Raw genomic sequence first — 56,541 nt, 5'->3', positions numbered from 1 at the left:
TGACGGGACCTCTCGCTTTTCGACGCTGGATGGAGATCCGATCCTGCATTACATGGGCTGCTCGACCTTTTCGAACCACACGGTTCTGCCGGAAATCGCGCTGGCCAAAGTGCGTGAGGACGCACCGTTCGACAAGATCTGTTACATCGGCTGCGGTGTCACAACCGGCATCGGTGCGGTGATCAACACCGCCAAGGTGGAAATCGGCAGCCGTGCCATCGTGTTCGGTCTGGGTGGCATCGGCCTGAACGTGATCCAGGGCCTGCGTTTGGCCGGGGCCGATCAGATCGTTGGTGTCGACCTGAACCCGTCCAAAGTAGAAATGGCCACCAAGTTCGGCATGACCGACTTCGTGAACCCCAAAGAGGTCGAAGGCGACCTGGTCCCCTATCTGGTCAACCTGACCAAGGGCGGTGCGGACTATACCTTTGACGCCACCGGCAATGTCGGCGTGATGCGCGACGCGCTGGAATCGGCGCATAAGGGCTGGGGTGAATCGATCATCATCGGTGTTGCGCCTGCGGGGGCCGAGATTTCGACCCGTCCGTTCCAGCTGGTCACCGGCCGGTCGTGGCGCGGCACCGCCTTTGGCGGCGCGCGGGGGCGGACCGACGTGCCCAAGATCGTTGACTGGTACATGGACGGCAAAATCGAGATCGACCCGATGATCACCCACACCATGGGCTTGGACGACATCAACCATGGTTTCAACCTGATGCATAAGGGCGAAAGCATCCGTTCGGTTGTCGTCTACTAAGGCTCTAAACCGAAGATTTTCGAGGGCGGCGCGCTGTATGGCGCGCCGTTTCTTATTTCCCAGGCCGTGTAGCGCCGGTGTCCGATCGCGGAGACCGGACTCGCAGAACCGGAGTATTGACCGACGAAGTATTGGCCCGGCTCTCGCGCCAGACAACAAACACACCGGATGCGATAATGATACTGGCCCCGACCGCAACCCAGATATCAGGCGTTTCGCCAAAGAATATCATTCCGAACAACGTGGCCCAGATAATTTGGCTGTACTGGCTGGGGGCGACCACCCCGGCGGGGGCTGCGCGATAGGCCAGGATGATCAGATGCTGGGCGATGACCGAAAACACGCCCACCAGCGCCATCATCGCCAGATGCAGTAGTGACGGCGGTTGGTAGACGGCGGGTTGCAGCAGGCTCATTACCACGATGGCCAGCAACATCGGGTACAGGATCAGCACGGCCGAGCGTTCTTCATTCCCGATCTTGCGGACCAGAACAGACGCAAAGGCGCTGCAAAACGCTGCCGTCAGGGCGGCAAGGTGGCCCAGCGTGATATCCGTTGCTCCGGGGCGCAGAACGATCAGAACGCCGATCAGGCCAACGCCAACGGCTGCCCATCGCTGAGCGCGGACGACTTCACCCAAAATTGGGATCGACAGGACCGTGACGATCAGCGGGAAAGAAAACAGCAGTGAATAGACCTCGGCCAGCGGCAGCACCGAGAAAGCGTAGAAGGCGCAGACCATGGCCAAAACCATCAGCGCCGAGCGTAGCAGCACCAACCACGGGTGATGCGGCAGGAAGTTCCCGGTGGTTCGATCAGTCAGGATCGTCACCGCCATTGGTACAAAGGAAAACAGCGTGGCGAAAAAGATGATCTGCATCACCGAATAGGTGCCGCCCAGCACTTTAATCAGCGCGTCATGGCTGGCAAAGACGGCAAAACCCGCAAACGCATAGCCAAGGCCCCGGAGGGTGGTGTTCTGAGTGCTCATGGATCGGCCTCGGGTGATGTGTCGGTGTGAAGGGGCAGCGCACAGGGGCTGTCTTGCCTCTGAGTAAACCGATTTGGCCAGCCCGCATAGCCCCTATTTTACCGCTAACATTGCAAAGCCGCTATGTTGTGGGGTCAACTCAGGATCGGCGGTGCATTCTTTGGCTGGCGCGCCGATTGAACACCGGCCTTCATCCCCGCGCCGATGCGACGAGCCAATGCGACCCACGGCGTGGCGGTTTCAGGTGGTAGCGTTTGGGTGGCGACTTCTTCGAACAGGTCCAGCCAATGGGCGAACATCTCAGGTTTCACGTCGGGCCGTTCGATATGCACGCGCTGCGGGTTACCATCATAGCTGCGTTCAAACAGGATTGCGTTGCGCCAGAAGGCGGCGATCTTCTCCTCATGCGCAGGCCAGTTGGTGACATGATTGTTGAAGACCGGTCCCAGCACCGTGTCCTCGCGCACCCGGGCGTAAAAGGCGCGGACCTGTACGTTGATCTGATCGGGTGTCGCCGGGAAGCGCGGCGGCAGGGTGGGTCTGGTCATGAAGGCACCGATTTCGACTCTGTTTTGGGCTAATATCCGGTTGTGGCGTCAGGCGACAGGCGTGGTTTTGTCGCGCGGCTCGGGCGTCAGAAGATGCCGCAGTAAGGCCACCGGATGCGCCTTGAGGCTGAGGCGGGTGGCCACGTAATCCTCGACCACCTGCTCGCCCAGCGTCATCTGCGGCAGATAGGCTTCGGGCTCATCCAGCGCCTCACCCTCCAGATCCTGCGAGAACAGCGGCAGCGGTTTCGCGGTCGCAATCGCCTTGGCCTGCCACAACGCCTCGCGCCGGGTCAGGTCGCAGGCGGCGAAAGCATCGGCCTCGGCCAGTCGTTCGATCACCGACGGTCCCAACCCGGCACGACGCCAGACATCGTCGACCTGATGGTAGCCATTGCCGCGCGCGGCGGTCAGCCAGCTGGCATCTTCCTCGCTGAAGCCTTTGATCTGGCGGAACCCCAGCCGCAAGGCCAACCCGCCATGGCCGTCGGGTTCCATCACATTGTCCCAGAAGCTGGCATTGATGCAGACCGGGCGCACCTGAACGCCATGTTCTCGCGCGTCGCGCACGATCTGGGCAGGGGCATAGAACCCCATCGGCTGCGAGTTCAGCAGCGCGCAGGCGAAGATGCCCGGATGGTGGCATTTGATCCAGGCCGAGGCATAGACCAGCAGCGCAAAGCTGGCCGCGTGGCTTTCGGGGAAACCGTATGAGCCGAAGCCTTCGATCTGTGAAAAACAGCGCTCGGCAAAGTTGCCCTCATATCCGTTGCGCTTCATACCGCGTAAGAAAAGCGCGCGGAATTCGCTGACATTGCCGTGTTTCTTGAACGTCGCCAGAGACCGGCGCAGCCGGTCGGCCTGTTCCGGGGTGAAACCTGCGCCGACAATGGCGATCTGCATGGCCTGTTCCTGAAACAGGGGTACGCCCAGCGTTTTTCCCAATACCTCACCCAGCGCGTCCGAGGGGAAGCTGACCTCCTCCTCTCCGTTCCGGCGGCGGATATAGGGGTGGACCATGTCGCCCTGAATGGGACCGGGTCGGATAATGGCGACCTCAATCACCAGATCATAGAAATTGCGTGGCCGCATCCGGGGCAGAAAGTTCATCTGTGCACGTGATTCCACCTGGAACACGCCGATACTGTCCGCCTTACACAGCATGTCATAGACCGTTGGGTCCTCGGGCGGCAGGGTCGCCAGTGTATAAGCGGTCTGGTGGTGCTGGCCGATCAGATCGAACGCCTTGCGGATGCAGGTGAGCATCCCGAGGCTGAGGACATCGACCTTCAGAATGCCCAACGAGTCGATATCGTCTTTGTCCCAGCAGATGACCGTGCGTTCCTCCATGGTGGCGTTTTCGATGGGGACAAGTTCGTCCAGCCGCCCCTCGGTGATGATGAAGCCACCGACATGCTGCGAGAGGTGGCGGGGGAAACCGTTGATCTCATAAACCAGCATTAGGGTCTGTTTCAGGCGTCGATCCTCGGGGTCGAGACCAATCTCGCGCATACGTTCCGCTTCAAGACCGGTAGCTGAGAAGAACCCCCAAAGCTGCGATGACAGCGCCGAGATGGTGTCTTCGGTCAGGCCCATGGCGCGGCCGACCTCGCGGATGGCGCGCTTGCCGCGATAGTGGATGACAGTGGCGCAGAGACCCGCGCGGTGGCGGCCATAGCGCTCGTAGATGTGCTGGATCACCTCTTCACGCCGTTCATGTTCGAAATCGACGTCGATGTCAGGTGGCTCGTCGCGCGCCTCGGAGACAAAGCGTTCGAAGACCATTGTGCCCATCTCGGGGCTGACCTCGGTGATACCGAGGCAGAAACAGACCACCGAATTGGCTGCCGAGCCACGCCCCTGACAGAGAATACCGCGCGACCGGGCGAAATGGACGATATCGCGGACCGTCAGGAAATAGGGTTCGTATTTCAGCTTGCCGATCAGGGTGAGTTCATGGGCCAGCATTTTTTTGGCCTTCTCGGACGCACCAGCCGGATAGCGCCATTTCAACCCCTCATGCGCCAGACGGTGCAGGCGTTCGGTCGGGGTTTCCTGCTCGCTGCCCTCGCTGGGATATTCATAACGCAGCTCGTCGAGTGAAAATCTGAGGTCTTCGCTGAGCGCGTGGGCGCGGGCAACGGCGCCCTCATGCCCCTTGAAGATACGCAGCATTTCGGATTCCGAACGCAGGCGTTGTTCGCCATTGGCCAGCGCCTCGCGGCCTAGATCATCGACCTTGCGGCGCAGGCGGATGGCGGTCAGCACATCCGCCAGCTTGCGGCGGGTGCCGTGATGCATCATTGGCGCGGCGCTGGCGAGGGTGGGGATGTCGAGTTGCTTGGATTCAGTCTCTAATAATAAGAAATACGTACCATCTGTGCCATCATATCGAGGGTGCATCAACAGATGCATCTGCCCGCCAAAGCGGCGCGTCAGCTGTTGCGCCTGTGTCCGCCACGCGCTCGCGCCGCCCTTTGACCGGTCTGCCTGTGGCCAGAGCAGCAGGTGGAGGCCGTCGGAAAACTCCAGCAGGTCGGATAGGTGTAGGATGCAGTCGCCTTTCTCGGCGCGCAGGCGGCCGTTGGACAGGATGCGGCACAGGTTCCCCCAGCCCTGTCGGTTCAGGGGCAGGGCGGTGACGGTGGGCGCATCGGTAAAGATCAGCCGCGCTGCCGGGATCAGGCGCGGCACCGCGTGGATCGGGTATGAAGGCGGTTTGGGGATGTGATCGGGGCAGGGCGGACCGATCGATGTGTTCTGTGCCTCCCACTCTAGCCGTTCGCGCACTTTGCGGGCGATCTCGCGCCCTTGGGTATGGGCGCGCACGATCCCGGCGACCGAATTGTCATCGGCAACCGCGATGGCGGGCAGACCGAGGGTGACGGCACGCTCCATGTACTCCTCGGGGTGCGAGGCCCCGGTGAGAAAGGTGAAGTTCGACGTGATCGACAGCTCGGCATACATGGCGATTCCCTATTATATTCACGTTTTGTTCTTTTTCGAGTCCTTTGCGCAGGAAACGGGTCGCTTGGAATTGAGGCGATGGGCAAGGTCAGCAGAAAAAGGAGACCCGATATGTTCAAGATCACCGCGCTGCCAACCGCAGACGTGCGCGCCCTTCAGTCCGGAGGGCCGGATGCCTATGGTGCTGCGCCCGAGCGTGCCGTTGCATCGGGCGAAGGTAATCCCTGCCGCCATTGCTTGCGGAATATCCCCCAGGGGCAGGAAATGCTGATATTGGCCTATCGACCTTTTTTAGAGACACATCCTTATGCAGAAACCGGTCCGATCTTTCTGTGCGCCAAACCGTGTGAACGCTACGACGGGGACGCATTGCCCGAGATACTGACCGCCTCGCCCGATTATCTGATCAAAGGTTACGGAAAGGATGACCGGATCGTCTATGGCACCGGATCCATCACGCCCACGGACCAGATTGACGCGAAAGTCAGGGATATCTTTGCCCGTCCGGAAGTGACCTATATCCATGTCCGGTCAGCCCGGAACAATTGCTATCAGGCGCGAATCGATCGCGCCTAGAGCTTGACCCGGTGCATCCCCCGGCGCGGCTGGTCCTGATCCTCGGCGGGTTCATCCGCGCGAGACGACGTCAGGGCGAGGAAGACATCTTCGAGATCGGCTTCCTCGGTTCGAACGTCGCGAATGCGAATACCCGCGGCGCGGACGGATTCCAGCACCTGCTCGGCGCTGGTCTCGGCGCTGTGATATTGCAGCACCAGATTGCCATCGTCGCGCAGGGTGGTCTCGACGCCGTCCGTTGTCGGCAGATTAACAACCGGGCTGTCGGGCGAGATGACCATCGTCCGGCTGTCCATGCGGCCCAGCAGGTTCGCGGTGCTGTCCTGCGCTATCTTTTCGCCGTGGTTGATGATGGCGATTTCGTCGCACATCTCCTGCGCTTCTTCCAGATAATGGGTGGTCAGGATGATGGTCATGCCCTGTTCATTCAGCTTGCGCACATTGGCCCAGAGCATCTGGCGCAGTTCGATATCCACGCCTGCCGTGGGTTCGTCCAACACCAGAATCTTTGGGTGATGGACCAGCGCCTTGGCCAGAAGCAACCGCCGCCGCATCCCGCCGGACAGGGTGCGGGCATAGGCCTCGGCCTTGTCGCTGAGACCAACCAGTTCGAGTATCTGATCGCTGCGGCGCTGCGCCTTTGGCACGCCGTAAAGGCCGGCCTGCACCTCCAACGCGCCGCGTGGGGTGAAGAATGGATCGAGGTTCAGTTCCTGCGGCATCACACCTATCGCTGCGCGGGACTGGCGTGGGTTCTGGTCCTGATCGAACCCCCAGATCGACACGTTGCCCGCCGATTTTACTACCAAACCGGCCAGAATGTTGATCAGGGTTGATTTCCCGGCTCCGTTCGGCCCCAACAGGCCAAAGACCGAACCGCGCGGAACGCTGAGGTCAATTCCTTTCAGCGCGTGCTTTTCGGGCTGGCCCTTGCTGCCCCGGTAGGTCTTGCGAAGCCCTTCGATCCTGATTGCCGCATCGCTCATGTGACCCTTGCCCCCGGTTTGCTCATCGCTCATAAACGCACCTAATACATGCCCACGAGGCCGACAACCGAAGAAGGATCGCCAGCCGTGACAATCGAAGCGCCGGAAACCAAGATCGTGGAAACCACCCGTGTTGCCTGTGATGGCGGTGAAGGCGCATTGGGCCATCCGCGTGTTTGGCTTCAGATTCCCGAGGATGCCGGCTGGGTCGAGTGCCCCTATTGCGACTGCAAATACGTGCTGGCAGGGCGTGAGGCCGAAGCCTGAGTGCGTTGTCCGCACGGGGCATTGAGTATTTTTGAAAAGATGAAGTTTGAGGCTGTGGTGCGGGTGGTTCTACTGTCGCGCTCGTGGCAATAGTGTTGTCGGATCGGATCGGGAGAGGGCGCAAGATGACCACGAATTTCGGAAAAGGATGCCATCTGCATCTGATCGACGGATCAGCCTTTATCTTTCGGGCCTACCACGCCCTTCCGCCTCTGACGCGAAAATCAGATGGGTTGCCGATCGGAGCCGTTTCCGGATTCTGCAATATGTTGCAGAAATATGTCGAAGGAAATGCCGGGCCGGACGCACCGACCCATGTGGCTGTGATCTTCGACAAGGGGTCACATACGTTCCGCAACGATCTTTACGATCTCTACAAAGCCAACCGTGAGGCTATGCCCGAGGACTTGCGTCCGCAGATGCCGCTGACGCGCGAGGCGACGAAAGCCTTCAACATCGCTTGCAAAGAGCTTGAGGGCTATGAGGCCGACGACATCATTGCCACTCTCGCTGTGCAGGCGCGTGATGCGGGTGGGCGCGTCACCATCGTTAGCTCGGATAAAGACCTGATGCAGCTGGTCGGCGGCGGCGTAGAAATGCTGGATGCGATGAAGAACAAGCGCATCGACCGCGATGGCGTGTTCGAGAAATTCGGCGTGGGGCCGGAACGAGTGGTCGATGTTCAGGCCTTGGCCGGAGATTCGGTGGATAACGTGCCGGGCGCGCCGGGGATTGGCGTGAAAACGGCGGCGCTATTGATCAACGAATACGGCGATCTTGAAACGCTTCTGGATCGTGCGGAGGAAATCAAGCAGCCCAAGCGCCGTCAAACCCTGCTGGAGAAGCGCGACCAGATCGAGCTGTCGAAAAAGCTGGTGCAGTTAGACGAAAACACACCGCTGGATTTCACGCTGGATGATCTGGAGGTGAAGGACCCGGATGCCGAGACCCTGTTGGGGTTCCTGGCTGAGATGGAGTTCCGCACCCTGACCAAACGGATCGCTGACAAGTTGGGCGCCGAAGCCCCGGTGATCGCCGATGCCCCTGCGCCGGCTGCCGAGGTGGAAGAGGCCGAGGCCTTGCCGTTTGATGCGTCCAAATACGAATGTGTACGGGACGCAGGGGTGCTGCAGAAATGGATCGATCAGGCCTATGAACGGGGTTGGGTGGCCGTTGATACGGAAACCACCGGGCTGAACGAAATGATCGCCGATTTGGTTGGCATTTCCTTGTGTGTGGAAGTCGGTGAGGCCTGCTACATCCCGCTGACACACCGCGAGGGAGCGGCGGATGATCTGTTCGGTTCGGATGCTCTGGCCGAGGGTCAGATGTCGCTGGATGAGGCTCTAACCCTGCTGAAACCGATGCTTGAGGACCCGTCGATCCTGAAAATCGGGCAGAACATGAAATACGACGCCAAGATATTTAAGCGTTACGGCGTCGACGTGGCCCCGATCGATGACACGATGCTGATGTCCTATGCCATGCATGGGGGCGAGCATGGGCACGGTATGGATACGCTGTCCGAACGCTACCTGAGCCACACGCCGATCCCGATCAAGCCGCTGCTGGGCTCGGGCAAGTCGGCGATCACCTTCGACAAAGTACCAATTGACGAGGCCACCGCCTATGCCGCGGAGGATGCCGACATCACGCTGCGCCTGTGGAAGCTGTTCAAGCCGCAGCTGCATCAGGTGCAGGTGACCACGGTTTATGAGACGTTGGAACGTCCGCTGGTCCCGGTTCTGGCCGAGATGGAGATGCATGGCATCAAGGTTGACCGCGATGTGCTAAGCCGCATGTCGAACGCGTTTGCGCAAAAAATGGCCGGATTAGAGGCTGAAATTCATGAACTGGCGGGTGAGAACTTCAATGTTGGCTCGCCTGCTCAGCTGGGTGAGATCCTGTTCGACAAGATGGGCCTTGAAGGCGGCAAGAAGGGTAAAACCGGGAAGTATTCCACAGGTGCCGACATCCTTGAGGACCTGGCAACCGAGCACGAACTACCGCGTCGGGTGCTGGACTGGCGGCAGCTGTCCAAGTTGAAATCGACCTATACGGACGCGCTGCAGACCCATATCAACCCGGATACTGGCCGGGTGCATACGTCTTATTCGATCACCGGAGCCAATACGGGTCGTCTGGCTTCGACCGATCCGAACCTACAGAACATTCCCGTGCGGACTGAAGAAGGCCGCCGTATTCGTGAGGCGTTTATTGCCGAGCCAGGGAATGTGCTGGTCAGCCTCGACTATAGCCAGATCGAGTTGCGCATTCTGGCGCATATCGCTGATATTTCGGCTCTGAAACAGGCATTTTCGGATGGTTTGGACATTCACGCCATGACGGCATCCGAGATGTTTGATGTGCCGCTGGACGAAATGACACCGGACATCCGCCGACAGGCCAAAGCGATCAACTTTGGTGTAATTTATGGTATTTCGGGCTTTGGTCTGGCACGCAACCTGCGTATTCCACGGGCCGAGGCGCAAGGATTCATCGACCGGTATTTTGAACGGTTTCCGGGTATTCGCCGCTATATGGACGACACCGTCGCGTTTGCCAAAGAGCATGGCTATGTCCAAACTCTGTTCGGACGCAAGATCCATACGCCTGAAATCAACGCCAAGGGTCCGCATGCCGGGTTCTCGCGCCGGGCAGCGATCAATGCACCGATTCAGGGCACTGCAGCGGATGTGATCCGGCGCGCGATGGTGCGGATGCCGGATGCGATCAACGGGTTGCCCGCAAAGATGCTGCTGCAAGTTCATGACGAATTGCTGTTCGAAGTGGCCGAAAACTCGGTGGACCAGGTGATCAACGTGGCGCGCGACGTGATGGAAGGCGCCTCGGACCCGGCAGTGAAACTGGATGTGAAGCTGAGCGTGGATGCCGGGCAGGGGGCCAATTGGGCCGAGGCGCATTAAGCAAGGCGCTGTTCATCAGGCCCGGCGGGCCCTCTTTGCAGCGGGTCAGTCCTGTGGACTGACCATGCGATTGACCAACCGTTGCACAGAAGGGCCAAGTAACAGGATTACCGTGAATGCGATGGGCCAGCAAAAGGCCCAAGATGCCAGCCAGTCTCCGACCGTGCTGGGGCTGAACCCGATGGCCTTTACCGTCGCGATGCCGGTCACGATGCAGGACATGAGGCCCGACATGATCAGGCTGAATATGGCGCGTGCATAGCGGGAAGGGATCATATTGGGCTTCCTAGTGGTCGAGATATCCTTGATGTGCCGTATTTTCAGTTGAATTTCCAGTGCTATACCCGCATCCAGTCAAGGCTGTCGGGTGTTCGTGGCGTCGACGGCGTGTATTCGGCACTGACCCAACCGGCATAGCCTGTGGCGTCGATGGCCGAGAACAGAGTCTGGAAATCCGTCGGCCCGTTTCCCGGTTCCGTTCGGTCAGGCGCGGCGCCGATTTGAGCATGAACAATTCGCGGGTGAAAGCGATCCCAGACGGCTTGTGCATCCCCGTGGATCAAATGGGCGTGGAAACTGTCATATTGCAATCCGACATTTGGGCGGTTTACGCGGTCGAGCACCCGCGCCGCGAGATCGTAATCATTCAGGAAGTAGCCGGGTTGCGATAACGGGTTGAGCGGTTCGATTGTAAACTGCTGTTGTGGAGCAAAATCGGCAGCCCACTGCAGGTTATGCACGAAACGATCCTGCGCTTCGGAACCGGTGGCGTAACCTGACATGATGTGGATCAGACCCGGTCGCAGGACTTCGGCATAGCGCAGGACGCGGCGGATATCGGATTGGAAACGCGATTCTCCTCCGGGAACGACGGCATAGCCGGGTTCTCCGCCCGTGTAATTCGGCGGTGGCGCGTTGATCAGCACCAGCTCCAGCCCGTTGGCCAGCAGGGCGCGGCGGGTTTCCTTGGCGGCCAATTCATAGGGAAAAAGAATCTCGACCGCTTTGAACCCGGCCTCTGCCGCCGCCTGGAAACGCTCAAGATACGGCAGCTCGGCAAAGAGCAGTGAGATATTGGCGGCGAATTTGGGCATGCGTGGTCTCGGGCAGTTGTCGGCCGGACCATAACGGTGCAGCGTTTTTTGGGGAAGGGGACCAAAAACGACAGATTGTCGAAAATCGACCAGATCGCCCGATGTGAATCAGAGACGTTTGTAGAAACGCGGCGAATCATTCTTGCGCGCCGTGCCTACAGAAGGTTTGATCACAATGGCGATGAGCCCTGACCCCGCGCGCGGGAACGCTCTTTCGATGTCTGCAGGCGGGAATTCGGCCTTGTCCGGAAACGGTTTGGCTGTGGCGTCGATGCTCACATGGGCGGCAGGATTTCCCGCGGCCGAGGTGCTCTTGCAGACCTGGCCTCCCGTGGCGTTGTTCGCGGCACGGCTTGCTCTGGCGGTGGCGGTGATGGTTCCTATCTGGCTGTTGATCGACGGGCCGCGCAGGGTGCTGAATGCCCGATGGATGCGCGCGATGGTGGTTGGCGGCTTTGGGATCGGTCTGGGCATGATCCTATTGATCGTGGCGCAGAAGGTGACCGATCCGGTGACAGTGGCGATCATCGCATCTTGTGCGCCGCTGACGGCGACTTTGTTGGAGTTGACTGCGGGCACGCGACGGTTGAGCAGGAATTTCGCTTTAGGTGTGCTGGTGTCGATTGTCGGTGGGTTGATTGCAACAAGTGCAGTGGCACCGGCGCAATTGGGCCTTGGTGCTGCTCTTGCAATTGCATCGACCGGCCTGTTCTGCTGGGCCAGCATGGCAACAGCGCGGGATTTTCCTGAATTGAGCCAGACTGGCCGAGCCACGATTACCTTTATCGGAGGTTTGGTCATGGCCTCGGTTCTGCTGTCCGGAGCGGCGCTATTTGGAATGGATTTCATGCCCTCAACCGCTTTTGACATGCAACAAGCCGGGATGTTGGTGATTTATGCACTCATATCAATGGGGCTGAGCCAGGTGTTTTTCATTGCTTCTGTCGGAAGGCTGGGTGTTGCCCTGTCCTCATTCCACATCAACATCGCACCGTTCTACGTGATGGTGATCATGATGATACTGGGTGAGGAGTGGAACAGCACCCGTGCGCTGGGCGCGGGTATCGTCGCGCTGGCCGTCGTTCTGGCACAGGATCGCCGGGCATCTCGCCGGGTTTAGTCCGGTAGATCGCCTGATCGGATCAGCGGAAAAAACTGCCCGCTGGACCAGACTCCGAACCAGTCGTCCTTGTGTTCGGCGATGTCCACGAGGCGGTAGAAGCTTTTGCGGTCGATCCGTGCCTCGAGGTTTGCGCGTATCAATATGTAGGGTGATGGTTCTTCTGTGTCCGGATCGGTGACAATTCGGATCGGATGGTCTGACCCGGCCGTCGCCACATCGCCAACATGGGTGGTAAAGGACAGGGTTTGGGTCGTCCCTTCGCCTTCCAAGTCGAAATCGACCGCAATGAACGGTGCATCCTCGACGGTGATTCCCACCTTTTCGACCGGTGTCACAAGGAAGTACTTCCCGTCTTCTTTCTTAAGAATTGAGGAAAAAAGCTTCACAAGCTCGAACCGGTTGATGGGCGACCCTAAATAACTCCATGTGCCATCTTTTGCGATCCGGATGTCCAGATCGCCGCAAAACGGAGGATTCCAAAGGTGAACGGGAGGCAAACCCTTGGTTTTGGTCGCTTTGACTGATGCAGCCAAGCCATCAGGCGAAGGTGTCACAGGTTTTTGTCCGCTCATTGCTTTTGCCATTTCCTCTCAGCGCGATACACTTCAATCATAATAGTCCACGGAAGGGAAAGTCATGACCGAACCTGCCGACCTCGTGTCCGAGATCGAAGCGCTGGAAACCAAACTGCAAGAGGCCAAGTTCTCGATCACCCGTCGCTTTATCGGACAGGAACGGGTCGTCGACCTGACCCTGACTTCGCTGTTATGCGGCGGGCATGCCTTGCTGATCGGTTTGCCGGGCTTGGGCAAGACGCGATTGGTCGAGACTTTGTCGACCGTGATGGGGCTGCACGGCAACCGTATTCAGTTCACCCCTGACTTGATGCCGGCCGATATCCTCGGTTCCGAAGTTCTGGACACCGCCGATGATGGATCGCGGCATTTCAGGTTCATTTCCGGCCCGATCTTCTGTCAGTTGCTGATGGCGGATGAGATCAACCGTGCTAGCCCGAGGACCCAATCGGCGCTGCTGCAGGCGATGCAGGAACGCACTGTGACTGTGGCGGGCGAAGATCGGTCGCTGGGTGAACCTTTCCATGTTCTCGCAACGCAGAACCCGATTGAACAGGAAGGCACCTATCCGCTGCCTGAGGCGCAGTTGGACCGCTTTCTAGTGCAGATTGACGTGGACTACCCGGATCGTCAGACCGAGCGCGATATCCTGTTGGCGACCACGGGCGTCGAAGAAGATGACGCGCATCAGATTTTCACCAAGGAAGAGCTGCTGGCGGCACAAGTTCTGCTGCGCCGGATGCCAGTGGGGGATTCGGTGGTCGAACTGATCCTCGATCTGGTTCGCGCCTTCCGTCCTGAAGAGGCGGGCGTTTCGGACCGAGTCGCCGAAACCGTCGCCTGGGGTCCCGGTCCTCGCGCGGCGCAGGCTCTGATGATGACCGTCCGCGCGCGGGCAATGCTGCAAGGGCGCCTGGCGCCCAATGCCGAGGACGTGCTGGACATGGCGCGCCCGGTGCTTAGCCACCGGATGGCGCTGAACTTCGCGGCGCGCGCGCGCGGCGACAGTCTGGCTGACCTGATCGAAACGACAGCCGCCGGTCTGATCCGTTCTGAGGCAGCGGCGTGAATGCCGCGCTGACCCTTCGTGAAAGATCTGAGGCCGAGGCGTCCCGGCTGCCGCCGCTGCTGGCACGTGCCGAACATCTGGCCGGAACCGTTCTGCTGGGGGACCACGGGCGCAGACGCTCGGGCCTTGGCGATGATTTCTGGCAATATCGGCCCGCGCAGGTGGGTGACAGCCGCCGAATGATCGACCACCGGCGCTCGGCCCGCGGGGATCAGCAGTTCGTGCGCGAGCGCGAGTGGCAGATCGCGCAATCGGTGATGCTGTGGGTGGATCAGGGCGCGTCGATGCGGTTTGCGTCGGACAAGAACCATCCCACCAAGGCGGATCGCGCGCGCCTGCTGGGGCTGGCGACCGCCATCCTGTTGGTGCGCGGAGGCGAGCGTGTGGGCCTGACTGGTACCACCCTGCCGCCCCGGCGCGGCAATGCACAGATCATTCGGCTTGCAGAAGCGTGGTCCGAGGATGTTGAGACGGATTATTCTCCGCCTGAACACCGCGCCATGATTCCGCATGCCCGTGCTGTTTTCATTTCCGATTTCCTCGGCCCGATGGACGAAGTCGAGCTGGCCCTGACCAAAGCCGCTGATCGCGGTGTACGGGGTGTTCTATTGCAGGTTCTGGATCCGAGCGAAGAAACCTTCCCGTATCGGGGTCGCACCATCTTTGAGAGTGTCGGCGGCACGACCCGTCACGAGACCCTTAAGGCCGGAGAGCTGCGCGACCGTTATTTGGAACGTCTTGCGAAACGCAAGGATGCGCTGACGCAACTGTGCCGCGCAACGGGCTGGCAATTGGGTCTGCACCACACCGGAGACAGCGCGCAAGCGGCTCTATTGTGGCTCTATCAGGCGCTGGATGGGGGAACGCGATGACGGTTCTGGCGGGCATCGGCTTTACCGCGCCTTGGGTGCTGCTGGGTCTGCTGACCCTGCCGATCCTGTGGCTGATCCTGCGCGCGGTGCCGCCTGCGCCGATCCGCAGGTTGTTCCCGGCAGTGACATTGCTGTTAGGGTTGAAGGATGACGAAAGTGTTTCGGACCGGACCCCGTGGTGGCTTTTGCTGCTACGGATGCTGGCGGCGGCGGCAATCATCATTGGGCTGGCAGGGCCGGTCCTGAACCCGTCACGCGAACAGACCGGCACCGGACCTTTGCTGCTGGTGCTGGATGCCAGCTGGGCCGGGGCAAGCCAGTGGTCGTCCACGCTGGACCAGATCGATGTGCAATTAACCGAGGCCGGACGGGCGGGTCGCACAGTGGCAATCCTAAGCCTGACCCAGCCGCAAGCACCGGTGTTTCAATCGGCGGAAGCCTGGCGCGGGCGTTTGCCGGGCTTGGCCCCAACCCCGTGGCAGCCGACAGAGGTGCAGATAGATCAGGCGCTGGCTGCGATAGACCAACTGGATGCTGGTTTTGACACTCATTGGTTCAGTGATCGACTGGCCTATGACGGTCATGACAGGATTCTGACTGCGCTGCAGGCGCGGGGCGAAGTAACGGTTTATCAATCGCCAAGGCCGGTCATGGCCATCTTGCCTGCTGCATATCAGGACGGGGTGATCCAATTGACGGCTCAAAGAGCAGAGCCCGGTCCGAACGAATCCATCACAGTGCTGGCACAAGGGCGGGACCCGGCCGGTGCGATGCGGGTTTTGCAATCGGCCGAGGTGGAATTTCCCGCCGGGGAAACACTGGCCCAGGTGGATCTGGCGCTGCCGTCGGAGCTGCGTGCCCGCATCACCCGGTTTGAACTTCAGGGTGAACGCTCGGCAGGCGCGGTGACGCTGACGGATGACAGCCTGCGAAGGCGCGAGGTCGCCTTGATCGCCGGGACACTAAACCGTGAGGGTTTGGAACTGCTTTCGCCGCTGCACTACCTGACTCAGGTACTCATCCCCACGGCCGATTTCGTTGATGGTGGATTGCTGGAGGTGTTGCCCGCGAACCCGGATGTGATCGTTCTGGCCGATGTGGCGAAGCTTTCTGACCCAGAACAGTCCGCGCTGGTCGAATGGGTCGAACAAGGCGGGCTGCTGCTGCGTTTTGCTGGCCCGCGCATGGCCGCAAGTGATCTGGGGCGCGACGCTGAGGATACGCTGCTGCCGGTACGCCTGCGCAGCGGTGGCCGCTCGGTCGGTGGCGCGATGAGCTGGGGTGAGGCCAAGGGGCTGGCGCCTTTCCCCGAAAACTCGCCTTTCTATGGGTTGCAAGTTCCTGGTGACGTTTCGGTCACCACTCAGGTAATGGCGCAGCCTGACCCTAACTTGGCTGACCGGGTGATTGCCTCATTGTCGGACGGCACTCCTCTGGTGACGCGTAAGGCGCTGGGGCTGGGTCAAGTGGTGCTGTTCCATGTGACGGCGGATGCGGAATGGTCCAGCCTGCCTCTTTCGGGTCTATTTGTTGAAATGCTGGACCGTCTGGCCGTGGCGTCGGCTGCGAAGTCCCGCGAGGACGCCCAGTTTCAGGGAACTACATGGGAACCGATTCAGGTCATGGACGGCTTTGGTACCCTGTCCGACGCGGGCAATCTGGCTGGTGTGGACGGGGTTGAGCTGGTCTCTGGTACCATCGGCCCGGATTTGCAGCCGGGCCTATATGAAAGTGGTAAGCAGAAGCTGGCCCTGAACGTGTTGTCCGAGGACACGGTGCTGACCCCGTTGGCTTGGCCATCGGGTGTGCCGATCAAAGGTCAGGAAGTAACAAATGAAACACCCATCGGGGGTATTTTGCTCAGCCTCGCGCTGCTGCTGCTGACGGTTGATGTGATTGCCTCACTGGCATTGTCTGGTCGCCTTGGGTTGGCCAAAGTCGCCGCAGTCGCTCTGGGTGCGATGCTGCTGGTGCCCGAGGTGCAGGCACAGACGCCTGAAGAGACTGAGTTTGCCCTGAACGCAACACATGAACTGGTTTTGGCTCATGTGCTGACCGGCGACGCGCAGGTCGATGATGTGGCCGGTGCGGGGATGCGCGGGCTGGCGCAGACATTGTTCTATCGCACATCGGTTGAACCAGCCGAACCCATTGGTGTGGATTTGGAGCGTGATGAGCTGGCGTTCTTCCCGCTGCTCTACTGGCCGATCACCCCGAACCAACCGCAACCCTCGGCAGACGCCTATGCAAAGCTAAATGCGTATCTGCGCTCGGGCGGTATGATCCTGTTTGATACGCGGGATGCGGATGTGGCGCAGTTCGGGGCCTCCAGCCCCAATGGACGCAAGTTGCAACAACTGGCCGCACCGCTGAATATCCCCGCATTAGAGCCCGTTCCTCGCGATCATGTGCTGACGCGTGCTTTTTACCTGCTGCAGGATTTCCCCGGCCGCTATGCCGGTACCGAGATTTGGGTCGAAGCCGCCCCACTGGATGCGGAACAGATCGAAGGGATGCCCTTCCGCAATCTCAACGACAACGTGACGCCGGTTGTAATTGGTGGCAACGACTGGGCATCGGCCTGGGCGGTGGACCGCAACGGTCAGGCGCTGCTGCCGGTCGGGCGTGGCTATGCGGGTGAACGTCAGCGAGAACTGGCCAATCGTTTTGGGGTCAATCTGGTGATGCATGTGCTGACCGGGAATTATAAATCCGATCAGGTCCATGTGCCTGCACTATTGGATAGGTTGGGACAATGACAGGAACCGTCATATTTGATCCGCTGATCCCATGGCCCGTACTGGCTATCGTCGCGTCGATCGCGGTGGGTGGGGTAATGCTTGCCCTATGGCGCGGCCTGTCCGGATGGGCCCTGCGCGGTCTGGCTGCCTTGGTGGTGATCGCGGCGTTGGCCGGGCCGGTCTATCAGATCGAAGATCGCGCGCCACTCACAGATATCGTTCTGATGATCGAGGATGAAAGCGCCAGTCAATCCCTTTCGGACCGTGCTGAGCAGACCAAGCAGGCGGCTGAAGAACTGGCAGCCGAGATTGAAGCCCGTGACAACACCGAACTGCGCCGGATAAGGGTCGGCGACGGTGATGGTGACGAAGGCACGCAGGTCATGGCCGCTGTAAACGCCGCGCTGGCCGAGGAGCCACGTGCACGGATCGCCGGTATTCTCGTAATCTCAGACGGGATTGTACACGATGTCGATCAAGCGCCCGATTTGCCCGCCCCGATGCATCTTTTGCAGACCGGGCGTGAAAGCGACTGGGACCGCCGCCTGATCGTCAGTAACGCCCCGGCTTTTGCCATTATCGGCGAGCCCGTCACTCTTACCCTGCGGGTCGAAGACAGTGGTGCCGCGCCGATTGGCGCCCCGACCGCGCCGCTCGAGATCTCGGTGGATGGGGCCGAGCCCGAGCAATTCAGCATTCCCATCGGCGTTGATGTGGAATTGCCCATCACGCTGCCGCATGGTGGACGCAACGTCCTGCAATTCTCTGTGCCGCAGGCCGAGGGCGAGTTGACTGACCGCAACAACACGGCGCTGATCCAGATGAACGGTGTGCGCGACCGGCTGCGGGTGTTGCTGGTCTCGGGCGAGCCTCATCCCGGCGGGCGGACATGGCGCAATCTTCTGAAATCCGACAGTTCGGTTGATCTGGTGCACTTCACCATCCTGCGCCCGCCCGAGAAACAGGATGGCGTTCCGGTGGACGAACTGTCGCTGATCGCTTTCCCGACGCGTGAGCTGTTTCTGGAAAAGATCAACGATTTCGACCTGATCATCTTTGACCGCTACAAGCGCCGCGGCATCCTGCCTGCGATCTATCTGGACAACGTCACCAACTATATCAACGAAGGCGGTGCGGTGCTGATTGCCGCCGGGCCTGATTTCGCCAGTGCTGACAGTATCTTTCGTTCTCCCTTGGCGCCCATCCTGCCTGCGCAGCCCACCGCACGCGTGATCGAAGAACGGTTTGTTCCCAAGGTCACCGATTTGGGCCATCGCCATCCGGTGACCACCGATCTGGGTGAATCCGAGGAATGGGGCGCGTGGTTGCGTCAGATCGACGTCAACCACCGCACGGGTGAGATGTTGATGACCGGCGTGGATGAACGCCCCTTGCTGGTGCTGGACCGCGTGGGCGAGGGGCGCGTGGCGCTGCTGGCTTCGGACCATGCGTGGCTTTGGAGCCGGGGGTTTGAAGGCGGCGGTCCTCAACTGGAATTGCTGCGTCGTCTGGCCCATTGGATGATGAAAGAGCCCGAACTGGAGGAAGAAGCGTTGTGGGCCGAGGCCAACGGTCAGGTCATGCGCATCATCCGCCAGACATTAGAGGATGAGGTCGGTCCGGTCACCATCACCCGTCCCAATGGAGAAAACCTTGAGGTCACGCTGGAGGAGGTATCTCCGGGTCGGTTCGAGGTGCTGTATTACGGGCCGGAAATTGGCCTTTATCGCCTTCAGGAAGGCGATCAGATGGCAGTGATTGGTCTTGGCCCCGCGGCGCCAAAGGAATTCGAACGCACCATCGCAACCGGAGAGATTCTGGAGCCGGTTTTGGACGAGTTGCGAGGCGGCGTGATGCGGTTGGAAGACGGTTTGCCCTCGATCCGTAACGTAAGGTCCGGGCGCCCGGCCTCGGGGCGGGGCTGGATCGGTCTCACCCCGCGCGAGGCATATGAGACGCGCGATGTCACACAGGCCGGGCTGTTGCCGCCATGGTTGGTGCTGGTGCTGGCGGGCGGCTTCCTGCTGGGCGGTTGGCTACGCGAAGGACGGCGGTGATTATTCGAACACTACGCTGACCGTAGGGTCACCAGGCAACCCGCTATAGGTGGCGGATGCCCCGCCCTTGCCTTTTGCTGGCGGCATGAGCGGCCCGAAAGACCCGACCGAGATCAGGTCGCCGGGCTGGAACTTGATGCCTTTCGACATCAACCAGAGGGCAGCATTGGCCGGATGCCCCAGAACCGCTGCGCCCGGTGCCTGTGCCAGAACCTCTCCGTCCGCTGCGCTGAGGGTTACAGTCATATCCGCCAGAGCGTGTGTCATCGCCTCGGGGTCAGTTACCGGTATTTCAGAGCCTAATACGCCAAGTTTCGGCGCGACCCCAATGGCAGTCAGGGTCACTGGAGAGATCGGCTCTCCTTTGGCCAGTGTCAGGTCGGGCAGTTCGATGAATGGGCGTATGGATGCGATATTGGCGATAACCTCGGCCGGAGTTGTTGCTTGATTGATCCCGTCATCACCGACGACCAACACCAAATCGGCCTCAAAGACCGGGCGCGCGCCCCACGTAATTGGCACCCTCGCCCCATCATCCAACATCATGTCGCGAAACAGGACGCCCTGCACCGGTTCGGAAGCGCCGAACCGTTCCTGTGCGGGGGCACTGGTCAGACCCGCCTTATAGCCGATCACCGGCCCCAGATGCGGCTCTAACGCAGCTATCACTTTGGTTTGTGTGCACAACGCGTCCTGCATGCTGCCACCCGCAGACAAAGCCACTGTGGGTGTATTGTTCAGATAGTCCTGCACGTACTGGTCGATCTGAGCGTCCGAAGCACATTCTGCCGCTGCCTGAGAGCCGAGAATGACGGCGCAGAGTATGAATAAGTACGTCTTTCGTCGCATGGCCGAACTCCGGTTTTCAGTAACCCTGACATGATCGTCGGAGCAGGGGCAACGGCTTAAACACTTCTTCACGCTCTGTTCGGATGCTGGGTGCAAAGTATCTGGGATCGCCAAAGATGAGTCTTGCTACCAAACTGGCACAGGAACGGCGTGCGCGGCTGGCGGCCGAGCGCCTGTTGGAGATGAAGCAAGCCGAACTGTCGGCAGCCAACCGCAAGTTGGGTCAGCACGCGATGGCCTTGACCAAACGCATCGGCGAAACCCAGGCCGAGGTCGAGACGGTTCGGGATGAGAATGAAAAAGTCAAATCCGATCTGACCGAGGCCAATGCCAAGATCGAAGTGGCCGAGCGTCGTTTGTGGCATTCGATGCAGACCATTCAGGACGGGTTCGCGTTTTTTGATGATCAAAGCCGCCTGATTGGTGCCAACGCTACGTATCTCAGCCTGTTTGACGGTCTGGATGAGGTCGCGCCCGGCATCTCTTATGCCCGTATTCTTGAGATTCTGACCGAAGAGGGGCTGATAGACATCGGCGCGGAATCACCGGTAGAGTGGCAGGCTCGAATGTTAAGGCGCTGGGCGCAGCCGCAGCCCGACTCGGTTGTGATCAAGCTATGGAACGGAGAGTATTTCAAGATGATTGACCAGCGCGGCAATGGCGGCGATGTGGTTAGTCTGGGTCTGAATATCACCGCTGCGGTCCGGCAGGAAACCGAGCTAAAGGCCGCCCGCGAACGGGCAGAGGCGGCGAACCGGGCCAAATCGGCTTTTCTGGCCAATATGAGTCACGAGATCAGAACCCCAATGAACGGCATTGTCGGGATGGCCGAGTTGATGTCGGAAACGCCTCTGGACGAGGATCAGAGGCTGTATCTCAACACCATTCGCAACTCGGGTGAAGCGCTGCTGGTGATCATCAACGACGTGCTGGATTATTCCAAGATTGAAGCCGACAAGCTGGTCCTGCACCCCGAACAGTTCGACTTTGAGCGCTGCATCCTTGAGGTCGCGATGCTGCTGCAACCCAGCGTTCGCGACAAGGGGCTGTCTTTGCTGGTCGATTATGACCTGTTCCTGCCGACCTTGTTCGTGGGCGATCCCGGCCGTGTGCGGCAGGTGCTGACCAATCTGGTGAGCAACGCTGTCAAGTTCACGTCAGAGGGGCACGTGCTGATCCGGGTGACCGGAGTTCCCAATTCTGAAACTAATGTTTGCGATATACACGTGGCGATCGAGGACACTGGCATCGGCATCGAAACCGACAAGATCGGGCACATCTTTGGAGAGTTCAATCAGGTCGAGGATGAGAAGAACCGTGAATTCGAAGGTACAGGGCTGGGTCTGGCCATCACCAAGCGTCTGATCACCCTGATGGGTGGCGCTGTCTGGGTCGAAAGCGAACCGGGGCAAGGATCGTGCTTTGGTTTCCGGGTTTCCTTGCCTGCAGCAGAATGCCCACAACCTGCGCCACCCGATCTGGCGGGCCACCTGCACCACGTGCTCCTGGTCGAGGATATGGCGGTCAACCGCGCTATTCTGACCAAACAATTGGGGCGGCTGGGATCACGGGTCACCGTTTGCACTTCGGGGCGAGAGGCACTTGCGGCGGTTGATGATACTGTCGATCTGGTGCTGTGCGATCATGACCTGCCGGATATGGACGGGATGGAACTGGCAACGACGTTGAAAGATCGTGGATGGGGTGATCTGCCTGTGGTGGTGATGTCGGCCAATCCCGGCGTCATACACGCCAGCCCGGCTCGCCATCTGATTGAAGGAGTTCTGCAGAAACCGATCCCTCGGGCCGAACTCTATTCGCGCCTCAGCACGTTGGATCAGATTTCGGTGCCGCGGGAAACTGTGTCAGTTGCCCCGGAAACCTCTTCGAAGGACGCCGCTGGAGGCCAACGCCAGATGCGCGTGCTGGCGGCCGAGGATAACAGGACCAATCAGTTGATCCTGCAAAAGATGGTCAAGGACCTGAACATAGACCTGCAATTTGCGGGCAATGGGGCCGAGGCGGTGGATAAGCATCAGCACTTCGATCCGGATCTGATCTTCATGGATATCTCGATGCCAAAGATGGATGGAAAACAGGCCACAGCCGAAATTCGTCGGCGCGAGATTGAAACAGGGCGGCACGTGCCAATCGTCGCTCTGACTGCCCATGCCATGGCCGGGGATGATCAAAGCATCCTGTCGGCCGGGTTGGATCATTACCTGACCAAGCCGCTGCAAAAACGGAAAATCCACCAGATGATTCTGGATCACCGCCCTAAGGAAGCATTGCCAGTGATTGCCGAAGGGTCTGAGGCTGATTAGGTTGGACCCATGTCAGACCGTGGATTTCACCCTCGCGCATTAGGCGAGATTGCCATTCGCTGCGCCGATATGGGTGCCATGGTCGAATTTTATGAAAATATAATTGGTCTGCAGCGTCTGTCTGGTGATCACAACGCCGCCATTACCTTTTTTCGTGTTGCCGAGGGGTTTGGTGGGCATACTCAGGTGCTGGCTCTGTTTCACCACACAGCAGCGCCACGGCCCGGTTTGCACCCAGCGGGCGACAGCACTCCTGTGACCGGGGGCGGATCATCCTTGCACCACATCGCGCTCTCGCTGCCGTTTGAGGAGCAAGAAGCCGCGATGCGGTGGTACGATAAAATGGGCCAACCCTATCGCGTTGAACAGTTCGGCTGGATCGGTTGGCGCGGAATTTTCACCGAAGACCCTGAGGGCAACACCATTGAACTGGTCGCCTATGACCCTTCAATGCTGGATCAGGCCTGATAGGGCCGCACGAAGACGGGTTTGTCCTCTTCCGATAGGTCGGGACGGTATTCATAACCACCGGTGTCGAAATCTAGCAGACCCTTGGGGTCTGACAGCCGATGTTGAATGATATAGCGCGCCATAGCACCGCGTGCTTTCTTGGCAAAGAAACTGACGATCTTAGGGGTGCCGCCCTTGTCTTCCATGAAAGCTGGGGTGACCACCCGCAATTTCAGCGCCTTCAGGTCGACGGCCCCGAAATACTCCTGACTGGCGCAGTTGATCAGAACATCCGAGCTAACCTCGGCCGCTTGCGCGTTCAGGGCCTTGCTCAACTGGTCACGCCAGTATTCATACAGGTTCTTGCCGCGCCGGGTCTTCAGCTTGCTGCCCATCTCAAGCCTGTAGGGCTGAATGGCGTCCAAAGGACGCAACACACCGTAAAGACCGGACAGAATACGCAGGTGATCCTGCGCCCAGGCCATTTCATCAGCATCCAACGAGGCCGCTTCCAGACCCTGATAGGTATCTCCCGCAAAGGCCAGCGCCGCCGGGCGGGTCAAATTAGCGTCGGGAGCGTCAGAAAACGCACGATACCGATCGCGGTTCAGGCGCGCCAGATCATCGCTGAGGTCCATCAGTTTCTTGAGATCGCCCAGCGTCAGGTTGCGTGCGGTTTTCGATAGCCGGATCGCGTCATCCTGAAAGTCGGGTTGCGTGACCTCAATGTCCCGTTCTGCCCAATCCAGCCGCTTGGCCGGGGAAACCACTACCAGCATATCCGCCCTCATTCCTTGCCTGATGCTGGGTATCTAGCCCGCTTGACGCAACACGTCCAGAAATGCGGCACCAAACCTTTCGTGACGACGGTCGCCCAGCACTTGCTCCATCCCGCGCGGATCATTGGGGCGCAGTTGTGCGACCTTGGCCAGTTGCGAGGCCGAGCAGGTCAGCGGCTTGTCGATACCGTCCGGCCCTCGCGCCAGATCGTTCTGCACGGCCAGCAATTGGTCATAGATTTCGCCTTGATCCCGGCCTGCCAGTTTACGGCGGGCAGGGTGCAGGGCCGCGGCCTCACCAGCGATCACCTCAAGGAAAGTGTCGCCATAGCGCTCCAGCTTTTTCGCGCCCACGCCGCCGATCCGGGCCATCTCGTCAAGCGTCATGGGGCGGGTCTCGGCCATTTCGATCAGGGTACGGTCAGGGAAGATGACATAGGCAGGCACGCGCGCGGATTCCGCCAGTGCGCGGCGTTTGGCTTTAAGAGCTGATAGCAGGGGCCCGTCTTCCTCGGTCACCATTGCCTTGACGGCGGGGCGGCGGGTGGCCTTGCGGATGGTGTCCTTGCGCAGACTGATCTGCGCCTCACCTTTCAGGATCGGCTTGGCGGCCTCGGTCATGCGCAGCGCACCGTGGCGGTCGGGGTCGGGGCGGACAAGATCGTGCCCCATCATCTGCCGAAAGATCGCCTGCCATTGTGGGCGCGACCATTCTTTGCCGATGCCCCAAGTGGAAAGATTGTCATGTCGACGGGCGCGAACTTTATCCGTTTCATTCCCCACAAGTATGTCAATCAGGTGGCCCGCCCCAAACCACTCCTCGGTGCGCAGGATCGCGGACAGAGCCATGCGGACGGGTGTGGTGCCGTCGAATATCTCGGGCGGGGTATCGCACAGATCACATTTGCCGCAAGGCGCTACCTGTTCACCGAAATAGCCCAACAGGTTCTGACGTCGGCAGACCAATGCTTCGGCCAATCCCAAGAGTGCATTCAGGCGCGCGTGATCCGCCATGCGGCGTTCAGCCGGGGCCAATCCTTCGTCAATTTGCGAGCGGCGCAGGCGTATATCGTCGGGGCCGAACAAGGTCAGGGTTTCAGCAGGGCCGCCATCGCGCCCAGCGCGCCCGATTTCCTGATAATAGGCTTCAATGGATTTGGGCAGGTCCGCATGGGCAACCCAGCGGATATCAGGTTTGTCGATCCCCATGCCAAAGGCCACGGTGGCGACAACGATCAGCCCATCCTCTCGGGCAAAGCGGGATTCGACGATGCGGCGATCTTCGGCTTCCATCCCACCGTGATAGTGGCAAGCCACGTGTCCCTCGGCGCGTAGGGCCTGCGCCAGCACTTCGGTCTTGTTGCGCGTGCCGCAATAGACGATGCCGGATTGCCCTTTGCGGGCAGCGGCAAAGTCGAGGATTTGTTTGCGCGGTCCGTCTTTGGCGGCAAAAGCCAGATGGATATTCGGTCGATCGAATCCGCGCAGGAATTTGCGTGGCGCAGTGCCGTCGAACAGCTTCTGAACGATTTCGTCTTGCGTTTCAGCGTCCGCGGTGGCGGTGAAGGCGGCCAGCGGCACGTTCAATGCACGCCGTAGCTCTCCGATCCGCAAGTAATCGGGGCGGAAATCGTGACCCCATTGGCTGACGCAGTGGGCTTCGTCCACCGCAATCAGGCTGACATTGATCCGACGCAGCATGCCCAAGGCAGACCCGGCAGCTAGGCGTTCGGGTGCCATGTAAAGCAGTTTCAGCCGCCCGGCCTCCAATGCTTCCCACACGGCATCAGTTTCTTCGGGGGTGTTGCCTGAGATCAGCGCGCCAGCCTCGACCCCGGCCTCCTGCAATCCACGGACCTGATCGCGCATCAGGGCGATAAGGGGGGAGATCACCACCGTTACTCCGTCGCGCAGTAGGGCAGGCAATTGGAAACACAGGGATTTGCCGCCGCCAGTGGGCATGATCGCCAGCACGTTTTCGCCTGCGGTCACGGCATCGACGATCTCTTCCTGACCGGGGCGGAAGTCGTCGAATCCAAAGACATCTCGCAGCATAGGCGCGGCGTCGAACATGTGGGGGTTGCCCTGTTTTAAGGTTTATCTGCTCTTAAGACAGGACAATCACATACTAAGATTCGGTGAACAAGAGGTCAGTAGAAATAGGGCGCGTTGTTGATCAGAATGATCCGCAGCGCATAGACCCCGATCAGCACCACCAAAGGCGTCAGATCCAGCCCACCCATATTGGGTAGAACGCGTCGGATTGGGCCATAGATAGGCTCTAAAATCCGGTTCAGGCCGTACCAGATTTGCGCGACCAGCTGCTGGTGTAGGTTGAGCACCTGAAAATTGATCAGCCAGCTCATGATCACGTGGGCAAGAATGATGAACCAGACAATGTCCAGGATCAGCAGCAGAATTTGGATCAGCGACAGCATGGGGCCTCCGGTAAGTCGTTGGGACGAGAGGTAAGCGCCCCTGCGACAAAGAGCAAGCCCGCGCCAACAGAACGCTTGCGAAATGGGTCAAAGGTTCGTCTTATGAGCGCAACAAAAAACAGGGGCGGTCATGGCAGAGCTTTCCAAGCGCAGGCGCATTTGGGGTTGGTGGTTTTTCGATTGGGCCAGTCAGCCCTATCACACGCTTCTGGTCACCTTTGTTTTTGGCCCTTATTTCGCCGGTGTCGCGGCAGGGTATTTCGCCGGAACCGGATTGGATGCCGAGGCCGCCGCGGCGCGGGCGCAGACGGTCTGGGCCAATTGCCTGACCATTACAGGTTTGATTATTGCCTTCGGCGCACCTCTCTTGGGGGCGATGGCGGATGTGTCAGGTCGGCGCATCCCGTGGATTTTTGCCTTTTCAATCATGTATGCGGTGGGATCTGCCGCACTGTGGTTCACGTTGCCCGATGGCTCGAACATGTGGTTGATGTTGTCGGCCTTTGGGTTGGGGTTTGTGGGTGCGGAATATGCGCTGATCTTCATCAACTCTCAACTGCCTGATCTGGGCGATGACAACGAGGTCGGCGAGATTTCAGGTTCAGGCTTTGCCTTCGGCTATTTTGGGGGCCTGTTGTCTCTTGCGATCATGCTGGCGCTATTCGTAGAGCAGCCCAACGGTAAGACGCTGGTCGGAATGGACCCTTTGTTCGGGCTGGAGGCCGCGACGCGTGAGGGTACGCGTTTTGTCGGGCCGTTTACCGCCGGTTGGTTCGTCTTGTTTATGGTTCCCTATTTCCTGTGGGTCCGGGACGACCCGAACACCGAAAAGAAGGGCAGCCTGGGTGAAGCGCTGCGGTTACTGGGCAAATCAGTGGCAGCGCTGCGTCACCGGGTGAGTTTGGCCACTTACCTGGGGTCCTCGATGTTCTATCGGGACGCGCTGAACGGGCTATACAGCTTTGGCGGTGTCTATGCGCGACTGGTGCTGGAGTGGGATCTGATCAAGATCGGCGTTTTCGGAATTGTCAGCGTTTTGGCCTCGGCCATCTTTGCGTGGGTTGGCGGTAAGCTGGACAAAAAGTACGGCCCTAAACCGGTAATTTTGGTCGCCATATGGGTGCTGATCTTTGTCTGCCTCACGGTCGTTTCGATGGATCGGACGCAGATTTACGGCTTCCCGCTGCCCGAAGGCTCGGGCCTGCCAGACATGGTGTTCTTCGGCTGCGGTATTCTGATTGGCGGCATGGGAGGCATTTTGCAATCGGCCAGTCGCTCCTTGATGGTACGCCACACCGATCCCAAGACCCCGGTTGAAAGCTTTGGACTTTATGGTCTGTCAGGCCGCGCGACCGCCTTTGCCGCACCATTACTGATTGGGTTTGCCACAACCATGACCGGCAGCGCGCGTCTGGGGGTGTCACCGATCATTCTGTTGTTTATTCTGGGACTGTTCCTAATGCGCTGGGTTAAACCGGAAGGGGATCAGAGCAGATGATTTTACTACGTTTTTTGGCAGTAATTGCCGCGATGACATTGGGTGGTGCCGCAGGGGCGCAGCCCTTGGCCAAGCAATTATTCGGGGCGCAAAAGCAAAGCTCGCAGCAAAAAGCGGCGGCTTTCGGCAGTTATTCGCGCGGATGCGCCGCCGGGTCGGTGCAACTGCCCGAGACGGGACCGACATGGCAAGCCATGCGCCTGTCGCGCAATCGCAATTGGGGGCACCCAGAGGCGGTCGATTACGTGCAGGATCTCAGTAAATTCGCGGCCAAACAGCCAGGATGGAATGGTCTCTATATCGGGGATATTAGCCAGCCGCGGGGTGGGCCGATGACATCTGGCCACCGCTCTCACCAACTGGGTCTGGACATCGATATCTGGATGCTGCCCGGCGACAACATGCGGCTGTCGCGGAAAGCGCGTGAGAATATCTCGTCGGTTTCTCTGCGCCGCGCAAACGGGGCCTATGTGAATGGCAACTGGACCAAACAGCACCACGCCGTCCTGCGCGAAGCCGCCAAGGACAAGCGTGTGGCGCGGATTTTTGTTTTTCCCGGCGCCAAGGTTCAGATGTGTAATGATGAGAAAGGTAACCGCGCCTATCTGCGCAAAATTCGCCCGTGGTGGGGGCATCACTATCACTTCCATGTTCGTTTGAAATGCCCCAAGGGCTCGCGCGGCTGTGTCAATCAGGACCCGCCGCCCAAAGGGGATGGTTGTGCTGAGGCGCAGCAATGGGTGCGTAATATCCTCAACCCGCCGCCACCCGATCCAAACGCACCACCACCGAAGAAACGCCGGGAGTATGTTCTGGCCGATTTGCCTCAGCAATGCGCTTCAGTTTTGCAATCCAACTAAGCACGGCATTGCTGTGGGCTGCTTCGGCATGGGCGGTCGAGGTCAAGACGGCAACACACCTGAGCAGTTTTGCCTGGCGTCACAGTGCCGACTGGTTCGGAGGGTATTCCGCTTTGCACGTTTCGGACGATGGTCATCAGTTGATCGTGCTGAGCGACCGAGCGGTATTGGTGCGCGCCGCTATTTCCCGGGACCGAGATAATATCACCGGCGTTCGGATTACTGGAAACTGGCCTGTTCTGTCCAGTACAGGTCGTCCCCTTTCTGGACGAGCGGGGGACTCTGAAGGTATCGCCGTCACGTCGGACGGCGGCTTTTTCATCTCATTCGAAGGAGTGCATCGCGTAGCCCGCTATGCAGGCCCAGGTGCCAAGGCGCAGGTGTTGCCGCGCCCCAAAGCGTTCAAGGGTCTAAGTGGGAATGGGTCACTCGAAGCGCTGGCAATAGACGGAAAGGGATGGTTATACACCCTGCCTGAAAAAAGCCGGACCGATCAGGGCGACATCCCGGTTTATCGCTGGGACGGAAAAGTCTGGTCGACGCCATTCGTGCTGCCACAGCGAGATGATTTCCTGCCTGTCTCTGCGGATTTCGGACCCGATGGCAGGTTCTATGTTTTGGAGCGCAAGCTTTCCCTAATCGGCTTTCAGTCACGCCTGAGACGATGGCAGATCACAAAGGGTGAACCAATTTCCGAGGAAACTCTTTTCACCACCGGTACTGGCGCGCATGACAACCTTGAAGGGCTGTCCGTCTGGCGCGATGATCAGGGGCGGCTGCGGGCCACGATGGTCTCGGATGATAATTTCATGGCCCTGCAGCGTACCGAATTGGTGGAATACCTTCTGCCTGATTGACTCGGGTCAGCCAAAGGTCTAAACGCACGGCTTGCCTTGGGATGAGCCCGGGGCCAAGTCGCCGCTACCTTGTCAAAACGGGCATCTGAAAATGCAACGCAGCTTTATTCCCGGCATCATTGCCATGGCCGCCATTGTTGTGGCCTCAAACATCCTGGTCCAGTTCCTGATCCTTGACGGTCTGCTGACCTGGGGTGCTTTCACCTATCCGCTGGCCTTCCTGGTCACAGACATCATGAACCGCGTCTATGGCGTAGGCCCGGCCCGCAAGGTCGTCTTTGCCGGGTTTGTCACTGGTATCGTCTGCTCGCTGGTCGGCAGCCAGATCATGCTGCAGGGCGATGGCTTTACCTATGCCGCCGTGCCTCTGCGGATCGCAGTCGCGTCCGGAACGGCTTTCCTGATCGCGCAACTGACCGATGTCACCGTGTTTAACGCGATGCGTGGTGGCCGTTGGTGGCGCGCGCCGCTGGTTTCAACCTTGGTCGGTTCGGCGCTGGATACCGCGCTGTTCTTCACCATCGCATTCTCGGCTTCGGTCACGTTCTTCGGCGCCAACGCAGACGCCGCAATCAACTGGGCGTGGGAACCTGTGCCATTCATGCTGACCGGTCCGATGGCCCCTCTGTGGGTAACGCTGGCCTTTGCCGATTGGCTGGTGAAACTGTCGCTGGCGCTGATCGCGTTGATTCCGTTCAAGGTGATCGTTGCGCGGTTGACCGCTCAGCCTGCGTAAAAAAGTGCTTTGAGAATGGCGCATCTTGTGTCAGGCTCAAAGTTAACCGCAACAGATAGAAAAGGAGGTGATCCAGTGTCGAGAAAGAGATTGGAGAGAGGTGTCGGAACAACCGGGGGGATCGCCTGTTAAGGCAGCCCTTGGCGGAGCGCTCGCTCCGGCTGGTCGATTGATCTAACCGACCCGACCTCCTTATACTTTCGAAGGGCCGTCCCGCCGGGGCGGCCCTTTTTGTTTCTGCCCGTGCCGGATAAGGTCTAACCCATGTTGCGCATCACCGATGATATCGCCCTGCAAGACTGGGAAATGACCGAGAGCTTTGTGCGCTCGTCCGGTCCCGGCGGGCAGAACGTCAACAAGGTTTCGACCGCCGTAGAATTGCGGTTCGAGGCTGCGCGCTCGCCCTCCTTGCCCGATCCAGTCAAAAACAGGCTGAAACGACTGGCCGGGCGGCGCTGGACCAAGGATGGTGCGATCATCATTCAGTGTGAGGAAACCCGCAGCCAGGCCCGAAACCGCGAAATTGCCCGCTCTCGGCTGGCAGAGTTGATTGCCCGAGCATTGGTTAAACCCAAGCGACGGATCGCTACCAAGCCCACTTACGGCTCAGTCAAACGGCGGTTGGCTGCGAAAAAGGCGCGCGCGGATGTTAAGGCGCTGCGCGGTAAGGTCTCGGAAGATTGATCTGGAAACTTCGTGGGTCCTTGCTACTTTGGTCTTGTAGGGGAGAGCAAGATCATGAGGTTAGAGGGAAAAACCGCAATCGTCACCGGAGGTGCGTCGGGCTTTGGTGCCGGGATCGTGCAGAAATTCCTGTCCGAAGGTGCGCGGGTCATGATCGCCGACATCAACGGTGATGCAGCCGAAGTGCAGGCCAATCAACTTGGCCCGAATGCGGTTGCTCATATGGTTGATGTGGCGAATGCTGCTTCGGTACAGGCCATGGCCGATATCGCGATGGATCGGTTCGGGCATCTGGACATTTTGGTCAACAATGCGGGGATCACTCATCTGCCAATGCCGCTGGAAGATGTAACAGAAGAAGATTTCGACCGCGTTTTCAGCGTGAATATGAAATCGGTCTACCTGACCGCCCGCGCTTTGGTTCCCACAATGAAGGCACAAGGGGCAGGTGCGATCCTGAATGTGGCCTCGACGGCGGGCCTATCGCCGCGCCCAAACCTGAACTGGTACAACGCCTCCAAGGGCTGGATGATCACCGCGACCAAGGCGATGGCTGTGGAGCTTGCGCCGTCCGGCGTGCGCGTAAACGCAATTTGCCCAGTAGCCGGAGAAACGCCGCTCCTCAAATCGTTCATGGGCGAGGACACGCCCGAGATGCGCGCAAAGTTCCTTTCGACTATCCCTATGGGCCGTTTTTCTACTCCTGAGGATATGGCCAACGCAGCCTGTTTCCTGTGCTCGGACGAGGCCAGCATGATCACAGGCACAGCATTGGAGGTCGACGGTGGCCGCTGTATCTGATCCGGTCTTCATCTGGCCAAAAATATCCCCGCCGGAGGCAGCGCGCCTGCGCGCTTTCTTGCCAACGCGCCTGAGGTTGAAATGACCCCCGGACCCAAAAACCTGATCACCGATGTCCCGGGCCTTCTGGTCGGCAATGCGCAGGACGAGGCTTTGAAATCCGGCACCACTGTTCTGACCTCGGATCAGGCTTTCACGGCCTCCGTGCACGTCATGGGTGGCGCACCAGGTACGCGGGAAACCGATCTTCTGGCCCCGGATAAATCAGTCGCGCAAGTCGACGCCATTACCCTGTCCGGTGGCTCTGCTTTTGGGTTGGATGCCTGTTCTGGCGTGTCGGATGCGTTGCGGTCTCAGGGCAGAGGGTATTTGGTGGGTGACGCGGTTGTGCCGATCGTGCCGGGTGCAATCCTTTTTGACCTGTTGAATGGTGGCGATAAGGGGTGGGATGAAAACCCCTATCGCGCCTTGGGCAAAACGGCTTTCGAGCAAGCCGCCGAAGACTTCGATTTGGGAACCGCTGGTGCAGGGACCGGGGCCTTGGCTGCTCGGCACAAGGGCGGGTTGGGTTCCGCCTCGCTGGTTCTGGATTCGGGCGTGACCGTTGGGGCATTGGTTGCCGCCAATCCATTGGGCAGCGTGACCACGCCGGGAGATCGCCATTTCTGGGCCGCGCCGTTCGAATTCGACGGTGAGTTCGGCGGGTTAGGGCCTGATTCCAGCGCCGGGTTGGGTATGCCCGCGCCGAGCCGCAAGGCGCAAGCCATGCGATTGGCTCAGCCTGAAAAAGGTAACACCACTATTGCCATCGTTGCCACTGATGCTGTCCTCTCAAAGCCGCAGTGCCAGCGGCTGGCGGTGGCTGCCCATGACGGTATCGCCCGTGCCATCCTGCCCGCACACACACCGGGCGATGGAGATCTGGTCTTTGGCGTTAGTACCGGCGCACAGTCGGTGAATGCTGAAGCCGAGCTTGGGCTGATCGGACATGCGGCCGCGATCTGTTTGGCAAGATCCATCGCGCGGGCGATCTATCTGGCGACACCGGCGGCAGGTGATCTTTTGCCCTGCTGGTCCGCTCCACATGACTTAAGTTAAGGACGGCCTATATGCCGCAGTGGCACAGTGCGCCCGCGCGGCAATCCGCGCGTTGACTCTTTTTTGCGCCGACGGTCCATTCGGTGCAGCCAAATTTGTATCGGAGCAAAAGCTATGAATCGCATCCTCGCTACCGCAATCGTCGGCCTGTTGGCCCTTCCCGCCTATGCTGAAGGTGATGCCGAAGCCGGTAAGAAGGCTTTCAACAAATGCAAATCCTGCCACCTGATCGCTGACCCTGCTGGCGAAGTGATCGTCAAAGGTGGCAAGACCGGGCCTAACCTGTATGGCGTTGCTGGCCGTACTGCGGGCACCGTCGAAGGCTTCAAATACGGTGACAGCATCGTGGCCGCAGGTGAAAACGGTCTGATCTGGGATGAAACCACCTTTGTCGAATACGCGCAGGACCCCAAAGGTTTCCTGAAAACCTATCTGGATGACACCGCTGCCAAGTCAAAAATGACCTTCAAGCTGAAGTCGGGCGCCGAGGACGTTTACGCCTATATCGTCAGCGTGTCTGGCGAATAACGCCTGAAACACATTCAATAGAGAAGTTACAAAAGGCCGCAGCCCCTGCGGCCTTTCGTGCGATTGATAACCGGATGGATCAGCGCCACCTTGAGGATGCGCGGTTCATCATGTCTTTGCATGATTTCGCAAAGCCAAGCCGATCCGGCGGCAGCCAATTCCGTACATCCCGCCGCTTTGGCGGATCGGCAGCAGGAGACGACAGATGGGAATCATGATCCCGGCCTGGGTTGATGGCGAGTTGACCCCCGTGGACAAGCTTGAGGCGCATGAAAAGGGCCTCCGGCACAAGGCGGTGTCGGTCTTTGTTGTCCGTGGCACTGAGATTCTGCTGCAGCGCCGGGCCTTGGGAAAATACCATACGCCAGGCTTGTGGGCGAATACCTGCTGCACTCATCCGGATTGGGGTGAGACGCCCTCGGAATGCGCCGTGCGTCGTCTGCGAGAGGAACTGGGTATCACCGGTCTGTACCCTGAATACCGGCACCGGCTGGAATACCACGCTGATGTCGGCAACAACATGATCGAACACGAAGTCGTCGACATCTTTCTTGCGCATGTCCGCGGCCCGCTAAAAATCGAGCCTAACCCGGACGAAGTCATGGATATCCGCTGGGTCGATTACCACGATCTTCTGGCCGAGGTGCAGCGCCATCCGGATCGGTTCACACCGTGGTTGAAGATTTACTTGCATAATCACGCCGACACGATTTTTGGCCCTGATCTGATCATCTCGGCCTCATCCTGACATCCTCTGCTTGCAAGGGCCGCCCAAGCCGCCTAAATCAACGCGTCATGGCCAAGCAAAAGCAAAAGACTGACCCGAATTACAAAGTCATCGCCGAGAACCGGCGTGCGCGCTTCGATTACGCGATCGAAGAGGATATCGAGTGCGGCATCGTGCTGGAGGGGTCCGAGGTCAAATCCCTGCGCGCGGGTGGGTCAAACATCGCCGAGAGCTATGCCTCGGTTGATGACGGAGAGCTGTGGCTAATCAACAGCTATATCGCGCCCTACGAGCAGGCGAAGGTCTTCAAACACGAGGAACGCCGCCGCCGCAAACTGCTGGTCTCGCGCAAAGAGCTGTCGAACCTGTGGAACGCGACTCAGCGCAAGGGCATGACGCTGGTGCCGCTGGTTCTGTATTTCAATCACAAGGGCCGGGCGAAGCTGAAGATTGGCATCGCCAAGGGAAAAAAGCTGCACGACAAGCGCGAGACTCAGGCCAAGCGGGACTGGTCACGTCAGAAGCAGCGGCTGATGAAGGACCACAGCTGATCCTTCACCGGTTTCAGAACGCCATGGCCGCCGAAACGGCGCGTTTCCAGCGGTCATAGGCGGCGTCCCGATCCTCGGCGGACAGTTTCGGTTCGAACCGGCGATCCAGTGCCCAGGTTTCCGCAAATCCCTGCTGATCCGGATAAACACCCGCCCGCATCCCGGCCAGCCACGCTGCGCCAAGGGCGGTGGTTTCCTGCATGACCGGGCGGTCCACTTCAGCGCCCAAGTAGTCCGACAGCCCCTGCATGGCCCAGTCCGAGGCGCTGGCACCTCCGTCCACGCGCAGGGTCACGTCGGTTTCGGCCCCCCAGTCGCCCTGCATGGCGTGCCACAGATCGCGGGTTTGATAAGCGATACTTTCCAGAGTGGCCTTGGCAAATTCCGCGCGGCCCGAATTGCGGGTCAGACCAAACACGGCGCCACGGCAATCGGGTTTCCAATATGGCGCACCGAGCCCGGTGAAGGCAGGTACCAAAACAACGTGTTGGTTCGGATCGGCCTGTTGCGCCAGTTCACCGCTTTCCGGGGCCGACTCGATGATCTGCAGCGCATCGCGCAGCCATTGCACTGCGGCCCCGGCCACAAAGATCGACCCTTCCAGCGCGTAGGTGCGCTTGCCGTCCAGTTGATACGCAATTGTCGTCAACAGACGGTTATTCGACTCAACCGGTTTGTCGCCCGTGTTCAACAGCGCGAAACAACCCGTTCCATAGGTCGATTTCATCATACCCGGCTGGAAACAGGCCTGCCCGATTGTGGCAGCCTGCTGATCTCCGGCTACGCCCAGAATCGGGATATTCCCCCCTAATAGGGTCGTATTCCCGAAATCCGAGGCGCAATCGTGCACTTCGGGAAGCATGTTTAAGGGCACGTCCAGCAGATCGCAGATCTCTGCGCTCCACTCACCTTTATGGATGTCGAACAGCAAGGTGCGGGCGGCGTTGGTGGCGTCAGTTGCGTGGCTGCGCCCTTCAGTCAGTCGCCAGATCAGAAAGCAGTCGATGGTGCCGAACATCAACTCTCCGGCTTCGGCGCGGTCGCGTGCGCCCGGCACGGTATCCAGCAGCCATTTGACCTTGGTGCCCGAGAAATACGGGTCGAGCAGCAAACCGGTCTGGGCGGTGACGTCATCCTCGCATCCGGCTTGCTTGTAGCGCGCGCAAATCTCGGCGGTGCGGCGGTCCTGCCAGACGATGGCATTGTGGATCGGCTTGCCGGTGGCGCGGTCCCAGACGACGGTGGTTTCACGCTGGTTGGTGATGCCGATCCCGACGATCTGGTCGGGGGTGACGCCGGTCGTCTCCATGACCTCGCGGCAAACGCGCAGAACGCTGTCCCAGATTTCTTCGGCGTCGTGTTCAACCCAACCTTCTTGCGGGAAATGCTGCGTGAACTCGTGCTGCGCGGTGCCAGCGCGCTGCATTTCCGCATCGAACAAAATGGCTCGTGATGAAGTGGTGCCCTGATCAATGGCGAGAATATACGTCATTCCTCGCGCCCCTCCCGTTTGGTTTTGCAGGACTTTAGCGCAAACAACGACAATCGGACCAGAGCGTTCAGACAGGAATATTGTCGATCAACCGCACCCCGTCCGCCCAGGCCGCTGCAAACAACCGCGCGGGGCGGCTGGCGTGGATCAGAGGCTCAAGCGTTTCGGCGCAGCGCAGCTGCACATATTCCACCTGAGTGAACCCTGCCGCCAGCAGGTCGGTCTCGGCTTTTGCGGCCAGCGTATCGAACGTGGTCCCGGCCTTCAGCGATTGGGCTATCCCCTGCATGATCCGATGCTTATTGGCAGCAATCGCCAACCCATCGGGCGACAGACGCAGGTTACGCGATGACATCGCAAGACCCGAGGGCTCGCGCACCGTGGGGCAGCCGATCACTTCGATCGGAATGTCCAGATCGCGAGCCATGCGGCGGACGATCATCAGCTGTTGATAGTCTTTTTCCCCAAAATAGGCTCGATCTGCCTGCGTTTGCAGAAATAGTTTCGCAACCACGGTGGCGACGCCATCGAAATGGCCGGGGCGGAACTCACCCTCCATCACATCGGTCAGGCCGGTCACAGAGACATTGGTGGCAAAGCCCTGCGGGTAGATCTGTTCGGGTTCGGGAACATAGATCACATCGACACCGTAAGGGGCCAGTTTTTGCGCATCCTCGTGTTCGGTGCGCGGGTATTTGGCCAGATCTTCGGGGTTATTGAACTGTTTGGGGTTCACAAAGATCGTCACGATCACCCGGTCGGTGCCGGCCTTTGCGGCCTCGACCAGCGACAGATGCCCCTGATGTAGCGCGCCCATGGTCGGAACCACGCCGATGGTTTCACCATTGCGGCGCCATTTTGTAGTCAGTGCACGCAGTTCGGACAGGCGGCGCAGGATAGGGGCAGTCATGCCTTGGGCCCTTTGGAAGGAGCCTGATCGGCAAAGACATGTTCGTCGGCAGGAAAGGCGCGGGCGCGCACTTCGGCGGCGTATTCGGCGATGGCGGCCTCGGCTTGCGGGCCCAGCTCGGCATAGCGTTTTACGAATTTTGGTTTGAAGGCGGTGAAGAAGCCGACCATGTCATCCACCACCAAAATCTGCCCGTCGCACCCAGCAGATGCACCAATGCCGATGGTCGGGATAGCGACCTCGGCCGTGATCTGGTCGGCCAAACCCTGCGGCACCTTCTCAAGCACTACAGAAAACGCACCAGCTTTGGCCACAGCGCGGGCATCGGCAAGAACGGCTTCGGCCTGTTCGTCACGGCCCTGAACTTTGTACCCACCTAGCGTGTTGATCGATTGCGGCGTCAGGCCGATATGCGCCATAACCGGGATGCCGCGCTTGACCAGAAAGCGGATGGTTTCGGCCATCTCGACGCCACCCTCCAGCTTGACCGCCCCCGCGCCGGTTTCCGCCATAAGGCGGGCGGCATTGCGAAAAGCTTGTGCGGGGCTTTCCTCGTAACTGGCAAAGGGCATGTCGATGACCATCATTGCCCGCTCCAGACCGCGCGCGACGGCCTGACCGTGCAGGATCATCATTTCCATCGTCACACCAAGGGTCGATTCCAGCCCGTGCAACACCATGCCGACGCTGTCGCCCACCAGAACGAAATCGCAATGGGCATCCATCAACCGCGCCATCGGCGTAGTATATGCGGTCAGGCTGACCAGTGGTTCCGTGCCTTTTCGGGCACGAATGTCCTCGGCATTTGGGGCTTTTTTACGGGCGGTGGCGCTCATGGTCGCTCCTCCGGGGTTCATGTTGCAGCGCGGCATAGCAGATTGCACATGGTTATAGAAACCCCGGTTGCGCGAACATTCCCTTGATTGACCCGAGATTTAAGGGGACATTGTTTAAAGAAACGCCCGTAAAACAGCGGGTTCAGCTATTTCAGACGGGGGGATTTTTAACCATGCAGACGTTGCGATCATTTGCATCTGTACTGGCGCTGGGGGCCAGCGTCTTTGCTACCGGGGCCTTGGCCAAGTCCGATATCACCATCGCGATGCAGCTTGAGCCCCCGCATCTGGATCCCACAAGTGCTGCGGCGCAGGCGATCGATTCCGTGGTGTACACAAATATCTTCGAGGGTCTGACCCGGTTTATGGGGGATGGTTCGGTCGTGCCGGGCCTAGCCGAAAGCTGGGAGATATCCGAGGACGGTACCGTTTATACATTCAAGCTGCATGATGGCGTCACGTTCCACGATGGCACCACCATGGACGCCGAAGACGTCAAGTTCACCTTGGATCGTGCCACGGCCGAAGACAGTGCCAATGCGCAAAAGGCGCTGTTTGCAGCCATTGAAAGCGTTGAGGTTGTCGATCCTCTGACGGTCAAGGTTACCCTGTCCGAGCCTACCGGGAATTTCTTGTTCAATATGGCCTGGGGCGATGCAGTGATCGTCTCGGCAGACAGTATCGACACCATCAAGACCAACCCCGTGGGCACCGGTGCCTTCACCTTTGGCAACTGGATGCAGGGCGACAGCATTACGCTGAACAGAAACCCGAATTACTGGGGTGATCAGCCTGCGTTAGAGACAGCCACATTTAAGTTCATTTCGGACCCGACCGCCGCTTTTGCTGCGATGATGGCCGAGGATGTGGACGTGTTTGACAATTTTCCTGCGCCTGAAAACCTGCCTCAGTTCGAGGCCGATCGGCGCTTTCAGGTGCTTGTTGGCACGACCGAAGGCGAAACCATCGTGTCGACCAACAACAAGAAACCGCCCTTTGACGATATTCGCGTGCGGCAAGCGCTGGCCCATGCCATCGACCGGCAAGCGATTATTGATGGCGCGATGTTTGGTTACGGCACCCCGATCGGTACTCATTTTGCGCCTCATAACCCGGCCTATGTCGATCTGACTGGCACCTCGGCCTATGACCCGAAGAAGGCCGCCGAACTGCTGGCCGATGCGGGCTATGAAAAGGGGTTTGAGACCACACTCCACTTGCCACCGCCATCCTATGCCCGACGCGGGGGTGAGATCGTCGCCGCGCAGTTGGCCGAAGTCGGCATCAAGGCCGAGATCATCAACGTGGAGTGGGCGCAGTGGCTGGAAACAGTTTTCAAGGGCAAGGATTATGATCTGACCATCGTCAGTCATACCGAACCGATGGATATCGGCATCTACGCGCGCCCTGACTATTATTTCCAGTATGATAGCCTGGATGCGCAGACGCTGATGGATATCCTGAATGGAACGACCGACCCGGACGAGCGTAAAAAGCTGCTGGGTGAAATGCAGCGCCTGATCGCCAATGACTTTGTCAACGGTTACCTGTTCCAACTGGCCAAGCTGGGGGTCGCCAAGGCGGGTGTGCAGGGGTTGTGGAAAAATGCGCCCACCGCTGCCATCGACCTGACCCAAATCAGCTGGTCCGAATAACCAATTCCCGTGGCTGCAATCGGTGGCCCCGGGTTTGTGTACATCAGAGCGAGCCTGAACATGACCGTGGTCCGCGCCATTTGCATTATTGTTTTAGCCCTGTGCCTGATCTCTTTCAGCGGTGGTCAGGTATCGGCACAGAATGGGTTAGAGCGCGGGCTGGGGACGCTGGTCGGCACGCCTGAAAACCCGTTGCAGGTTGGCATTGGTATCCGCATTGATCAGGTCACAAGCGTAGATCAGAAGGCCGAGAATTACGGTGCTGTGGTTGTTCTGCGTGCCGAATGGACCGACCCGGCGCTGGCTTTTGATCGCGAGGCAGTCGGGCGGGACTTCCAAGTCTTCAACCCTCCGGCATTGGCAGATCACGCGCGTGGTCTTGGGGCGATTGTACCGGCCTTTGTTGTCCACAACCAGCAGTCCAACAAATGGATACACGAATCCGCGGCCTCGCTGCGTCATGACGGCGAGGTGGTTTATGTCGAAAAATCTTCGCTGACTTTGCAGGCCCCGCATTTTGATTTCCGCAAATACCCTTTCGACACGCAACAGTTCTTTTTCGAAGTCGTGTCGGTTTTTCCGTCCGGCTACGTGACTTACTACCCGCTTGAAGAGTTTTCCGGCCTCGGTGACCTGCTGGGAGAAGAAGAGTGGATATTGGACAACGCACGGGTTCAACACTCGACAGTCATTGGTCTGTCCGGTCGCGACAGCGATCAGATTGCGCTGGCGTTTGAGGGCCACCGTCACCTGACTTATTACGTGATCCGGGTTTTCCTGCCGATGCTGGTTCTGATTACAGTGGGCTGGGCGCTGTTTTTCCTCGATGAATATCGACGCCGGATTGAGATCGCCGGGGGCAACCTGCTGGTCTTTGTAGCCTTCAATTGGGCGATTTCTGCCGACCTGCCCAAGCTTGGATACCTGACCTTTCTGGATTTTGTTCTGCAATGCATGTTCCTGATGACCGGGGCGTTGATCGTGTTCAACGTGGCCTTGCGCAAATTAAAGGTCTCTGGGCGCGAGGACGGTGCGAGAATGCTGGACAATTACGCGATCAAGTGGATCTATCCTCTGGGCTATGCCGCCATCGTCGGCTATGCGATTTTTGCCTATCTGCTGGTGCCTTAGGTGCTGGACCCGCGCGATATGTGATCCTAACGTGGTCTCAATGCTCCGCTATGCCCTCAAACGCCTGATATCTCTGCTGATCAGCCTTGTGGTTGCATCAGTGGTCATCTTTGCAGTGATCGAGGTGGCTCCGGGCGATCCGGCCTCATTCATGTTGGGCGTGAATGCACAAGAGGATACGCTAGCCGCGCTGCGGGCCGAGCTTGGGTTGGACGGCTCTAAAGTGCAGCGTTATTTAACGTGGGTAGGCGGCATGTTGGTGGGGGATTTCGGCACCTCCTACACCTATCGCACGCCGGTGTCGCAGATGATCGCGGACCGGTTGTGGGTGTCTCTGCCGCTGGCGCTTTATGCGCTGACGTTGTCCACCCTGATCGCCTTTCCCGCTGGGATCTACGCTGCTGCGCGCCGGGGAAAGCCCGGAGACCTGACGGTAATGGGGGCGACGCAGCTGGGTATTGCGGTGCCGAATTTCTGGTTCGCGATGATGCTGGTGCTGATCTTCGCCATCAATTTGCGATGGTTCAACGCCGGAGGGTTCGTCGGTTGGGACAATGGGTTCTTGGCCGGAATGCACTCGCTGACCTTGCCCGCCATTGCGCTGGCCTTGCCTCAGGCGGCCATTCTGGCACGGGTCATGCGGTCTTCCCTGCTGGATATCCTGGGTGAGGATTTCATGCGCACTGCGCGCGCCAAGGGCTTGTCGCGCCGTCAGGCCCTTTGGCGGCACGGGGTACGCAACGCGCTGATCCCGGTACTGACCATTGTCGGGTTACAGTTCTCTTTCCTGCTGGCCGGGTCGATTATCATCGAGCAGGTATTCTATTTACCCGGTCTCGGCCGGTTGGTGTTTCAGGCCATTTCGGCGCGTGACCTGATCGTGGTTGAATCCGTTGTCATGCTGTTGGTTTTCGCGGTCATCACCGTGAATTTTCTGGTCGATCTGGCCTATGCCGCTGTTGACCCGCGCCTGAGGAGCCGGACATGAGGCGCAATCTAATCCTTGGTGCGACTCTGTCTTCTCTGGTGTTGCTGGCGGCGCTGATCTCGTTCGTATGGACGCCTTATGACCACGCAGCGCTGAACATTCCCAGTAAACTACAGCCGCCAAATTCGCAGCATGTGTTTGGCACCGATCATTTTGGCCGGGACATGTTTTCGATGATCATGGTCGGTGCGCGGACCTCGATTGCCGTGGCATTGGTGGCGGTGGGTATAGGCATGGCGCTGGGCGTGCCTCTTGGCCTGACTGCTGCGGCACGCAAGGGGTCGTGGCTTGATGAGGTAATCATGCGCGGCAATGATCTGGTCTTTGCCTTTCCCTCGCTGGTCATCGCCATCCTGATCACCGCCGTATTCGGTGCCGGAGCAATCAATGCCATCATTGCCATCGGCATTTTCAACATTCCCGTCTTCGCTCGCATAACCCGCGGCGCGGCTCTGTCGCTTTGGGAGCGTGAGTTCATTCTCGCCGCCCGTGTGTCAGGCAAAGGTGCAGCGCGTATCTCGGCGGAACATATCCTGCCCAATGTGGCGAACTTGCTGATCGTGCAGGGGACTATCCAGTTCTCGCTAGGGATACTCGCCGAAGCGGGCCTCTCCTATGTCGGTCTTGGCGCGCAGCCACCCACGCCCAGCTGGGGTCGGATGCTGGCCGATGCGCAGACAATGGTCAGTTTTGCTCCGCATTTGGCTCTGATTCCCGGCTTGGCGATCATCGTCACGGTGTTGGGGTTGAACCTATTGGGCGACGGGCTGCGCGACTGGCTGGACCCGCGGATCAAGGTGGCGCGCGCATGAGGTTGCTGCAGATCGAAAACCTGTCTGTGGCCATCCACGGGACGGAAATCCTGAAGCAGGTCAGCTTTTCCATCGACCCCGGCCAGATCTTGGCCGTAACAGGTGAGAGCGGCTCGGGCAAATCCATGACCGCATTGGCGGTGATGCAGTTGTTGCCCAATGGGGCCAAAACAGAAGGATCAATCCGGCTCGAGGGCCAAGACCTGCTGAACTGTCCCGAGGCCGAGATGTGCGCCCTGCGCGGCGCGTCCATTGGGATGGTGTTTCAGGAACCGATGACGGCGCTCAACCCGGTCAAGACCATCGGTGATCAGGTGATGGAGACCATCCTGATACACAAAGCCATGTCCCACGCGCAGGCCCGCGAACGCGCCAAGGAGGTCCTGACCCGCGTCGGCTTGCCGTCCGATCAGTTCTCGCTGTCACGCTACCCGCACGAGTTATCCGGGGGACAACGTCAGCGGGTAGTGATCGCCATGGCCATCGCCTTGCGACCCAAGCTATTGATCGCGGATGAGCCGACAACGGCGCTGGATGTGACCACGCAAGCGCAAATCCTCGACCTGCTCAAAGGGTTGGTGGAAGAATATGGCATGGGGCTGCTGATAATCACCCATGATCTGGCGGTGGTGTCCGATTTGGCAGATCGGATTGTTGTGATGCGACACGGCGAGGTGGTCGAAAGCGGGGCAACGGCCGAATTGCTGCACAACATGCAGCACCCCTACACCCGAATGCTGTTTGAGGCCTCAAACCATCAGGTGACGCTTCCGCAACCGCCGCAGCCACGCCCATTGCTTGAGGTTAAAAACGTCGTTCGTGATTATCGTCTGCCCAGGAAACGTCTGTTCGGGGTGCCGGGCCAGCACCGTGCGGTGAATGATGTCAGCTTCACCCTCAATCGGGGTGAGCGTCTGGGATTGGTCGGTGAGTCCGGCTGTGGAAAATCGACCCTAACAAAGGCAATATTAGGGTTGGCGGACGTGCAGAGCGGTGAAATTCGGCTGGACGGTAAGCCTGTCTTTTCGGGTCACACGCCCAACCGGGATGTGCGTCGCAAGGTGCAAGTGGTGTTTCAGGATCCCTATGGCAGTTTTAATCCCCGCCATCGCGTCGCGCGTCTGATCACCGAGCCGTTTTATCTGTTGGACGCACCGCCAACTGGGGCGGAACGACAGGACCGTATCGACGAGATACTGGCGGCTGTGGGTCTCAGCCCCAATGATGCCAGCAAGTACATCCACGAATTCTCGGGCGGGCAGCGGCAGCGGATCGCCATTGCCCGTGCCTTGATCATCCGCCCGGAACTGATCCTGTTTGATGAGGCGGTCTCGGCTTTGGATGTATCCGTTCGGGCACAGATTCTGGATCTGCTGGCCGAGCTGTGCGCCGCCTATGATCTGACCTATCTTTTCATCAGTCATGATCTGAGTGTCGTACGCACGATCACTGACCGGGTTTTGGTCATGAAAGCGGGTAGGATCGTTGAACACGGCGAGACGGAACAGGTCTTTTCGGACCCGCAACACCCCTATACCCAAAGTCTGATACAGGCCGCACCGACTCTGCCCGAGATCGGTAGAAGCATGGCTAAACCTATTTGTTAGAGCCTAAACGGAGGTCCCAATGTCCAATTCAATCTGGTTCAATCCCACCCTTTGCCTGATTGGCGGCGCGTGGGTTCCCTCAGTCTCACAGCAGACGATCCCGATGATTGACCCGTCGGATGGCTCGGAAATCTGCCAGATCGCACGAGGGACCGACGCGGACATACATAAGGCGGTCGACGCCGCCGAAGCTGCTCTGGATGGTAACTGGGGTCGCAAAACCGCATTGGAGCGGGGACGCATCCTTACACGTTTGGGGCAGATGGTTTTAGAGCGCGTTGATGACCTTGCCAAGCTTGAGGCAATGGATGTGGGAAAACCGCTGACGCAGGCGCGCGCCGATGCAGTGGCCCTGGCGCGATATTGCGAGTTTTACGGCGGAGCGGCGGACAAAGTGATGGGCGAGACGATCCCCTATCTGGATGGCTACACTGTATATACCCTGCGTGAACCACATGGGGTGACCGGCCATATCGTTCCGTGGAATTATCCGATGCAGATTATTGGCCGCTCGGTCGGGGCCGCGCTGGCGATGGGCAATGCCTGTGTGCTGAAACCCGCAGAAGAGGCCTGTCTGACCGCGCTGGCCTTTGCCCACCTGGCACAACAGGCCGGTCTGCCCCCTGGTGCGCTGAACGTCGTGCCGGGATTAGGGGCTGAAGCCGGGGCCGCGCTGACGGCACATCCGGGCGTAAACCATATCTCGTTCACCGGCTCGGTCGCCACGGGCGCGCTGGTCCAGCAGGCGGCGGGGCGCAATGTGGTGCCGGTGACGCTGGAATTGGGCGGAAAGTCCCCGCAATTGGTATTTGACGATGCCGATCTTGATACGGCGCTGCCGTTTCTTGTGAATGCGGGCATTCAGAACGCAGGGCAGACCTGTTCGGCTTCGTCCCGTATTCTTGTGCAGCGTAGGGTATATGAGGAGGTGAAAGCTCGAATGGCAGAAGCGTATTCCGAGCTGACCGTTGGTCCGGCGCAAGAGGATTTGCGGGTTGGACCGCTGATCTCCATCCGTCAGAAAGAGATCGTGACCGAATTTCTAGCCAAGGGCGCGGATCTCAGCGTCGCCGGTCGGGGGCGCATTATTGATCATGCGCCAGATGACGGCGCTTATGTGCAGCCCACCCTTTTTGCCGATGTCCCTCCTGATCACATTCTGGCTCAGGATGAGATATTTGGCCCGGTGCAAGTTCTGATCCCCTTTGAGACCGAGGAAGAAGCCATCCAGATCGCCAACGCCACCGAATACGGTCTGGTCGCCAGCGTCTGGACCCGCGACGGCGCAAGACAGATGCGGCTGGCGAAACGGTTGCGCTCGGGTCAGGTGTTTATCAACAACTACGGCGCGGGCGGCGGGGTGGAATTGCCCTTTGGCGGAGTTGGAAAATCAGGTCACGGCCGCGAAAAAGGGTTCGAAGCGCTCTATGGGTTCTCACAGGTGAAAACCGTGGCTGCGTACCATGGTTAGGGTCTAAACGATGACCTCAATCGACTGCTGCGTGCCGACGCCGAACACCCGCTTGTAGCGTTCGATTTCATCCTTCGGCCCCATCGCCTTTTCCGGGTTGTCCGACAGTTTAACGGTCGGGCGTCCATTGGCCGAGATTGCTTTGCAGACCAGTGAAAACGGTGCCAGCGCGTCATTAGGCACCAACCCGCGGAAATCATTGGTCAACAAGGTGCCCCAGCCAAAGGATATATTTGCACGGTCCGCAAATTGGCTATGCAGTTCCTTAATCTTCTCGACATCCAGCCCGTCCGAGAAAATGATCCGCTTTTGTGTTGGGTCCTCGCCACGCGACTTCCACCAACTGATGGCGATCTCGGCACCTGCAGCCGGGTCGCCGCTGTCGACGCGGATACCGGTCCAGCCCGCCAGCCAATCGGGTGCATGGTTCAGAAACCCTTGCGTGCCATAGGTATCAGGCAGAATGATACGCAGATTGCCATCGTGCTCGTCATGCCAATCGCTCAAAACGTCATATGGGGCCTGCGCCAGCGCTTCATCCGTTTCGGCCAGTGCGGAATACACCATGGGCAGTTCATGCGCGTTGGTCCCGATTGCCTCAACCTCGCGGCGCATGGCGATCAGGCAATTTGAGGTGCCGGTAAATGCCGAGCCCAGCCCTTCGATCATCGCTTGCGTGCACCAGTCCTGCCAAAGGAAGGAATGCCGTCGGCGCGTGCCGAAATCAGCAATGCCCAGCCCGTCGATCTGGCGCAACTGTTCGATTTTTTCCCACACTCGGGTCATCGCGCGGGCATAAAGCACCTGCAGTTCGAACCGGCGCATATTGTTCAGAACCGCGCGGGACCGCAGTTCCATCAACACCGCAAGCGCGGGAATCTCCCACAGCATGACTTCATGCCATTTGCCTTCGAATGTCAGTTCAAACTGATCGCCCTTGCGCTCCAGGTGATAGGGCGGCAGGCGCATATTCTCGAACCACTCCATGAAGTCCGAGCGGAACATCTGCCGTTTTCCGTAGAAGGTATTGCCCCGCAACCAGGTGCTTTCACCCCGGCTGAGGCTGAGCGACCGGATGTGATCCAATTGTTCGCGCAACTCGCCTTCGTCAATCAATTCAGCCAAAGGAATGTGATTCGACCGGTTGATCAGTGAAAAAACCACATCCGTTTGGGGCTTATTTCGAAACACTGACTGGCACATCAGCAGTTTGTAGAAGTCTGTGTCGATTAAAGACCGGACAATCGGGTCAATCTTCCATTTATGATTGTACACGCGCGTCGCAATATCGACCATGGGGAACTCCTGCGATTTCCGTTGTTAGATCAATAGGTGCATGGATTGGCAAGAGTGGCTAGATTGGGGACAGTGACAAGGTTTAATTAGTGAATGGGTCTCGAGTACGACTTTGATATTGTGGCGATCGCACCGCATGAAGTGGATCCTGAACACGGTGTGGCTGCCGTAACAGGTCACCGCGCCGTGCGTGCTTCGTTTCGCAATACTCGAACTGTTCAGGCTCTGCACAGTGCGTCTCCGAAGATTCGCCGAATATTTGCTGAATCAGGTTTTAGCCTTGAGGCAAGAGGTGGAGACCTACCGCATGGCCTTTACTGGGCCGAAGACGCACAAGACCGTGAACGTATCCTGAAACGGTTGTTTGCAAATATCCGCAACATGGGTGTGCAAGGTGAGAATTGTGGAGATTTCGATTTCTGGCAGTTTCTCGATGACGTGAAAAGAGCGCGACCAAAAGCAGAGATTATCCGTGATCTGCCGGACCAAACACCAAAGCCGAAGCAACCCACCGAGGCTAAGCCAAAAAGGCGGTCAATTTTTATGCGTGTCGGAGTTGCGTTTGGCCTGGCCGTTCTTGTGATTGCTATCCTGCGATATCTGGCTTCGATCGGGGCCACCCCCTAGGCCAAAGTGACTCCTGCGGCCCGCATGGCGCTAATTGCGGCAGCCAGCGATCCATCCAAATCAATTGCCCGACAGGCCTCCATCCGCACCGTTACGTCAAACCCAAGCCGCGCTGCGTCCGCGGCCGAGAAATAAACGCAGAAATCCGTAGCCAATCCCACCAGAGTCAGTTTGTCGATACCACGCGCGGTCAGATACCCTTGCAGCCCTGTCGGCGTGGTCTGGTCATTCTCAAAAAAGGCGGAATAGCTGTCGATGCTGCTGCGGAATCCTTTCCGAAGGATCAGATCGCCGTCTGTACGCAGATCTGGATGAAATTCGGCGCCATGCGTTCCTTGCACACAGTGATCCGGCCACAGGACCTGAGGGCCATAGGGCATTTCGGTCAGGTCGAATGGGTTTTTCCCTGCATGGGAACTGGCGAATGAGGAATGCCCAGCCGGATGCCAATCCTGAGTCAGGATCACAGAGTCGAAATCATCCATCATGGCGTTGATCGCGGGAACAATCTCATCTCCACCGGGAACCGCCAACGCGCCGCCGGGGCAGAAATCGTTCTGAACGTCGACTACGAGCAGGGCATGGGGCATCTCGGTCTCCTTTTCACTATCGGTACGGGGATGGGCAGGGGGCGTCAATCCGATCCCTTGCGACTCTTTGAATGCGGGTTTAGACGGCCCTTATGTATACGATAGCTGCTCTCTATCACTTCACCCGTTTCCCGGATCACGCTGCCCTGCGCGAGCCGCTGCTGGACCTGTGCCGCGCACAATCCGTCAAAGGCACATTGCTGCTGGCGCAGGAGGGGATCAACGGCACTATCGCAGGCCCCCGTGCCGGGATCGACACCGTACTGTCGCATATCAAGTCGCTGCCCGGTTGCGCCGATCTTGAGTTGAAAGAAGCCACCGCCGATCATCCGCCCTTTGGCAAGATGAAGGTGCGGTTGAAGAAAGAGATCGTGACCATGGGCCAGCCGGATGTCGATCCGCGCGCCCGTGTCGGCAACTATGTCGAACCCGAGGACTGGAATGACCTAATCCGCTCAGACGATGTGGTGGTGATCGACACGCGCAACGATTACGAGGTGGCGATTGGCACGTTCGAAGGTGCAATAGACCCTGAAACAGCTAGTTTCCGCGAGTTTCCGGCTTGGTGGGAAGACAACAAGGACCGTTTCCACAACAAGCGCGTCGCCATGTTCTGCACCGGTGGCATTCGCTGCGAGAAATCCACCAATTTCCTGCTGGGGCAGGGGGTCGAGGATGTATATCACCTGAAAGGCGGCATCCTGCGCTATCTTGAGGAAATGCCCTCTGATGACAGCACCTGGCAGGGTGAGTGTTTTGTGTTCGACAATCGCGTTTCAGTTGGACACGGGTTGGTCGAGGGACCGCACAACCTGTGCCACGGCTGCCGCCGCCCGATCCTGCCCGAGGATATGAAACGCCAGGAATATGAACACGGCGTGTCTTGCCATCAATGCGTGGATGAGACCTCGGAAGCTGACAAGATGCGTTTTCGCGAACGGCAAAAACAGATTGGTCTGGCACGCCAGCGCGGGCAAGAGCATCTGGGCGCCGACTAACTCTCTGATAAATAAAGTTGCGGGCGCGTGTCGGAATGTCGATCATAGTGCCCGTATCGCCGTATCGGAGGTTACATGCGCCGCGACCCGAAAACTCTGGAAGAATGGAAATCGACTCTGGTTGCCGCACTGGGTTTGGTGATCGTGAGTTTTGTCGCCTGGTACGGTCTTTCACGGCTGAGTGAGACGACCGCAGGGGACAAGATCGGCACAGCAACCACAGTGTTGCTGATGATCTGGTTGGTGTCGCAGACCTGGTACTACATAACCCAGGTGAAAACACCGCGCCGTCAACTGCTGCTGATGGGGATTTCTTTCATTCAGGTCGTGCCGTTCCTGTTCGCCGCTGTCTACGGCTCTTTTGGATATTACGATCTGTGTGTTGTGGGGGCCAAAGGGCCTTCGGATGTTCTGTATTTTTCTTACGTAACTTTCACGACCGTCGGTTTCGGTGATTTGCATCCCGCTGGCCTTTGCCGAGGTCTGGCTGTGGCCGAGGCAATTACCGGATATATACTGCTTGGCTTGTTCGTCGCGGCCGCAGTGGGCATTTACGCGCGCGATCACGGCCGACACTGACCTATCACTTGTTGTGATCGATCCACGCAGACATGGCGTGTTTGTCCCGGAAACACTCGGACGGGATCGGCCTGCGTTTGCTGCGCGAAATCCGCTCGGCAAAGGCCACCTGTTTGCCAGAAGGATAATTGGAAAAGGGCGATGGGTCGTGCGGTTTATGCGCCGAAATCCAGGCTGACATCGACTTTCGGTCGCGCCGCGCCTCAACAGGAATTTCCAGCGCCGACTGTTCGGCAATCGCGCGGGCATATCGCATCTGCCGGTCGGTCACCGGTAGCAGGTGATAGTCATTGGATGGTCCGCTCAGGGCGGAATTTCGTGAGTACTGGGCCATCGGATGTTCCTCTGACTGTGTGGAACAAATATAGAACATTAACCATTTATTTCAAGAGATGATGGTGGGGCTGGGCGGGAAACCGCAGGCTCCCTGTTTATTGACTGATCAATCAAAAAACGATAAATCCGCTTGGAAATGCCCTGCGCAGACAGGCGGGCACACATGAAAAGGACGCGGCATGAAATATCAGCCTAAGGCCAGCCACTTCATTGATGGCGAATATGTTGAGGACACGAACGGCGCTCCGATCGACGTCATCTACCCGGCGACCGGAGAAGTCATCGCGCGGCTGCATTCGGCTACACCTGAGATTGTCAATAAGGCTCTAAACAGTGCCAAACAGGCTCAGGCAGAATGGGCTGCGATGTCAGGAACCGAGCGTGGGCGTGTTCTGCGCCGCGCTGCTGACATCATGCGTGACCGCAATTATGAACTGTCGGTCCTGGAAACTCATGACACCGGTAAGCCCTTGCAGGAAACACTCGTGGCAGACGCGACAAGCGGCGCTGATGCGCTGGAGTATTTCGGCGGTCTGACGGCCTCATTGACTGGCGAACACATCCCACTGGGTGGCGGCGACTTTGTTTACACCATCCGTGAGGCACTGGGCGTTTGCGTGGGGATAGGCGCGTGGAACTACCCGACCCAGATCGCCTGCTGGAAAGGTGCACCTGCACTGGCCTGCGGCAACACGATGGTGTTCAAACCCTCAGAAACTACACCTCTTTCCGCGTTGAAAGTGGCCGAGATTCTGATCGAAGCCGGTGCGCCAAAAGGCGTTTATAATGTGGTGCAGGGCTATGGCGACGTGGGCGCGTTGCTGGTCACTGATCCGCGCGTGGCCAAGGTTTCGCTCACCGGGTCTGTGCCGACCGGCCGCAAGGTATACGCCGCAGCGGCAGACGGCATGAAGCACGTCACGATGGAACTGGGCGGAAAATCCCCGATGATCGTGTTTGACGATGCAAATATTGAAAACGCCGTTTCGGGTGCGATTCTGGGTAACTTTTATTCTTCGGGGCAGGTTTGCTCCAATGGCACCCGTGTATTCGTTCAGAAAGGCATCAAAGAGGCCTTCCTAGCCCGTCTGTCCGAACGCCTTGCCACTGCGAAAATCGGCGACCCTCTGGATGAAGATATCAACTTTGGGCCCATGGTCAGTGAAAACCAGATGAACATTGCGCTGAGCTATGTCGAAAAGGGCAAAGCCGAAGGCGCGCGGTTAGTCTTTGGTGGTGCGCGCATCGCAGTTGACGGGTTCTACATGCAGCCTACAGTTTTTGCCGATGTCACTGACAATATGACCATCGCGCGCGAGGAAATCTTTGGCCCGGTTATGTCCGTGCTCGATTTCGACACCGAGGAAGAGGTTCTTGCCCGCGCCAATGACACCGAGTTCGGGCTGGCAGCCGGGGTGTTTACCAATGACCTGACCCGCGCCCATCGCATTGTGGCAGGGTTCGAGGCGGGTACTTGTTATATCAACACCTACAACCTCGCCCCGGTCGAGGCCCCCTTTGGTGGGTCGAAGATGTCTGGTGTCGGACGTGAGAATTCGAAATTGGCGATCAACCACTTCAGCGAGATGAAAACGGTTTATGTTTCGATGAATGACGTCGAAGCGCCTTACTGATCAAGATGACGATCTAAGCTCTGTTCCGTACAAAACTCTGTATGGAACGGGGCGGTTCAGTGGGAACCAAAAAGGGGGGCTTTCAGCCGCGCGTCTTTGCCCTTCATTAAAGCTGTTTGTTGAATTCAGACAAATGACGCCTGTCTCTCGAAATTCTCAAAATCGCGATCAAGTCCCGGCACTCCTTTCACCGGAACATAGTTGGTTTGCAGCCTTTATCTCTGAGAATTAGAGGACCAAATGGCAGAGCTTAAAAATCCATCTGACTCGTAAAACCCCAGTGTTAGAGCCGTTTTAATCCTTCTGCAGTGCCTCGAACAACTCGGCTATCTTTTCGCGAGTCGCCGCGCTGTCACGCAGTAAATTCTCGGCGTCGGCCAGTGGTTTGTCAGGCACACGTAATTGTGGCGCGGTTAGATCCTGAGTCATCTGCACAACCTTGCTGAACTTCGTGCCATATTGCAGATCCACTTCATCTGGCAGATCAGCAAGCCAAAACAAACGGTTTGCTTCATTCACATAATCGGAACCGCGCATCAGAGCACCCGCCGCTGCATAATCCTGGACTGCGGTCAAAGCTTCGGCACGCAGCGCAACGCCCGCATCTGTTGGATCGTCGCCCAGTTCCAGCATCGCTTGATGGGGGCGCTGCGCCAAAAGTGCGGCCCTGGCACGCAGGCGGGCCCGCTCACCCCGCCTAACCCTATCCTGAGGACGTTTTGCCAGAGCATGTGCCTGTCGCGAGAACCCGAGGTTTGCCAACCTGCCTGCTGCGGCAATGGCGGTGTCCGTTGTCAGTTCCATCGATTGCGCGGATGGCATGCTGAGGATACGGCGTAAAAAAGTGGCGTCATCGGCCCGTTCGGTCAAAATTAACACCACACGATTCAGCATCTTGGCGTTTGCTGGGTCGTTCGGCATTTCCGCAACAAGGTCGAGCGCCGCGTCGAATTCTTGACCCAAACTCAGCGCAACCGCATGGGTCTGCTGCATCGTTGGGCCGATCTCGGCCCTGCGGAACTCGACCGTGTAGGATTCAGACAATTGGAGTTCCTGAGGCGACATTGATCCGCGTTCGGTCCAGCGTTTGTCGACCAGACGAACCAACGCCAACGGGGCTTCCAGGGTGGCGTCCAGTGATCCGATCACTTCGGTGAGCAATGTTTCGGTTCTGGGTGTGTCACCTTCGGCCGATGAAACTTTGGCCTTTGCCTGCGTTACACTTGCCCGGGCTTGTGTTCTGACCCGATCAACCGAACGCAAAATTCGGCGGGCGGCTTCCAGTTCGTCCCCGTCCACCAGAATTTCAGACAGTGCCGGACCGACATGGCGCCGTAAGTGATCAGGTAAACGCGCAAATGCCTGTTCTATCGCCGTCAAGTTGGCGTCCGCGCGCAAGCGACCTTCGGATAGTACTGCCCACAAAGCGGCATTGCTGTCGCATCGTTGTAGTTCCGAGAACGGGTTTTTCCCAGTCAACGGCCCATGGTCCAGAACGCGGGCAATAGCGGCGATACGCTCAGATTCGGCCGATTGATCTCCCAGCAGACCGAGAGCCGTTTGTGCTTCGGCACCGAAGCCGGAATATGCATAAAGCTTGGCCAGTTGCAGCGCGTGCGTTTTGTCGATGATGTCGAACTCTTGAAAAAGACCAGACCGTAACTGCGCAGCCTGTTCGGTAAATGGCCGATGATCTGACCATTTCTCAAATGCAAATTCGGCGTTGGATATACAGGGTGGGCGGCGTTCTAACGGCGGGATGTCGGGGCCCAATAGCCCGTTCAGGTCGTCTAGAATTGTAGTCACCTGTACGTTCAACTCGACATTTGAAGGCATAAACAGAGTCTGATTACTGGTAGATGCACGTGATCCAGCCGGAGCAATGTTAAGGTCCACGATCCCTCGATCCGCCCCTTGCAGCAGCCGCGTCGACAGTTGGTCTTCGAAGCCGTTTGCGTTCAGATTCAGCAACGGCAGGGCCGGGGCATCAATTGTCAGATCGGAACCTCGCGTTTTCTTAGGGGCCTTGGGCAGAACGGGTAACGGGATGTCGCTGGTCGGCGGTGACAGGAATGTCCCGGGCGCGATGTCCATCACGATCATTGTTTGCTTGAACAAAAAGGCCGAGGCGACACAGTCGCAACCAAACTCCAACTCAAGAGCCGCGCCGGGTTCCGGTTGGGAAATTGCCGCCAATCGGTTTTCGGTCAGCCGTTGAAAGACTGAGCCGGTTTGAAAGACCACATCCTTCAGTTCGACATTCAGACGCGCGCCATTCTTCGTCTGTTTCAAAACCCATCCTGTATCTGGCGGAACCTGAACAACCAGTCTGGTATAGCCTTCATGCTCGCCCGAGCGCACCGTCAAATTCTGGGCACTCGCGCCACTGGCCGTCGCGATCAGGGCAGAGACAACAATTGCGAACCGGGTCATGCCGCAGCCTGTTTAAGCTCTTTCAGTGCTTCTTCCAGTTCGGTGAAGTTCGGACGGTTGTGAGTTGGCGTATTCTGACGTCCGACTTCGATGCACATGGCCGCGTTGTGATTGTGCAGGTTGGCGACCAGAACCTCTTTGATCAATTGGTAGAAATGGTTGTCTTCTTCGACAACGGCCTTCAGCTTGCCTGCAAAAGGACCGACCAGACCGTAGGCCAGGAACACGCCCAGAAAGGTTCCCACAAGGGCGCCACCGATCAGTTTGCCCAACACTTCTGGCGGTTGGTCGATGGAACCCATCGTTTTGATCACCCCCAACACCGCCGCAACAATGCCCAAGGCAGGCAGGCCATCTGCAACCGTCTGCAAGGCGTGGCTAGAGTGCATGGCGTGGTGGAAATTCGCTTCCATTCGTTTCTCCAACACCTCTTCCACCTGATGCGGATCGTCATAGTTCATCGACGCCGACCGCATCGTGTCACAGATCAGGTCAACCGCCTCTTTATCCGATTGAATTTTCGGATAGGTCGAGAACAAAGAGGAGTTTTCAGGATCTTCGATGTGCTGTTCGACCTCGACCGGGTTGGCTTTGGCGATACGGATCAGCGAAAACAAAAGGCACAGAAGATCGCGGTAATCTTCGGATTTCCATTTTGGCCCCTTGAACACTTTGCCCATGTCCTTGGCCGTGTGTTTGACCGCGCTCATGTCGTTGCTGATCAAAAAAGCACCTACGGCTGCCCCACCGATCATCATCATCTCAAAGGGCAGGGATTTCATAATGATAGCCATTTTGCCACCCGCAGCCAGATAACCGCCAAACACCATGGCGAAGATGACGACAATTCCGATTAGTCCGATCATGGGAAGTCTCCAGCAAAGCCCTTTGAGGGGTTAAATCTTATTCCTGAGGGGCCGCCGCATTTCGACCGGCCATGATAACGCTGATTGTGTAAGCCGCCTCGGGGTTGAGCCCGGCCAGAATGCCTGCGGCCGCGTCCGGAGGCATGCGTGACATGAAACCGGCAGCGAAACCCGGATCCATCGTTTCAAACAGAGCGGCCGCGTCTTTTGGCTTCATGCTTTGATAGACATCCGTCAGGCGCGTCAGGTCGGTTTCGGCTGCCTTTTCGGCTATGGCGAGGGTTGCGCGCAGAGACTCTTCGGCCTCTTGCAGGGCGGCCAGACGCGTCTCGATCGCCTGATCGGCTATGGAAAGCGCCTTTTCCTTGTCCAATGCTGCCGCTTCGCGCCGCTTCACGGCTTCTTCCCGGCGCAGCAATTCAGTCAGCAATACCTGTGCTCCGGGCAGATCAGCTTGCGCCTGCTTCATCTTGGGTGCGAAAGGTTCGACCGTTTTCGCCAGCGCGGGCCCGGCCTCTAACCCAAGTCGAATCGCGGCAGACCCGATCATCAACAAAGAGATGACCGCCAGCACACCGCCTTTTGGACGCCTATCAGTTTGTCGCCCGGTCATGTGGTGTCCCCACCCTGTGAGCGGTCATGTCTGAAGAACATCAAACCACTGGGCCGCTTGGCCTGAGCCGCGGCAGATTCTTCTTTGCCCGATTCATCAGGCTCTTCTATAGCTTTTGTGCTTTCTTCCTGTTCCTCATTGGCTGCGTCTTTTGGGGCGGCGGCTGGCGCTGGTTCCTCTGTCTTTTCCTCAGGTGGAACGACATCGTGCATAGAAGCCATCATCAGCTCCAGCCGTTGTGCAACCGTTTCGGCCCGCTGCGTTAACTCTTTCAGAACCGCACCGGATTGGTCCGAAGCATCCCGCGCCGAATCCAGAGATTTCTTCAACTCCTCCGCTTGTGTCGACAGAATGGCAACCGCACCGCCCACTCCCCTTTCCAGATTGGTGAACCGCCTGAGCCGCCGGGACAGCACGAAACAATAAAGACCCGCACCCAACGCGCCGGCGACCAGCAAAATATCTGCAATCAGCTCCAAGTCCGCCTCCTAATTCAGTACAAATTCCATGACGAGGACATCGCGTACACGCCCCTCACCGACGACGAGTTCGATGCGCCGCAGAAGGTGGCCGCGGATGCGCATCAGGGCGAGCGAATCCTCAAGGTCAGACACTTCGACCGCGCGCAGGTAACCATTCAGGACGTCCATGATTCGCGGTTTCATCTTTTCAACGTCGGGGATGTGTTCGCTTTTCACCTCAAGCTGCGCGTGAAACTTCAAATGCCGCGAATCGCCTGCGTTTACCGAGACGATCACTGGCGGCAGGTCGATAAACCCCACCTGCGGCAAGGCCACTACGGACTTGTCTTTTCCCTTTTCCCCGACCTCTTCCGTCGTGGGCTTTCCCCCAAAGGGTAGCAGCCCAGAGGACGTCAGGAAAAAGCCTGTCCCAGCCCCGATAACGGCCAGAATCACCCCGATGATCATCCCCTTTT

General features: G+C 58.6%; 53 protein-coding genes (2 of these 53 only partly in view). 31 read left to right on the top strand and 22 right to left on the bottom strand.

Annotated features, from left to right (window positions below; genetic code table 11):
• Nucleotides 1-757, top strand: partial view of an S-(hydroxymethyl)glutathione dehydrogenase/class III alcohol dehydrogenase gene (locus GOW93_RS05690; protein WP_170382157.1) — the 3' portion only. Its footprint begins 356 nt before the window's first position; 757 of the gene's 1,113 nt are visible here — the last part of the coding sequence; the start codon falls outside the window, past its left edge; the stop codon is at nt 755-757.
• A 52-nt stretch (nt 758-809) separates the two neighbouring features.
• Here GOW93_RS05690 and GOW93_RS05685 read toward each other — a convergent pair whose 3' ends face one another.
• The 3 genes from GOW93_RS05685 to GOW93_RS05675 all read right to left on the bottom strand — a co-directional run bounded on the left by GOW93_RS05685 (nt 810) and on the right by GOW93_RS05675 (nt 5,263).
• Nucleotides 810-1,748, bottom strand: coding sequence for a DMT family transporter (locus GOW93_RS05685; protein ID WP_170382156.1), 939 nt, complete (start codon nt 1,746-1,748; stop codon nt 810-812).
• A gap of 134 nt (nt 1,749-1,882) precedes the next feature.
• Nucleotides 1,883-2,296, bottom strand: a complete 414-nt coding sequence (locus tag GOW93_RS05680) for a group III truncated hemoglobin (RefSeq protein WP_170382155.1) — start codon at nt 2,294-2,296, stop codon at nt 1,883-1,885.
• A 48-nt stretch (nt 2,297-2,344) separates the two neighbouring features.
• Nucleotides 2,345-5,263, bottom strand: coding sequence for an error-prone DNA polymerase (locus GOW93_RS05675; RefSeq protein ID WP_170382154.1), 2,919 nt, complete (start codon nt 5,261-5,263; stop codon nt 2,345-2,347).
• Nucleotides 5,264-5,374: 111 nt separating this feature from the next.
• Here GOW93_RS05675 and GOW93_RS05670 point away from each other — a divergent pair, with 111 nt between their 5' ends.
• A complete protein-coding gene (locus GOW93_RS05670) occupies nt 5,375-5,839 on the top strand; it encodes a DUF1203 domain-containing protein (RefSeq protein WP_170382153.1) in 465 nt (154 codons plus the stop codon).
• Here the strand turns inward: GOW93_RS05670 and GOW93_RS05665 are convergent.
• Entirely contained in the window at nt 5,836-6,825 is a 990-nt protein-coding gene (locus GOW93_RS05665) for an ABC transporter ATP-binding protein (RefSeq protein WP_170382519.1), read from the bottom strand. The genes GOW93_RS05670 and GOW93_RS05665 overlap by 4 nt on opposite strands.
• 87 nt (nt 6,826-6,912) lie before the next feature.
• Between GOW93_RS05665 and GOW93_RS05660 the strand changes: the two genes are divergently transcribed.
• Both GOW93_RS05660 and polA read left to right on the top strand, forming a co-directional pair.
• Nucleotides 6,913-7,092 carry a zinc-finger domain-containing protein gene (locus tag GOW93_RS05660; RefSeq protein WP_170382152.1) on the top strand — a complete coding sequence of 60 codons (180 nt, stop codon included), beginning with the start codon at nt 6,913-6,915 and terminating at the stop codon, nt 7,090-7,092.
• A gap of 125 nt (nt 7,093-7,217) precedes the next feature.
• A complete protein-coding gene (polA, locus tag GOW93_RS05655) occupies nt 7,218-10,019 on the top strand; it encodes a DNA polymerase I (protein WP_170382151.1) in 2,802 nt (933 codons plus the stop codon).
• Nucleotides 10,020-10,064: 45 nt separating this feature from the next.
• On the opposite strand, the gene GOW93_RS05650 is transcribed toward polA, so the two are convergent.
• Nucleotides 10,065-10,295: a DUF2798 domain-containing protein gene (locus GOW93_RS05650; protein ID WP_170382150.1), complete on the bottom strand. Its 231-nt coding sequence runs from the start codon at nt 10,293-10,295 to the stop codon at nt 10,065-10,067.
• Nucleotides 10,296-10,357: 62 nt separating this feature from the next.
• Complete coding sequence (locus GOW93_RS05645; RefSeq protein ID WP_170382149.1) at nt 10,358-11,113, bottom strand: hydroxypyruvate isomerase family protein; 756 nt, start codon at nt 11,111-11,113, stop codon at nt 10,358-10,360.
• 175 nt (nt 11,114-11,288) lie between these two features.
• Here GOW93_RS05645 and GOW93_RS05640 point away from each other — a divergent pair, with 175 nt between their 5' ends.
• Nucleotides 11,289-12,233, top strand: coding sequence for a DMT family transporter (locus GOW93_RS05640; RefSeq protein WP_254443472.1), 945 nt, complete (start codon nt 11,289-11,291; stop codon nt 12,231-12,233).
• On the opposite strand, the gene GOW93_RS05635 is transcribed toward GOW93_RS05640, so the two are convergent.
• Nucleotides 12,230-12,808: a DUF1285 domain-containing protein gene (locus GOW93_RS05635; RefSeq protein WP_170382148.1), complete on the bottom strand. Its 579-nt coding sequence runs from the start codon at nt 12,806-12,808 to the stop codon at nt 12,230-12,232. The two genes, GOW93_RS05640 and GOW93_RS05635, sit on opposite strands and share 4 nt — an antisense overlap.
• Nucleotides 12,809-12,872: 64 nt before the next feature.
• Here GOW93_RS05635 and GOW93_RS05630 point away from each other — a divergent pair, with 64 nt between their 5' ends.
• From GOW93_RS05630 to GOW93_RS05615, 4 genes are read left to right on the top strand one after another with little or no spacing between them, the layout of a single operon-like run.
• On the top strand, nt 12,873-13,880 hold the full coding sequence (locus tag GOW93_RS05630) for an AAA family ATPase (protein ID WP_170382147.1): 1,008 nt from the start codon (nt 12,873-12,875) through the stop codon (nt 13,878-13,880).
• Nucleotides 13,877-14,752, top strand: coding sequence for a DUF58 domain-containing protein (locus tag GOW93_RS05625; RefSeq protein ID WP_170382146.1), 876 nt, complete (start codon nt 13,877-13,879; stop codon nt 14,750-14,752). The genes GOW93_RS05630 and GOW93_RS05625 overlap by 4 nt, the downstream gene beginning before the upstream one ends.
• A complete protein-coding gene (locus GOW93_RS05620; protein ID WP_170382145.1) occupies nt 14,749-17,511 on the top strand; it encodes a DUF4159 domain-containing protein in 2,763 nt (920 codons plus the stop codon). The genes GOW93_RS05625 and GOW93_RS05620 overlap by 4 nt, the downstream gene beginning before the upstream one ends.
• Nucleotides 17,508-19,550, top strand: a complete 2,043-nt coding sequence (locus GOW93_RS05615; protein WP_170382144.1) for a hypothetical protein — start codon at nt 17,508-17,510, stop codon at nt 19,548-19,550. The genes GOW93_RS05620 and GOW93_RS05615 overlap by 4 nt, the downstream gene beginning before the upstream one ends.
• Here the strand turns inward: GOW93_RS05615 and GOW93_RS05610 are convergent, their stop codons facing one another.
• Nucleotides 19,551-20,399 (bottom strand): 2-keto-4-pentenoate hydratase, encoded by an 849-nt coding sequence (locus GOW93_RS05610; RefSeq protein ID WP_170382143.1) that lies wholly within the window; start codon nt 20,397-20,399, stop codon nt 19,551-19,553.
• Between the two features lie 116 nt (nt 20,400-20,515).
• Between GOW93_RS05610 and GOW93_RS05605 the strand changes: the two genes are divergently transcribed.
• Both GOW93_RS05605 and GOW93_RS05600 read left to right on the top strand, forming a co-directional pair.
• Nucleotides 20,516-22,723, top strand: a complete 2,208-nt coding sequence (locus GOW93_RS05605) for a response regulator (RefSeq protein ID WP_170382142.1) — start codon at nt 20,516-20,518, stop codon at nt 22,721-22,723.
• Between the two features lie 9 nt (nt 22,724-22,732).
• Nucleotides 22,733-23,191 carry a VOC family protein gene (locus GOW93_RS05600; RefSeq protein WP_170382141.1) on the top strand — a complete coding sequence of 153 codons (459 nt, stop codon included), beginning with the start codon at nt 22,733-22,735 and terminating at the stop codon, nt 23,189-23,191.
• On the opposite strand, the gene yaaA is transcribed toward GOW93_RS05600, so the two are convergent.
• The 3 genes from yaaA to GOW93_RS05585 all read right to left on the bottom strand — a co-directional run bounded on the left by yaaA (nt 23,182) and on the right by GOW93_RS05585 (nt 26,390).
• Nucleotides 23,182-23,952, bottom strand: a complete 771-nt coding sequence (gene yaaA / locus GOW93_RS05595) for a peroxide stress protein YaaA (protein WP_170382140.1) — start codon at nt 23,950-23,952, stop codon at nt 23,182-23,184. The two genes, GOW93_RS05600 and yaaA, sit on opposite strands and share 10 nt — an antisense overlap.
• A gap of 33 nt (nt 23,953-23,985) precedes the next feature.
• On the bottom strand, nt 23,986-26,025 hold the full coding sequence (gene recQ / locus GOW93_RS05590) for a DNA helicase RecQ (RefSeq protein WP_170382139.1): 2,040 nt from the start codon (nt 26,023-26,025) through the stop codon (nt 23,986-23,988).
• A gap of 77 nt (nt 26,026-26,102) precedes the next feature.
• On the bottom strand, nt 26,103-26,390 hold the full coding sequence (locus GOW93_RS05585) for a YggT family protein (protein ID WP_170382138.1): 288 nt from the start codon (nt 26,388-26,390) through the stop codon (nt 26,103-26,105).
• A 130-nt stretch (nt 26,391-26,520) separates the two neighbouring features.
• Here GOW93_RS05585 and GOW93_RS05580 point away from each other — a divergent pair, with 130 nt between their 5' ends.
• From GOW93_RS05580 to smpB, 10 genes are all read left to right on the top strand, one after another.
• Entirely contained in the window at nt 26,521-27,888 is a 1,368-nt protein-coding gene (locus GOW93_RS05580; protein ID WP_170382137.1) for an MFS transporter, read from the top strand.
• Nucleotides 27,885-28,748: a penicillin-insensitive murein endopeptidase gene (mepA, locus tag GOW93_RS05575; protein ID WP_170382136.1), complete on the top strand. Its 864-nt coding sequence runs from the start codon at nt 27,885-27,887 to the stop codon at nt 28,746-28,748. The genes GOW93_RS05580 and mepA overlap by 4 nt, the downstream gene beginning before the upstream one ends.
• Nucleotides 28,721-29,605 carry an esterase-like activity of phytase family protein gene (locus tag GOW93_RS05570; protein WP_170382135.1) on the top strand — a complete coding sequence of 295 codons (885 nt, stop codon included), beginning with the start codon at nt 28,721-28,723 and terminating at the stop codon, nt 29,603-29,605. Before mepA ends, GOW93_RS05570 begins: the two co-directional genes overlap by 28 nt.
• A 91-nt stretch (nt 29,606-29,696) precedes the next feature.
• Nucleotides 29,697-30,341, top strand: a complete 645-nt coding sequence (locus GOW93_RS05565; RefSeq protein WP_170382134.1) for a queuosine precursor transporter — start codon at nt 29,697-29,699, stop codon at nt 30,339-30,341.
• Nucleotides 30,342-30,605: 264 nt separating this feature from the next.
• Nucleotides 30,606-31,025 carry an alternative ribosome rescue aminoacyl-tRNA hydrolase ArfB gene (gene arfB / locus GOW93_RS05560; protein WP_170382133.1) on the top strand — a complete coding sequence of 140 codons (420 nt, stop codon included), beginning with the start codon at nt 30,606-30,608 and terminating at the stop codon, nt 31,023-31,025.
• 54 nt (nt 31,026-31,079) lie between these two features.
• Nucleotides 31,080-31,826, top strand: a complete 747-nt coding sequence (locus GOW93_RS05555) for an SDR family oxidoreductase (RefSeq protein WP_170382132.1) — start codon at nt 31,080-31,082, stop codon at nt 31,824-31,826.
• Nucleotides 31,827-31,907: 81 nt separating this feature from the next.
• On the top strand, nt 31,908-32,924 hold the full coding sequence (locus GOW93_RS05550) for a P1 family peptidase (protein WP_170382131.1): 1,017 nt from the start codon (nt 31,908-31,910) through the stop codon (nt 32,922-32,924).
• Between the two features lie 114 nt (nt 32,925-33,038).
• Nucleotides 33,039-33,452, top strand: coding sequence for a c-type cytochrome (locus GOW93_RS05545; protein ID WP_170382130.1), 414 nt, complete (start codon nt 33,039-33,041; stop codon nt 33,450-33,452).
• A 205-nt stretch (nt 33,453-33,657) separates the two neighbouring features.
• Nucleotides 33,658-34,200, top strand: coding sequence for an isopentenyl-diphosphate Delta-isomerase (gene idi / locus GOW93_RS05540; protein ID WP_170382129.1), 543 nt, complete (start codon nt 33,658-33,660; stop codon nt 34,198-34,200).
• A gap of 47 nt (nt 34,201-34,247) precedes the next feature.
• Nucleotides 34,248-34,730 carry an SsrA-binding protein SmpB gene (gene smpB / locus GOW93_RS05535; RefSeq protein WP_170382128.1) on the top strand — a complete coding sequence of 161 codons (483 nt, stop codon included), beginning with the start codon at nt 34,248-34,250 and terminating at the stop codon, nt 34,728-34,730.
• Between the two features lie 13 nt (nt 34,731-34,743).
• Here smpB and glpK read toward each other — a convergent pair whose 3' ends face one another.
• The 3 genes from glpK to panB form a co-directional block, all read right to left on the bottom strand.
• The gene (gene glpK, locus GOW93_RS05530; RefSeq protein WP_170382127.1) at nt 34,744-36,222 is read right to left on the bottom strand and encodes a glycerol kinase GlpK; all 1,479 of its coding nucleotides are present in this window, start codon (nt 36,220-36,222) and stop codon (nt 34,744-34,746) included.
• A gap of 67 nt (nt 36,223-36,289) precedes the next feature.
• The gene (gene panC, locus GOW93_RS05525; protein ID WP_170382126.1) at nt 36,290-37,132 is read right to left on the bottom strand and encodes a pantoate--beta-alanine ligase; all 843 of its coding nucleotides are present in this window, start codon (nt 37,130-37,132) and stop codon (nt 36,290-36,292) included.
• Nucleotides 37,129-37,968 (bottom strand): 3-methyl-2-oxobutanoate hydroxymethyltransferase, encoded by an 840-nt coding sequence (panB, locus tag GOW93_RS05520; protein WP_170382125.1) that lies wholly within the window; start codon nt 37,966-37,968, stop codon nt 37,129-37,131. The genes panC and panB overlap by 4 nt, the downstream gene beginning before the upstream one ends.
• Nucleotides 37,969-38,141: 173 nt before the next feature.
• Between panB and GOW93_RS05515 the strand changes: the two genes are divergently transcribed.
• From GOW93_RS05515 to GOW93_RS05490, 6 genes are read left to right on the top strand one after another with little or no spacing between them, the layout of a single operon-like run.
• Nucleotides 38,142-39,623 carry an ABC transporter substrate-binding protein gene (locus GOW93_RS05515; RefSeq protein WP_170382124.1) on the top strand — a complete coding sequence of 494 codons (1,482 nt, stop codon included), beginning with the start codon at nt 38,142-38,144 and terminating at the stop codon, nt 39,621-39,623.
• 60 nt (nt 39,624-39,683) lie between these two features.
• Nucleotides 39,684-40,754 (top strand): hypothetical protein, encoded by a 1,071-nt coding sequence (locus tag GOW93_RS05510; protein ID WP_170382123.1) that lies wholly within the window; start codon nt 39,684-39,686, stop codon nt 40,752-40,754.
• Between the two features lie 40 nt (nt 40,755-40,794).
• Nucleotides 40,795-41,742 (top strand): ABC transporter permease, encoded by a 948-nt coding sequence (locus tag GOW93_RS05505; protein ID WP_170382122.1) that lies wholly within the window; start codon nt 40,795-40,797, stop codon nt 41,740-41,742.
• A complete protein-coding gene (locus tag GOW93_RS05500; RefSeq protein WP_170382121.1) occupies nt 41,739-42,554 on the top strand; it encodes an ABC transporter permease in 816 nt (271 codons plus the stop codon). The genes GOW93_RS05505 and GOW93_RS05500 overlap by 4 nt, the downstream gene beginning before the upstream one ends.
• The gene (locus GOW93_RS05495) at nt 42,551-44,161 is read left to right on the top strand and encodes an ABC transporter ATP-binding protein (protein WP_170382120.1); all 1,611 of its coding nucleotides are present in this window, start codon (nt 42,551-42,553) and stop codon (nt 44,159-44,161) included. Before GOW93_RS05500 ends, GOW93_RS05495 begins: the two co-directional genes overlap by 4 nt.
• Before the next feature lie 19 nt (nt 44,162-44,180).
• Nucleotides 44,181-45,632: an aldehyde dehydrogenase family protein gene (locus GOW93_RS05490; RefSeq protein WP_170382119.1), complete on the top strand. Its 1,452-nt coding sequence runs from the start codon at nt 44,181-44,183 to the stop codon at nt 45,630-45,632.
• A 3-nt stretch (nt 45,633-45,635) separates the two neighbouring features.
• Here GOW93_RS05490 and pncB read toward each other — a convergent pair whose 3' ends face one another.
• Nucleotides 45,636-46,928, bottom strand: coding sequence for a nicotinate phosphoribosyltransferase (pncB, locus tag GOW93_RS05485; protein ID WP_170382118.1), 1,293 nt, complete (start codon nt 46,926-46,928; stop codon nt 45,636-45,638).
• Nucleotides 46,929-47,021: 93 nt separating this feature from the next.
• On the opposite strand from pncB, the gene GOW93_RS05480 reads away from it, so the two are divergent.
• Complete coding sequence (locus GOW93_RS05480) at nt 47,022-47,555, top strand: hypothetical protein (protein ID WP_170382117.1); 534 nt, start codon at nt 47,022-47,024, stop codon at nt 47,553-47,555.
• Here GOW93_RS05480 and pncA read toward each other — a convergent pair.
• The gene (pncA, locus tag GOW93_RS05475; protein ID WP_170382116.1) at nt 47,552-48,145 is read right to left on the bottom strand and encodes a bifunctional nicotinamidase/pyrazinamidase; all 594 of its coding nucleotides are present in this window, start codon (nt 48,143-48,145) and stop codon (nt 47,552-47,554) included. The genes GOW93_RS05480 and pncA overlap by 4 nt on opposite strands.
• A gap of 92 nt (nt 48,146-48,237) precedes the next feature.
• Between pncA and trhO the strand changes: the two genes are divergently transcribed.
• Nucleotides 48,238-49,143 carry an oxygen-dependent tRNA uridine(34) hydroxylase TrhO gene (gene trhO / locus GOW93_RS05470; RefSeq protein WP_170382115.1) on the top strand — a complete coding sequence of 302 codons (906 nt, stop codon included), beginning with the start codon at nt 48,238-48,240 and terminating at the stop codon, nt 49,141-49,143.
• A gap of 75 nt (nt 49,144-49,218) precedes the next feature.
• Complete coding sequence (locus GOW93_RS05465; protein WP_170382114.1) at nt 49,219-49,722, top strand: potassium channel family protein; 504 nt, start codon at nt 49,219-49,221, stop codon at nt 49,720-49,722.
• Between the two features lie 4 nt (nt 49,723-49,726).
• On the opposite strand, the gene GOW93_RS05460 is transcribed toward GOW93_RS05465, so the two are convergent.
• Nucleotides 49,727-50,056 carry a hypothetical protein gene (locus tag GOW93_RS05460; RefSeq protein WP_170382113.1) on the bottom strand — a complete coding sequence of 110 codons (330 nt, stop codon included), beginning with the start codon at nt 50,054-50,056 and terminating at the stop codon, nt 49,727-49,729.
• A 181-nt stretch (nt 50,057-50,237) separates the two neighbouring features.
• Between GOW93_RS05460 and betB the strand changes: the two genes are divergently transcribed.
• On the top strand, nt 50,238-51,692 hold the full coding sequence (gene betB / locus GOW93_RS05455; protein ID WP_170382112.1) for a betaine-aldehyde dehydrogenase: 1,455 nt from the start codon (nt 50,238-50,240) through the stop codon (nt 51,690-51,692).
• Nucleotides 51,693-51,986: 294 nt separating this feature from the next.
• Here the strand turns inward: betB and GOW93_RS05450 are convergent, their stop codons facing one another.
• The 5 genes in view from GOW93_RS05450 to GOW93_RS05430 are tightly spaced (at most 37 nt apart) and all read right to left on the bottom strand, a layout consistent with a single transcriptional unit that may run on beyond the window.
• Nucleotides 51,987-54,125 (bottom strand): hypothetical protein, encoded by a 2,139-nt coding sequence (locus GOW93_RS05450; RefSeq protein ID WP_170382111.1) that lies wholly within the window; start codon nt 54,123-54,125, stop codon nt 51,987-51,989.
• Nucleotides 54,122-54,991 (bottom strand): flagellar motor stator protein MotA, encoded by an 870-nt coding sequence (gene motA, locus GOW93_RS05445; RefSeq protein WP_170382110.1) that lies wholly within the window; start codon nt 54,989-54,991, stop codon nt 54,122-54,124. Before motA ends, GOW93_RS05450 begins: the two co-directional genes overlap by 4 nt.
• Nucleotides 54,992-55,028: 37 nt before the next feature.
• Entirely contained in the window at nt 55,029-55,604 is a 576-nt protein-coding gene (locus GOW93_RS05440; protein WP_170382109.1) for a MotE family protein, read from the bottom strand.
• On the bottom strand, nt 55,601-56,083 hold the full coding sequence (locus GOW93_RS05435; RefSeq protein ID WP_170382108.1) for a hypothetical protein: 483 nt from the start codon (nt 56,081-56,083) through the stop codon (nt 55,601-55,603). Before GOW93_RS05435 ends, GOW93_RS05440 begins: the two co-directional genes overlap by 4 nt.
• 9 nt (nt 56,084-56,092) lie before the next feature.
• Nucleotides 56,093-56,541, bottom strand: partial view of a flagellar basal body-associated FliL family protein gene (locus GOW93_RS05430; RefSeq protein ID WP_170382107.1) — the 3' portion only. The gene runs 49 nt beyond the window's last position; the window shows 449 of its 498 coding nt (coding positions 50-498); its start codon lies off the right edge, out of view; it ends in the stop codon at nt 56,093-56,095.

The organism is Ruegeria atlantica (assembly GCF_013032455.1).
Lineage (GTDB): Bacteria > Pseudomonadota > Alphaproteobacteria > Rhodobacterales > Rhodobacteraceae > Ruegeria > Ruegeria atlantica_B.
Note: the sequence above shows the minus strand (reverse complement) of the source record. Positions and strands in the feature narration are given on the sequence as shown.

Excerpts from the sequence above, each read along its gene's own strand:
- GOW93_RS05685 (WP_170382156.1), bottom strand. The coding sequence starts at position 1,748 with ATGAGCACTCAGAACACCACCCTCCGGGGCCTTGGCTATGCGTTTGCG.
- GOW93_RS05680 (WP_170382155.1), bottom strand. The coding sequence starts at position 2,296 with ATGACCAGACCCACCCTGCCGCCGCGCTTCCCGGCGACACCCGATCAG.
- GOW93_RS05675 (WP_170382154.1), bottom strand. The coding sequence starts at position 5,263 with ATGTATGCCGAGCTGTCGATCACGTCGAACTTCACCTTTCTCACCGGG.
- GOW93_RS05670 (WP_170382153.1), top strand. The coding sequence starts at position 5,375 with ATGTTCAAGATCACCGCGCTGCCAACCGCAGACGTGCGCGCCCTTCAG.
- GOW93_RS05665 (WP_170382519.1), bottom strand. The coding sequence starts at position 6,825 with ATGAGCGATGCGGCAATCAGGATCGAAGGGCTTCGCAAGACCTACCGG.
- polA (WP_170382151.1), top strand. The coding sequence starts at position 7,218 with ATGACCACGAATTTCGGAAAAGGATGCCATCTGCATCTGATCGACGGA.
- GOW93_RS05650 (WP_170382150.1), bottom strand. The coding sequence starts at position 10,295 with ATGATCCCTTCCCGCTATGCACGCGCCATATTCAGCCTGATCATGTCG.
- GOW93_RS05645 (WP_170382149.1), bottom strand. The coding sequence starts at position 11,113 with ATGCCCAAATTCGCCGCCAATATCTCACTGCTCTTTGCCGAGCTGCCG.
- GOW93_RS05640 (WP_254443472.1), top strand. The coding sequence starts at position 11,289 with ATGGCGATGAGCCCTGACCCCGCGCGCGGGAACGCTCTTTCGATGTCT.
- GOW93_RS05635 (WP_170382148.1), bottom strand. The coding sequence starts at position 12,808 with ATGAGCGGACAAAAACCTGTGACACCTTCGCCTGATGGCTTGGCTGCA.
- GOW93_RS05630 (WP_170382147.1), top strand. The coding sequence starts at position 12,873 with ATGACCGAACCTGCCGACCTCGTGTCCGAGATCGAAGCGCTGGAAACC.
- GOW93_RS05620 (WP_170382145.1), top strand. The coding sequence starts at position 14,749 with ATGACGGTTCTGGCGGGCATCGGCTTTACCGCGCCTTGGGTGCTGCTG.
- GOW93_RS05615 (WP_170382144.1), top strand. The coding sequence starts at position 17,508 with ATGACAGGAACCGTCATATTTGATCCGCTGATCCCATGGCCCGTACTG.
- GOW93_RS05610 (WP_170382143.1), bottom strand. The coding sequence starts at position 20,399 with ATGCGACGAAAGACGTACTTATTCATACTCTGCGCCGTCATTCTCGGC.
- GOW93_RS05605 (WP_170382142.1), top strand. The coding sequence starts at position 20,516 with ATGAGTCTTGCTACCAAACTGGCACAGGAACGGCGTGCGCGGCTGGCG.
- GOW93_RS05600 (WP_170382141.1), top strand. The coding sequence starts at position 22,733 with ATGTCAGACCGTGGATTTCACCCTCGCGCATTAGGCGAGATTGCCATT.
- yaaA (WP_170382140.1), bottom strand. The coding sequence starts at position 23,952 with ATGCTGGTAGTGGTTTCCCCGGCCAAGCGGCTGGATTGGGCAGAACGG.
- recQ (WP_170382139.1), bottom strand. The coding sequence starts at position 26,025 with ATGTTCGACGCCGCGCCTATGCTGCGAGATGTCTTTGGATTCGACGAC.
- GOW93_RS05585 (WP_170382138.1), bottom strand. The coding sequence starts at position 26,390 with ATGCTGTCGCTGATCCAAATTCTGCTGCTGATCCTGGACATTGTCTGG.
- GOW93_RS05580 (WP_170382137.1), top strand. The coding sequence starts at position 26,521 with ATGGCAGAGCTTTCCAAGCGCAGGCGCATTTGGGGTTGGTGGTTTTTC.
- mepA (WP_170382136.1), top strand. The coding sequence starts at position 27,885 with ATGATTTTACTACGTTTTTTGGCAGTAATTGCCGCGATGACATTGGGT.
- GOW93_RS05570 (WP_170382135.1), top strand. The coding sequence starts at position 28,721 with ATGCGCTTCAGTTTTGCAATCCAACTAAGCACGGCATTGCTGTGGGCT.
- GOW93_RS05565 (WP_170382134.1), top strand. The coding sequence starts at position 29,697 with ATGCAACGCAGCTTTATTCCCGGCATCATTGCCATGGCCGCCATTGTT.
- arfB (WP_170382133.1), top strand. The coding sequence starts at position 30,606 with ATGTTGCGCATCACCGATGATATCGCCCTGCAAGACTGGGAAATGACC.
- GOW93_RS05555 (WP_170382132.1), top strand. The coding sequence starts at position 31,080 with ATGAGGTTAGAGGGAAAAACCGCAATCGTCACCGGAGGTGCGTCGGGC.
- GOW93_RS05550 (WP_170382131.1), top strand. The coding sequence starts at position 31,908 with ATGACCCCCGGACCCAAAAACCTGATCACCGATGTCCCGGGCCTTCTG.
- GOW93_RS05545 (WP_170382130.1), top strand. The coding sequence starts at position 33,039 with ATGAATCGCATCCTCGCTACCGCAATCGTCGGCCTGTTGGCCCTTCCC.
- idi (WP_170382129.1), top strand. The coding sequence starts at position 33,658 with ATGGGAATCATGATCCCGGCCTGGGTTGATGGCGAGTTGACCCCCGTG.
- smpB (WP_170382128.1), top strand. The coding sequence starts at position 34,248 with ATGGCCAAGCAAAAGCAAAAGACTGACCCGAATTACAAAGTCATCGCC.
- glpK (WP_170382127.1), bottom strand. The coding sequence starts at position 36,222 with ATGACGTATATTCTCGCCATTGATCAGGGCACCACTTCATCACGAGCC.
- panC (WP_170382126.1), bottom strand. The coding sequence starts at position 37,132 with ATGACTGCCCCTATCCTGCGCCGCCTGTCCGAACTGCGTGCACTGACT.
- panB (WP_170382125.1), bottom strand. The coding sequence starts at position 37,968 with ATGAGCGCCACCGCCCGTAAAAAAGCCCCAAATGCCGAGGACATTCGT.
- GOW93_RS05515 (WP_170382124.1), top strand. The coding sequence starts at position 38,142 with ATGCAGACGTTGCGATCATTTGCATCTGTACTGGCGCTGGGGGCCAGC.
- GOW93_RS05510 (WP_170382123.1), top strand. The coding sequence starts at position 39,684 with ATGACCGTGGTCCGCGCCATTTGCATTATTGTTTTAGCCCTGTGCCTG.
- GOW93_RS05505 (WP_170382122.1), top strand. The coding sequence starts at position 40,795 with ATGCTCCGCTATGCCCTCAAACGCCTGATATCTCTGCTGATCAGCCTT.
- GOW93_RS05500 (WP_170382121.1), top strand. The coding sequence starts at position 41,739 with ATGAGGCGCAATCTAATCCTTGGTGCGACTCTGTCTTCTCTGGTGTTG.
- GOW93_RS05495 (WP_170382120.1), top strand. The coding sequence starts at position 42,551 with ATGAGGTTGCTGCAGATCGAAAACCTGTCTGTGGCCATCCACGGGACG.
- GOW93_RS05490 (WP_170382119.1), top strand. The coding sequence starts at position 44,181 with ATGTCCAATTCAATCTGGTTCAATCCCACCCTTTGCCTGATTGGCGGC.
- pncB (WP_170382118.1), bottom strand. The coding sequence starts at position 46,928 with ATGGTCGATATTGCGACGCGCGTGTACAATCATAAATGGAAGATTGAC.
- GOW93_RS05480 (WP_170382117.1), top strand. The coding sequence starts at position 47,022 with ATGGGTCTCGAGTACGACTTTGATATTGTGGCGATCGCACCGCATGAA.
- pncA (WP_170382116.1), bottom strand. The coding sequence starts at position 48,145 with ATGCCCCATGCCCTGCTCGTAGTCGACGTTCAGAACGATTTCTGCCCC.
- trhO (WP_170382115.1), top strand. The coding sequence starts at position 48,238 with ATGTATACGATAGCTGCTCTCTATCACTTCACCCGTTTCCCGGATCAC.
- GOW93_RS05465 (WP_170382114.1), top strand. The coding sequence starts at position 49,219 with ATGCGCCGCGACCCGAAAACTCTGGAAGAATGGAAATCGACTCTGGTT.
- GOW93_RS05460 (WP_170382113.1), bottom strand. The coding sequence starts at position 50,056 with ATGGCCCAGTACTCACGAAATTCCGCCCTGAGCGGACCATCCAATGAC.
- betB (WP_170382112.1), top strand. The coding sequence starts at position 50,238 with ATGAAATATCAGCCTAAGGCCAGCCACTTCATTGATGGCGAATATGTT.
- GOW93_RS05450 (WP_170382111.1), bottom strand. The coding sequence starts at position 54,125 with ATGACCCGGTTCGCAATTGTTGTCTCTGCCCTGATCGCGACGGCCAGT.
- motA (WP_170382110.1), bottom strand. The coding sequence starts at position 54,991 with ATGATCGGACTAATCGGAATTGTCGTCATCTTCGCCATGGTGTTTGGC.
- GOW93_RS05440 (WP_170382109.1), bottom strand. The coding sequence starts at position 55,604 with ATGACCGGGCGACAAACTGATAGGCGTCCAAAAGGCGGTGTGCTGGCG.